General features: G+C 40.5%; 39 protein-coding genes. 24 read left to right on the top strand and 15 right to left on the bottom strand.

Annotation, left to right across the window (positions count from 1 at the left end):
- Positions 1–288: 288 nt before the first annotated feature.
- From D0T49_RS05765 to D0T49_RS05755, 3 genes are read right to left on the bottom strand one after another with little or no spacing between them, the layout of a single operon-like run.
- Positions 289–1,560: a DUF5103 domain-containing protein gene (locus D0T49_RS05765; RefSeq protein WP_163629643.1), complete on the bottom strand. Its 1,272-nt coding sequence runs from the start codon at positions 1,558–1,560 to the stop codon at positions 289–291.
- A gap of 16 nt (positions 1,561–1,576) precedes the next feature.
- On the bottom strand, positions 1,577–2,524 hold the full coding sequence (locus D0T49_RS05760) for an RluA family pseudouridine synthase (RefSeq protein ID WP_163629642.1): 948 nt from the start codon (positions 2,522–2,524) through the stop codon (positions 1,577–1,579).
- 47 nt (positions 2,525–2,571) lie between these two features.
- Positions 2,572–4,140, bottom strand: a complete 1,569-nt coding sequence (locus tag D0T49_RS05755) for an NAD(P)/FAD-dependent oxidoreductase (protein ID WP_163629641.1) — start codon at positions 4,138–4,140, stop codon at positions 2,572–2,574.
- Positions 4,141–4,323: 183 nt separating this feature from the next.
- Here D0T49_RS05755 and D0T49_RS05750 point away from each other — a divergent pair, with 183 nt between their 5' ends.
- The 12 genes from D0T49_RS05750 to D0T49_RS05695 all read left to right on the top strand — a co-directional run bounded on the left by D0T49_RS05750 (position 4,324) and on the right by D0T49_RS05695 (position 19,812).
- Complete coding sequence (locus tag D0T49_RS05750) at positions 4,324–4,842, top strand: hypothetical protein (protein WP_163629640.1); 519 nt, start codon at positions 4,324–4,326, stop codon at positions 4,840–4,842.
- Between the two features lie 182 nt (positions 4,843–5,024).
- Positions 5,025–8,252 (top strand): DUF2723 domain-containing protein, encoded by a 3,228-nt coding sequence (locus tag D0T49_RS05745; RefSeq protein ID WP_163629639.1) that lies wholly within the window; start codon positions 5,025–5,027, stop codon positions 8,250–8,252.
- A 71-nt stretch (positions 8,253–8,323) separates the two neighbouring features.
- Positions 8,324–8,932 (top strand): polysaccharide deacetylase family protein, encoded by a 609-nt coding sequence (locus tag D0T49_RS05740; RefSeq protein WP_370519615.1) that lies wholly within the window; start codon positions 8,324–8,326, stop codon positions 8,930–8,932.
- A 242-nt stretch (positions 8,933–9,174) separates the two neighbouring features.
- Positions 9,175–9,453: a hypothetical protein gene (locus tag D0T49_RS05735; protein ID WP_163629637.1), complete on the top strand. Its 279-nt coding sequence runs from the start codon at positions 9,175–9,177 to the stop codon at positions 9,451–9,453.
- 109 nt (positions 9,454–9,562) lie between these two features.
- Positions 9,563–11,422, top strand: coding sequence for a DNA mismatch repair endonuclease MutL (gene mutL / locus D0T49_RS05730; RefSeq protein WP_163629636.1), 1,860 nt, complete (start codon positions 9,563–9,565; stop codon positions 11,420–11,422).
- A gap of 216 nt (positions 11,423–11,638) precedes the next feature.
- Entirely contained in the window at positions 11,639–12,940 is a 1,302-nt protein-coding gene (locus D0T49_RS05725) for an MFS transporter (protein WP_163629644.1), read from the top strand.
- An 89-nt stretch (positions 12,941–13,029) separates the two neighbouring features.
- A complete protein-coding gene (locus tag D0T49_RS05720; protein WP_163629635.1) occupies positions 13,030–14,001 on the top strand; it encodes an ROK family protein in 972 nt (323 codons plus the stop codon).
- A 409-nt stretch (positions 14,002–14,410) separates the two neighbouring features.
- Entirely contained in the window at positions 14,411–16,252 is a 1,842-nt protein-coding gene (gene rho, locus D0T49_RS05715; RefSeq protein ID WP_163629634.1) for a transcription termination factor Rho, read from the top strand.
- A 173-nt stretch (positions 16,253–16,425) separates the two neighbouring features.
- Positions 16,426–17,199 (top strand): Ig-like domain-containing protein, encoded by a 774-nt coding sequence (locus D0T49_RS05710; protein ID WP_163629633.1) that lies wholly within the window; start codon positions 16,426–16,428, stop codon positions 17,197–17,199.
- 184 nt (positions 17,200–17,383) lie between these two features.
- Positions 17,384–17,860 carry a CYTH domain-containing protein gene (locus D0T49_RS05705; RefSeq protein WP_163629632.1) on the top strand — a complete coding sequence of 159 codons (477 nt, stop codon included), beginning with the start codon at positions 17,384–17,386 and terminating at the stop codon, positions 17,858–17,860.
- A 55-nt stretch (positions 17,861–17,915) separates the two neighbouring features.
- A complete protein-coding gene (locus D0T49_RS05700) occupies positions 17,916–18,908 on the top strand; it encodes a prenyltransferase (protein ID WP_163629631.1) in 993 nt (330 codons plus the stop codon).
- A gap of 7 nt (positions 18,909–18,915) precedes the next feature.
- Positions 18,916–19,812: a radical SAM protein gene (locus tag D0T49_RS05695; protein WP_163629630.1), complete on the top strand. Its 897-nt coding sequence runs from the start codon at positions 18,916–18,918 to the stop codon at positions 19,810–19,812.
- A gap of 352 nt (positions 19,813–20,164) precedes the next feature.
- On the opposite strand, the gene rsxA is transcribed toward D0T49_RS05695, so the two are convergent.
- The 7 genes from rsxA to D0T49_RS05660 all read right to left on the bottom strand — a co-directional run bounded on the left by rsxA (position 20,165) and on the right by D0T49_RS05660 (position 26,485).
- Positions 20,165–20,740 (bottom strand): electron transport complex subunit RsxA, encoded by a 576-nt coding sequence (gene rsxA, locus D0T49_RS05690; protein WP_163629629.1) that lies wholly within the window; start codon positions 20,738–20,740, stop codon positions 20,165–20,167.
- 87 nt (positions 20,741–20,827) lie between these two features.
- Complete coding sequence (gene rsxE, locus D0T49_RS05685) at positions 20,828–21,421, bottom strand: electron transport complex subunit RsxE (RefSeq protein ID WP_163629628.1); 594 nt, start codon at positions 21,419–21,421, stop codon at positions 20,828–20,830.
- A gap of 21 nt (positions 21,422–21,442) precedes the next feature.
- Positions 21,443–22,186, bottom strand: a complete 744-nt coding sequence (locus tag D0T49_RS05680) for an RnfABCDGE type electron transport complex subunit G (protein WP_163629627.1) — start codon at positions 22,184–22,186, stop codon at positions 21,443–21,445.
- 82 nt (positions 22,187–22,268) lie between these two features.
- On the bottom strand, positions 22,269–23,279 hold the full coding sequence (locus tag D0T49_RS05675; protein ID WP_163629626.1) for an RnfABCDGE type electron transport complex subunit D: 1,011 nt from the start codon (positions 23,277–23,279) through the stop codon (positions 22,269–22,271).
- A 453-nt stretch (positions 23,280–23,732) separates the two neighbouring features.
- A complete protein-coding gene (gene rsxC, locus D0T49_RS05670; RefSeq protein ID WP_163629625.1) occupies positions 23,733–25,076 on the bottom strand; it encodes an electron transport complex subunit RsxC in 1,344 nt (447 codons plus the stop codon).
- Between the two features lie 77 nt (positions 25,077–25,153).
- Positions 25,154–26,017, bottom strand: coding sequence for a Fe-S cluster domain-containing protein (locus D0T49_RS05665; protein WP_163629624.1), 864 nt, complete (start codon positions 26,015–26,017; stop codon positions 25,154–25,156).
- Between the two features lie 42 nt (positions 26,018–26,059).
- The gene (locus D0T49_RS05660; protein ID WP_163629623.1) at positions 26,060–26,485 is read right to left on the bottom strand and encodes a SoxR reducing system RseC family protein; all 426 of its coding nucleotides are present in this window, start codon (positions 26,483–26,485) and stop codon (positions 26,060–26,062) included.
- Between the two features lie 192 nt (positions 26,486–26,677).
- Here D0T49_RS05660 and D0T49_RS05655 point away from each other — a divergent pair, with 192 nt between their 5' ends.
- The 7 genes from D0T49_RS05655 to xseA all read left to right on the top strand — a co-directional run bounded on the left by D0T49_RS05655 (position 26,678) and on the right by xseA (position 32,503).
- Positions 26,678–27,898 (top strand): pitrilysin family protein, encoded by a 1,221-nt coding sequence (locus D0T49_RS05655; protein ID WP_163629622.1) that lies wholly within the window; start codon positions 26,678–26,680, stop codon positions 27,896–27,898.
- A 20-nt stretch (positions 27,899–27,918) separates the two neighbouring features.
- Entirely contained in the window at positions 27,919–28,545 is a 627-nt protein-coding gene (locus D0T49_RS05650; protein ID WP_163629621.1) for an O-methyltransferase, read from the top strand.
- A gap of 1 nt (position 28,546) precedes the next feature.
- Positions 28,547–28,939 carry a thioesterase family protein gene (locus tag D0T49_RS05645; RefSeq protein WP_163629620.1) on the top strand — a complete coding sequence of 131 codons (393 nt, stop codon included), beginning with the start codon at positions 28,547–28,549 and terminating at the stop codon, positions 28,937–28,939.
- Between the two features lie 217 nt (positions 28,940–29,156).
- Positions 29,157–29,471, top strand: a complete 315-nt coding sequence (locus tag D0T49_RS05640; RefSeq protein ID WP_163629619.1) for a metal-sulfur cluster assembly factor — start codon at positions 29,157–29,159, stop codon at positions 29,469–29,471.
- 56 nt (positions 29,472–29,527) lie between these two features.
- Entirely contained in the window at positions 29,528–30,334 is an 807-nt protein-coding gene (locus D0T49_RS05635) for a UDP-2,3-diacylglucosamine diphosphatase (RefSeq protein WP_163629618.1), read from the top strand.
- A gap of 10 nt (positions 30,335–30,344) precedes the next feature.
- The gene (fmt, locus tag D0T49_RS05630) at positions 30,345–31,280 is read left to right on the top strand and encodes a methionyl-tRNA formyltransferase (protein WP_163629617.1); all 936 of its coding nucleotides are present in this window, start codon (positions 30,345–30,347) and stop codon (positions 31,278–31,280) included.
- Positions 31,277–32,503, top strand: coding sequence for an exodeoxyribonuclease VII large subunit (gene xseA, locus D0T49_RS05625; protein WP_163629616.1), 1,227 nt, complete (start codon positions 31,277–31,279; stop codon positions 32,501–32,503). The genes fmt and xseA overlap by 4 nt, the downstream gene beginning before the upstream one ends.
- Positions 32,504–32,573: 70 nt before the next feature.
- Here xseA and D0T49_RS05620 read toward each other — a convergent pair whose 3' ends face one another.
- From D0T49_RS05620 to D0T49_RS05610, 3 genes are all read right to left on the bottom strand, one after another.
- The gene (locus D0T49_RS05620; protein ID WP_163629615.1) at positions 32,574–33,179 is read right to left on the bottom strand and encodes an L-threonylcarbamoyladenylate synthase; all 606 of its coding nucleotides are present in this window, start codon (positions 33,177–33,179) and stop codon (positions 32,574–32,576) included.
- 108 nt (positions 33,180–33,287) lie between these two features.
- Positions 33,288–34,073 (bottom strand): Cof-type HAD-IIB family hydrolase, encoded by a 786-nt coding sequence (locus D0T49_RS05615; protein ID WP_163629614.1) that lies wholly within the window; start codon positions 34,071–34,073, stop codon positions 33,288–33,290.
- A gap of 158 nt (positions 34,074–34,231) precedes the next feature.
- On the bottom strand, positions 34,232–37,120 hold the full coding sequence (locus tag D0T49_RS05610) for a PD-(D/E)XK nuclease family protein (protein ID WP_163629613.1): 2,889 nt from the start codon (positions 37,118–37,120) through the stop codon (positions 34,232–34,234).
- A gap of 252 nt (positions 37,121–37,372) precedes the next feature.
- Here D0T49_RS05610 and D0T49_RS05605 point away from each other — a divergent pair, with 252 nt between their 5' ends.
- The 3 genes from D0T49_RS05605 (at position 37,373) to D0T49_RS13060 (ending at position 39,142) form a co-directional block, all read left to right on the top strand.
- Entirely contained in the window at positions 37,373–38,050 is a 678-nt protein-coding gene (locus D0T49_RS05605; RefSeq protein ID WP_163629612.1) for a DUF554 domain-containing protein, read from the top strand.
- A gap of 4 nt (positions 38,051–38,054) precedes the next feature.
- Positions 38,055–38,408, top strand: coding sequence for an MGMT family protein (locus D0T49_RS05600; protein WP_163629611.1), 354 nt, complete (start codon positions 38,055–38,057; stop codon positions 38,406–38,408).
- A gap of 62 nt (positions 38,409–38,470) precedes the next feature.
- The gene (locus tag D0T49_RS13060; protein WP_239057012.1) at positions 38,471–39,142 is read left to right on the top strand and encodes a zinc ribbon domain-containing protein; all 672 of its coding nucleotides are present in this window, start codon (positions 38,471–38,473) and stop codon (positions 39,140–39,142) included.
- 298 nt (positions 39,143–39,440) lie between these two features.
- Here D0T49_RS13060 and tnpA read toward each other — a convergent pair whose 3' ends face one another.
- Entirely contained in the window at positions 39,441–39,872 is a 432-nt protein-coding gene (gene tnpA / locus D0T49_RS05590) for an IS200/IS605 family transposase (RefSeq protein WP_163629610.1), read from the bottom strand.
- Positions 39,873–40,068: 196 nt separating this feature from the next.
- Here tnpA and D0T49_RS05585 point away from each other — a divergent pair, with 196 nt between their 5' ends.
- Both D0T49_RS05585 and D0T49_RS05580 read left to right on the top strand, forming a co-directional pair.
- A complete protein-coding gene (locus tag D0T49_RS05585) occupies positions 40,069–40,680 on the top strand; it encodes a hypothetical protein (RefSeq protein ID WP_163629609.1) in 612 nt (203 codons plus the stop codon).
- Positions 40,681–41,043: 363 nt separating this feature from the next.
- Entirely contained in the window at positions 41,044–41,742 is a 699-nt protein-coding gene (locus D0T49_RS05580; RefSeq protein ID WP_163629608.1) for a porin family protein, read from the top strand.
- A gap of 120 nt (positions 41,743–41,862) precedes the next feature.
- Here the strand turns inward: D0T49_RS05580 and D0T49_RS05575 are convergent.
- Positions 41,863–42,839, bottom strand: a 977-nt coding sequence (locus tag D0T49_RS05575) for an FISUMP domain-containing protein (protein ID WP_203583427.1), incomplete at its 5' end; no start/stop codon positions are given.

Genomic DNA, 42,839 nt, shown 5'->3' with positions numbered 1-42,839 from the left:
TCTCTCTCTCTCTCTCTCTCTCTCTCTCTCTCTCTCTCTAATAAAATAGAGATAACGGCAAACATTTTAACGTTTGCAAAAGCATTTTTTTGAGGTATTATTTGTAGAGAAAGATTCATATTGTATTAAAAAAGATAAAAGGATAAAAAGAACAAAAAATAAAGGACAAGACTTATAGCTTGTAGCTTATAACTTGTAGCTAACTAAATCATTCCTCGTTTTTGCTCGAAGAATGCAAGGACAAAAATAGAGGCTTTGTTTTTTAAGCACAAATATTTAACGGTAAAATCAATTCTCAATAGTTTTCACCCCTATCAGTTTGTCATGCCTGCCACCCCACGGGCGATGATAAATATAAACCGTATATTCGTTGCGGGTTTGCCAGAAACTACCTTCAACACGCTCTACATTTGCTTTTGTTTGCCCTTTCGGCAAAAACCAATACTGATAGTTATACCCTCCTTGCTTCAGCAAAAGGGTCTTAAAATAATTCCCCGAATTAAAATCGTACTGCATGCGCGACGCTTCATCAAGCAAATTAAAATTATACTCCCCTCCAATGTATATCTGCCCGTCAAAAAAAGGCTCTGAGCGTGGAATGGAAAAATGTACATTGATATAATCGGCTTCGGTATCCATATCGAAATACGAATTCTGCAAGTTAATTATATATCTGCCGTTTACATCCGGCTCGCTGGTATATACTCTGGATGACTGAATTATATCGGGATAAAGGTACGCATCATAATGCACACGGTCGAAATCTATCCGCTCTACATTGCTATTACCTGCATATACCGACGATATGTCGAAGCGATGATACTCATTACCCCCTTCGAAAACCAAAGCACGGTTGTTTATATAGCTCAGGTTGTCGCCACGCATATAAGTTGGTTTTATACCCCGCACCTGATTGTCTGTACGGTTGTTTTGACGTATGGTGATTTTCAACTCTTCTTGTGGGTCACGCACTTCATATCCCAACAAATCGAGTTCGAAATCCAGTTGTTGCAAACGATTGTTCAATTCAACATCCGTATTGCCCCGCACTTTTCCTGACACCGACACACGTGGCTCCACTATATAAAAGCATCCTTGAGCCACAGGCTCATCCTGCTTGCCATCCTCGTATACCTGCACCACATAATTGCCCGATTTAGTAAACGTCATATCGCTGTTGGGTAGATTAAACTTATAGTTTGTATAATCGTAAGTAGTAACCGTAGAAGATGAATATTCGGATATAATACCCGTAGAAAAACCATTGAGGTATTCACTCGAATTTAAAGCCGATTGTGTCCAATCCTCGTTACAGTGAATAACGCGATAGCTATACGAGCGGATTGTATGCGACATTTCGTCGAACCGGATATTTAACACATCCGTGCCATTCAGTTCTATTACAGGCAAAGCAAAAGGCTCATCAGCCAACTGTATCTGAAATGTTTTGATGTTAGGAGCTAACGTCCGCGTGTGGTAAACAGTTTGTTGTGCTGTCAGCCCAACCGGAATCAGAAAAAACAAAGCAACAATCAGCTTATCCAAAAATCTTTTTACCATATACAAGCAACTTGTATTAATGAAACAAGTGTAAGAAATTGCGAGGTACAGGTGTTTCAAATTTCACCACCTTTCGTGTCACCGGATGATAAAACTCAAGAATACGCGCATGAAGTGCCACTCTACCTATAGGGTTGGTCTTTGCTCCATATTTTTTATCGCCTACAATCGGGTGTTCTATCGACTGCATATGAACACGTATCTGGTTCTTACGCCCTGTTTCCAGTTCTATCTGCAACAGGGAATAATCATCGTTCGACTTTATTACCTTATAATGTGTTACAGCCTGCTGTCCGCCATTATCCACCGAGCTCGAATGAATTTTCAACGATTTAGCATTCTCGGTAAGCCAACTCACAATAGTATCCTCTTTTTTATCCATCTTACCCTCTACTACAGCCGTATAAATCCGCTTTTTCACATCCGTATGCCAATAGTCCTGCAAGGCCTGTTTCACCTGCAGGTTTTTCGCAAACACCAACACGCCCGATGTTTCGCGGTCAAGCCGGTGCACGGTGTAAATACGGTTGGTTTTCGAGCTTTTCTGCACATGGTTTTTCAGTATCGAAAACACCGTCAGTTCATTGCCATTATCAGTTTTTACAGTAAGTATCCCCTCGCGCTTTTCGACAACAATCAGGTAAGGGTCTTCAAATATAATCTTTACCTTAGGGTGAAACAGTTCCGTAGTCCCACGTTCGCTGCTTACAGCTACTACATCACCTTTTTTTAGTTCATGATTATACTTTGTCGTTATCTGCCCGTTGACCAATATCTGGCGATGTGCCAACAACGATTTTATGGAGTTGCGTTTCATACCACCCATTTTTTCTAAAAGAAAATCCATCAACTCTTTCGGCTCACCTACTTTCAAACGGGTTTCCTTCACTTTTGGTATAAAATCCCCGTTTCTTTTATCATTATCCGGCTTGCGCCTGTTATTTTTATTATCCTGATTTGCCATATAAAATATTAAATGAAACACTTATGCAATAAAGCGAATCTTCTTAATTATAAACTATTCAAATAATCCGCAGCTTTCTGAGCCATGTTTTCCCCGTCAATTGCCGACGAAGTTATCCCGCCTGCATATCCGGAGCCTTCGCCCGCAGGGAAAAGCCCTCCGATAGAGGGATGCTGCCCCGATTCCCTGTCGCGTGGAATACGTACCGCCGAAGATGAACGAGACTCGACTCCCACAACAACTGCATCATTTGTAAGAAATCCACGCATCTTACGGTCAAATTTCCTGAACCCTTCACGCAATCGGGTAGCGATAAACTCAGGTAACCAAAAATGCAGCGGAGAAGATATTAAACCCGGCAAGTACGAACATTCGGGCAAATCGGCAGAAAGTCTGCCTTCTACAAAATCGCGCAACCGCTGAGCCGGTGCAACCTGCCCCAACCCGCCATTGTTTTTATATGCCAAATTCTCAACAAATTGTTGGTATTTCAATCCGGCCAATTCGCCATACTCCTGAAATTCGACGGGTATATCTTCCGGACGGATTTCGACTACAATACCGGAGTTAGCATACAGCGAATTTCGTTTTGATACCGACATTCCATTTACCACAAGTTGTTCCTCGGAACTACCCGCAGGCACAATATGCCCTCCCGGACACATACAGAATGAATATACCCCTCGTCCATCTACCTGCTCCACCAAATTATAAGTAGCCGCAGGAAGGTATTCGCTACGCTCTTTGGTATGGTACTGAATACTGTCGATTAGCTTTTGCTTATGCTCTACACGCACGCCCATCGCAAACCCTTTTTGCTCCAACGGCACACCCTGCCTGTAAAGCATTTCATAAATATCGTGTGCCGAATGCCCTGTTGCCAGAATAAGCGCATTGGAAAGGAATGTTTTACCATCAGCGGTTTTACAACCTGCAATCCGGTTATCTTCAATCAGCAATTCGGTTACCTTATGCTCAAAGTATACTTCGCCCCCGTGGTCGGTAATTGTTTTTGTTATATTCTCGATAACCTGCGGCAACTTATCCGAGCCTATATGCGGATGAGCCTCATAAAGCACCTCTTCGTTAGCACCGTGGTAGTAAAACAACTCGTAAATACGTTGTATATCGCCTTTCTTTTTGGAGCGTGTATGCAACTTACCATCCGAAAAAGTACCTGCCCCTCCTTCGCCAAAGCAATAATTCGATTCGCTATTGAAACTTTTGTTCCTATTCAGCAGTGCAATATCTTGTTTCCGTTCGTGGGTATCCTTTCCGCGTTCGATTACAATTGGTTTCAGCCCTTCTTCTATCAATTTCAAAGCAGCAAACAAACCCGCAGGACCTGCACCTATCACTAAAACGGGAGCAGCCTCTTTCACGTTTCTGAAGTTGAATTTCATACGCACTTCGGCCGGTGGCTTTTCGTCCCAGTAAACTTCGAGTGAGAGGTTTATTTTCGGCCTGCCCGAACGGGCATCGATAGACTTTTTCAATATCCGTATGCGTGTTATGCTTTTGGAATCAATCTGTAACTGTTCGGCTACTTGTTTTTGAAGTAATTCCTGTTTGTAAGCCTGCTCGGGAGTAAGTATAAGTTGGAGTTGGGAATGCATATTCTCGTAATAAACTTAAAATCGCAAAGATACATATATTCCTCTGTATTACCGCAGAGCAACAAAAGAAAAATCTTACAAACAAAAAGAACAAACTACCATAGACTAATTTTATACTTCAAAACATTAATTATTATATTTGTAGCAAGTATATTTTTCATACATAAAAACGGATTTTGACACATGATAAACTATAAGGAGATTTTGGCGCAACCGGTTCAAAAGACAAATTACCATCAACTTTTTGATATAGTACGTAATAGTCCGGAAGATTTTAAAGTCGTATTCGAGTTGATGTTTGATGAAAACGAAAAAACAGCATGGCATGCGGCATGGATATGCGAAAAAGTAAGCGAAACTCATCCCGATTATTTTTCAGAAAAATCGCTGCAAAGAATTGTAGAATTAGCAGTTTCTACCAACTACACAGGCTTACAACGTCTCTTGCTTTCTATGATTTTAAACATGGGATTGCCCGAAGATATTCCTGTGGAATTTATCAACGTATGTTTCGAGCGCATGGTGTCTCCCAAGTCGCCAACAGGCGTTCAGGCACTGTCGATGAAGATATTGTTTGAATTTTCGAAAAAAGTGCCTGACTTCAAGCCGGAGCTCAAGGCTTATCTGGAATCTGTCGACATCGAAAATTACACCGCAGGATTCGTTACCGCACGGAAGCATATTTTGAAAAAGTTGAATTAAACATTCAGTTTTACATTAATTCTCCCTGCTTATTCTTTATAGTTTTATCTTCAAATTTTAATTAAAACTAAAAAGCTACCCCTATCCCGCCAAAACTGAAAAAACTTTGTATCTTTGAACGTTTTTTTACCTTATTTGCAAGGTAAACTCTGAATTTTCAAACAAATATCTAATCAAAATACATGAAACGTTTCAACTTACTGAACACTATTTTTGGTTGGGTGGCATTTGCCATTGCAGCTATTACCTACTTGTTAACAATTGAACCTACCGCCAGTTTTTGGGATTGCGGCGAGTTCATTTCAACAGCTTACAAACTGGACGTAGGACACCCTCCCGGAGCACCTTTCTTCATGCTTACCGGAAAATTCTTCTCGCTGTTTGCGTCCGACCCTACCAAAGTAGCCATGATGATAAACGCCATGTCGGCTATTTTGAGTGCGCTTACTATTTTGTTCTTATTTTGGACTATTACGCATATCGCCCGGAAAATCATCATTAAAAACGAGCAAGCATACACCACTGCTAACACTATCATGGTATTGGGTGCAGGTTTGGTAGGTGCTTTGGCATATACTTTCTCCGACACTTTCTGGTTTTCGGCTGTCGAAGGCGAAGTATACGCCTATTCTTCGTTTTTCACCGCTGTGGTGTTCTGGCTTATCCTGAAATGGGAAAACGTAGCCGACAAAGAAGGCTCCGACCGTTGGTTGATATTAATCGCTTACCTGATGGGATTATCAATCGGAGTCCATTTATTAAACCTGCTGACGATTCCTGCTATCGTGCTGGTTTATTATTTCAAAAAATACAAACCATCGGCAAAGGGGCTTATTCTGGCATTATTGACATCTGTGGCTATTTTGGCATTTGTGCTGTACGGCCTTATTCCCGGATTCGTTGAAATTGCAAGCTGGTTCGAGTTATTGTTCGTTAATAAACTCGGGCTTCCTTTCAACTCAGGAATGTATGCATATATCCTATTGGCAATAGCTGCTTTAGTGTGGGCTATTTACGAAACATACTCCGAAAAGAGTTATGTACGCATGGCCGTTTCATTCATTTTGGCTGTCAGTATTGTAGGCATCCCGTTTATACGCACCAATATCCTCGTCGGTATTCTGATTATTATCGGCATGATTGTTTTCTTCTATCTGAGAAAAGGAAAAATCCCTGCCCGCTGGCTAAATACAGCTATCACTATGGTAACCGTTATGCTGATTGGTTATTCATCTTATACTGTTATTGTAATCCGTTCGGCTGCCAATCCGCCTATGGACCAAAACTCGCCTGATAATGTTTTCGCTTTGAAATACTATCTCAACCGTGAACAGTATGGAGACAACCCGCTGCTTTATGGCCCTGTGTACAATGCTCCGGTTAAATACCAGCCACAAGGCAATTACTGTGTACCGGTAGAGAAAACAGGAAAACCAAATTATGCACCAAAACCGAAAGAATCGCCCGACCAAAAAGACGAATACATCATCACCGGATATAAATCGAGTTACGTGATGGACGAAAAATTCAATATGCTTTTCCCGCGTATGTATTACTCACCCGGAAACAGCGACCGTCATGTCGAATTGTACAAATCGTGGGGAGGAGTAAAAGGTAAACGTGTGTCGTATGATGCCTGCGGAAGGCGCGAGGTTGAGATGAAACCTACATTCGGCGAAAATATGCGGTATTTCTTCAGATACCAACTCGGATTCATGTACTGGCGTTACTTCATGTGGAACTTCTCAGGACGCCAAAATGATATACAAGGAAATGGCGAAATTGAAAACGGAAACTGGATTACGGGAATCAAATTTATCGACAACGTGTTGGTGGGCGACCAAGACTCACTCCCCACCGACATGAAAGAAAACAAAGGGCGCAACCGCTATTACATGCTGCCTCTACTACTCGGTATAATTGGCATTATATTTTTGCTTAATAGTGGCAAAGAAGGCAAACACAGCTTTTGGATAGTGCTTCTGCTGTTTGTGCTTACAGGTATTGCCATTGTTGTATATCTGAACCAACCACCTATGCAGCCACGCGAGCGCGACTATGCGTATGCCGGCTCCTTCTATGCATTCAGCATATTCATAGGGCTTGGGGTACTGGGCATTATACGGGCTATCGATAAATATGTTCCGCGTAAAGTAAGCTCCGTTGTGGTTTCGATTATATGCTTAGGAGTTCCTATCCTGATGGCAGCCGAAAACTGGGACGACCACGACCGTAGCGGACGCTATCTTGCCAGCGACTTTGGAAACAACTACCTGATATCGTGCAAGCCAAACGCCATTATTTTCTCGAATGGCGACAACGACACATTCCCATTATGGTACAATCAGGAAGTGGAAGGTAACCGTACCGATGTGCGTGTATGTAACCTGAGCTACCTGCAAACCGACTGGTATATCGACCAAATGAGGCGTGGAGCTTACGAGTCGGCACCGCTGCCTATCTCGTGGGAGCCAAAAGACTACGTTACGGGCAACAACGAGGTGCTTTATATGGACAACGACAAGAGCAAGCACATATCCTCGGTCGATGTAAACACTTTATACAGCATCATGCTGAAACATAACGCATCGGAAAGAGGTAAGAAAAATCCGTACATGCTCCGGACACAAAATCTTTACATTCCGGTAGATGCAGACCAAGTTATAAAAACAGGTACTTTGCCCGAAGAAAGACGGGATGAAATCGTTCCTCAAATCGACATCAAGGTGAACCGCCGCTTGACAAAAAGTGAAATGATGGTCGTCGAAATGTTGAAAGAAAATAATTGGGAACGCCCCATGTACTTTGCCGTTACTGTAGGCGATGAATACTACATGGGACTGAAAGACCATTTTGAACTAACTGGACTGGCTTACAACATTGTTCCTGTAAAATCGGAAACAGGTGTAAATACAGACGAAATGTACGACAATATGATGAATAAATTCCGCTACGGAAACGTGAGCGATCCGAATATTTATATCGACGAAAAATCGATGTCGATGTGCCGTACACACCGTTTAATGTTCCTTCATCTGATTGAAGCATTGATGACAGAAGGAGATACCGAGCGAGCTAAAAAAGCGCTGGACTACTGCGACGAAGTATTGCCGGGAACATCCGTACCGTACGATTATCACTCAACCCTGCTTGCTAATTTCTATTATCAGCTTAATGAGCCGGAAAAAGGGGATAAAATGACAGAATACGTTGCTCAAAACTGTGTTGAACACCTCAATTGGTATTTCAACCTAAGTCCGGCACAACAAAAAGCGTCTTCGTATTCTATTGGACGTAAATTCTTGGAATTCAACAATGTTATATCTATATTCCAAGACAACAACCGAACTGATTTGATGGATAAATACTATCCCTCTTATATTAAGTTTCACCAGAAAATAGGTTATTGATGAGGGATGAAAGGATAAAAGGATTAAGGGACACTTTAAACTTTTACCTTTTACCTTTAAACTCGTGATTCATTATGTTTGCAAGAGTTCCGGGAGTTGTCCGTGTTTTTTACAAAGGCTGTGTATGGCGCAAAAAATCGAAGGAAAAGTCTATCTACCTGACCTTCGACGATGGGCCTGTGCCCGAAGTTACGCCCCTTGTACTGGATATGCTGGACGAATATGGTTGGAAAGCTACGTTTTTTTGCGTAGGCGAAAACGTACAAAAATATCCTGAACTATACAACGAGATATTAAGACGTGGACACCGCACCGGAAATCACACGTTTAATCATCTGAAAGGATTTTCGACCGGAGTGGAAGAATATGTGGAAAACGTACGCAAAGCATCCGTACACATCCACAGCAACCTGTTTCGTCCGCCACACGGAAGGTTGAGGCAACGGCAAAAAAACACGTTGCAACCCGACTACGAAATAATCATGTGGGACTTGCTCACTTGCGATTACGATAAATCGCTTACACCCGAACAAATTATAAACAAGGTGAAACGCTTTTCGCGCAATGGCTCCATTGTGCTTTTTCACGATTCGATAAAGGCTAAAAACAATATGCTGGCGGTATTGCCCCGCGCCATCGAATTTTGGAACGAACAAGGTTATAAATCGGAAATTTTTTAGAAATTGTTTAATTTTAGCTCGCAAAATAAATTATGATGATTTTTTAGAAAAATTTCGGATTCATTTTGCGATTTTAGCGGGCTAAATGAGCAAAATAGAAGACAAAATTTTACAAAAAAGGGCATAATTTATTGCAAAAAAGATTTTTTAAAGATAATTATATTGTTTATGGTAAATTTAAACAGTTTCTTAGTACCTTTGGTAGAGATAATTTAAAATTTCAACTAAAATCAATCAAAACAATGGGATTCTTCAAATTATATAAACCCCGCACATACAACTATCGTTATATATATTACGACCCCAAGAAAGAGGCGCAAAAAGAACGGGAAGAAAAATTTGCTGAAAAGAATGATGAAAACGGCGAATTCAAAACATCAATCAAACGTGGGACTTTCCGCGAACAACGCGACCAGCGCAACAGGGCATATCGCGACAATGCACGACAGTCCAACATACGCTTAGTTATTATCATTGCAGTTCTTTTTCTGATAGCTTATTTCATTTTAAGGTCAATTTAAGTAGATAGTTAGATTCAAGAACCAAGATTCAAGATTCAAGATTCAAGACAAATTACTTTTTCTTATTTTTGAATTCTAATTTCTTACTTCCGTATTCTGTATTCCAAATATGAGTGATGTAATTCATCTTTTACCCGATTCAGTAGCCAACCAGATTGCTGCAGGAGAAGTTATTCAACGTCCGGCATCGGTTTTAAAAGAATTGGTCGAAAACTCCATTGATGCAGGTGCTACCCACATTCAAATACTTATAAAGGACGCGGGGCGCACCCTTATACAAATAGTGGATAATGGCAAAGGCATGAGCGAAACAGATGCACGTATGGCGTTTGAACGTCATGCAACATCAAAAATATCTGATGCCAATGATTTGTTTTCACTCCGTACAATGGGATTTCGTGGAGAAGCCCTTGCCTCTATTGCGGCTGTAGCCCAAATAGAGATGAAAACACGCCGCGAAGAGGATGAATTGGGCATACTGATAGAAATAGCAGGCTCGCGCGTATTCAAGCAAGAATCGGTACAATGTCCGGTAGGAACAAGTTTTATGATTAAAAACCTGTTCTTCAATGTACCGGCACGCCGCCGCTTTCTGAAAACCGACAATGTGGAAAAAACCCATCTGCTCAATGAATTTTACCGGATTGCATTAGTTTATCCGCATATATCATTCTCGTACACCGACGGACAGGACGAAGTTTTTCAGCTTCCCATATCTAACACTAAACTACGGATAGAAAACATATTCGGAAAGATATCGAAAAAACGTTGGGAACAACAATTGCTTCCTATCGAAACCACCACTACTCTTGTAAAGATATATGGTTATGTAGGAAAGCCTGAATTTGCACAAAAGTCGGCAAACCAGTACTTCTTCGTAAACAACCGTTACATGCGCCATCCGTATTTTCACAAAGCTGTGATGATGGCTTACGATAAGATGTTGACTCCGGGAGAAAACCCAAACTATTTTATCTATTTCGATATCGACCCGCAAACGATCGACATCAATATCCACCCTACTAAAACAGAAATCAAGTTTGAGAACGAACAGGCTATCTGGCCTATTCTTTCGGCTACAATAAAAGAAACCTTAGGGAAATTCAACATTGTCCCTTCCATTGATTTCGACACAGAAGGGGTTCCCGAAATTCCGGTTAATCAGCCGACAAGCGATGTACGACCGCCTCAAACATCGTTCAACCCAAACTACAACCCTTTTTCGCAATCGAGCACTTACAAACGCCCTTCGCTGGATTGGGAAAAACTATACGATGGTTTTGACAAATCTACAGCAAAAAAGGAACATACCGCCAATTGGCGATACGAAGAAACGGGAAGTGATGAAAGCCCGCAGGCTTCATTAACTTTCGAAGATTCGCATACAGGCGAAAGCCAACAGTCGCATCAGGCTGAAAATTTCCAGTTGAAGAACAAATATATTTTAACCGGAGTAAAGTCGGGATTATTGGTTATCAATCAGCAACGGGCACATTTCAGAATCCTGTTCGATGAATTTATGAAGCAGTTTGAACAGAAACAAGCTGCATCACAACAACTGCTCTTTCCCGAAACGTTGGTACTGGAAGAAGAAGACAAACTGGTTTTTGAACAGATAGAACCCAGTCTGAAAAATGCAGGCTTCGAAATAAGCAAGGAAAAGGATAATACATATTCCATTAATGGTATCCCTCCCCGCATAGAGGTAGGCAATGTTATAAAACTAATACAGAATGTATTGGCAAGTGCAAAATCGGCTGTAGACGACCCTACGCACCAGATACAGGAAATAATCGCCTTGTCGCTGGCAGAAGCTACCAGCCTGAAAACAGGGCAAAACCTAAGCAACGAGGAAATGAAAGACCTGATTGACCGCCTTTTTGCATCGTCGAACCATAATTACACCCCAAACGGGAAAAAAATACTCTCAATCCTCACTTACGAGGAGTTGGAAAACAGGTTGAAATAAGCCCTGAATATCCTGTAAACACAAAAATCATATAAATAACAGATTCTAAGTTTATTAGAAAAAACAAAAGGCTAAAAGCTGTTGTAAAACATCTTTTAAGCCCCTTTTTTGCCCTGTTTTTTAAATTTTAATCATGGTATGAGGTAAGAAAAAATGGTAACTTTGTCCGTTGAATTTTAAAAGAATTTATCAACTAATAATAAACTTAATTTATCAATCATGAGTTCACAAAAAAAGAATTACACATTGCCTATTATCATGATGATTTTCCTTTTCGGGATGATTTCATTTGTAACAGGCTTGGCAAATCCACTTGGAGTAATTGTAAAAAGCCAGTTCCAAGCAAGTAACTTTATGTCGCAGCTAGGTACTCTTGCTAACTTTTTAGCCTATGCTTTCATGGGAATTCCTGCCGGAAATCTATTGAACAAGTATGGCTATAAAAAAACAGCATTGGCTGCAATTGCTGTTGGTTTCGTTGGAGTTGGAATCCAGTTTTTATCGGGTGTAGCATCTAACTTCTACATCTATTTAGCAGGAGCCTTCGTTGCCGGTTTCTCTATGTGTATGCTCAATACAGTAGTTAACCCCCTATTGAACACACTTGGTGGCGGCGGTCGCAAAGGTAACCAGTTAATTCAAATTGGTGGAACTTTCAACTCGCTGAACGCTACTATCGTACCAGTATTGGTAGGTTATTTAATGGGAGATGTTGCCAGTGCAACTATCAAAGACGCTAATCCTGCTCTTTTCATAGCAATGGGTATATTTGCAGCAGCATTTATCGTATTGGCATTAGTAAAACTTCCTGAGCCTATCCTCGAAGCCAGAAAAGAAAAAGAAGCTAAAGGTATTGTAGAAGAAAAACTTTCGTACAAAGAATTATTCACTTTCCGTCATTATGTATTAGGAATCATCGCTATTTTCGCTTATATCGGCGTAGAATTAGGTATTCCTAACATTGTAAACCTATTTCTTACCGAATCTCCATTGAAGGGCGGATTTGGAATGAATGCAGCAGCAGCAGGTACTGTAGCAGGAACTTACTGGTTTTTGATGCTTATAGGACGTTTCGTAGGTGCTTCTGTTGGAGGTAAAGTATCCAGCCGGACAATGCTTACCTGTGTAGCCGGTCTTGGTCTTGTATTTGTCCTTATTGGCATATTAGCTCCTACCACTACGCTGGTTAAAATGCCTGTATTTAACTCAGATATTTCATTCAGCATGGCTCAAGTGCCTATTAATGTAATGTTCCTTGTTTTAGGTGGATTATGTACTTCTGTTATGTGGGGAGTTATTTTCAACTTAGCTGTTGAAGGACTGGGTAAATACGTTGCTATTGCTTCGGGTGTATTCATGGTAATGGTAGTAGGCGGTGGAATATTCCCGGCTCTACAAGGAGCATTAGCAGACGCTACATCGTTCATGACCAGCTTCTGGATTGTAGCTGCACTTCTTGTTTACATCCTGTATTATGCATTGGTTGGATGTAAAGTAACCAAAGTAGCTGAAGAATAAAAAAGTAAATATTTATATATAAATACATAAGCTGTAAAAACAATTAATTTAATTGTTTTTACAGCTTATGTTATTAAAAACTAAGTTTTATGGATAAACCTTATGTAGTAGGAATGGATATTGGTGGCACCAATACGGTTTTTGGAATAGTTGACGCACGTGGACAAGTAATATCGAAAGGTGCTATAAAAACAGACACACATGCCGACATTAATTTATATATCGACGATATATATAACGAACTAATCAAACTGATAGATGCAGTAGGAGGAATCAGCAAAATAAGAGGTATTGGCGTAGGTGCTCCCAATGGAAATTATTACACCGGAAATATCGAATTTGCAGCAAATCTCCGCTGGAAAGATGTTATACCCTTCGTGGAGCTTATGGAGAAGAAATTCAATATACCTGTAGCACTAACCAACGATGCCAATGCGGCTGCTTTCGGAGAAATGACCTACGGTGCTGCACGTGGAATGAAAAACTTTATCATGATTACCTTAGGCACAGGAGTGGGTAGCGGCATTGTAGTGGATGGTAAAGTATTGTACGGACACGATGGCTTTGCAGGGGAATTAGGACATACCACATCTGTACGCAACAACGGGCGTATATGTGGCTGTGGCCGCACCGGATGTCTCGAAACTTATACTTCGGCCACAGGCGTGGCACGTACAGCCCGCGAAATACTTGAAACAAGCGACAAGGACAGCCTGCTGCGCAACCTTCCTATCGACAGCATTACCTCGAAAGACGTATATGAAGCTGCCATTCAGGGAGATGAAGTGGCAAAAGAAATTTTTGAATACACCGGAAAAATACTGGGCGAAGCGCTTGCCGATTTCGTAGCTTTCAGTTCTCCCGAAGCAATTATCCTGTTTGGAGGGTTGACAAAGGCCGGTAAACTGATTACTGACCCCATTATAAATAATATGGAAAAAAACCTGATGAAAATATGGCAAGGCAAAATAAAAGTACTTGTATCGGAGCTGAAAGAATCTGATGCCGCCGTTTTAGGAGCAAGCGCATTAGGTTGGGAAGTAGAAGACATAGATAAGTAACATAAAACAAAAAGGAAATTTCTTTTTTTATGATACTTAGAGCTTGTTAGGAAATTACATATATTTTTAAAAAGTACGCTGACTTGAAAAGTCAGATTTTTCATATGGAACAGTCCGATACATCGGACTGTTCCATATGAAAACACTGACTTTCGGGCATAAAAAAAACAGCTCGCTATTACACATGAAAGGATAATCTTAAAAACAGTTTATCTTTAACAATTATTTGCTCATTTCAAAAATTTATTTTACATTTGCATTGTTATTCAAAGACATAAGAGAAACGTCCTGTTTCTTTTACTATATTATCACATTGAACAATAATTTTTTATTAAATTTCTCCTGAATAAGAGAACATTCTGTTTTTCGGAGAATAGAATCCCATTAAAAAAATAAGCCATCATTTTTTATGAGCAATTACAACATTTTGCAATTGAATGCAAAAGAACTGCCCGAATTGAAAGAAATAGCCTCTGCATTAGGCCTAAAAGTTTCTAATTCGGTAACAAAAGATAAATTGATTTACGATATTCTTGACCAACAAGCCGTAATCAATGCCCAACGCAAAGCTACAAACGAAGATAAAGAAGAAAGTCCCCGTAAAAAACGTACCAGAGTTGCAGTAAAAGCAATAAACGTAGCTGACGAAAAAGTAAAAACAACAAAGATAGAACAACCAAAAGAGGAGCCGCAACAACCGCCAAAAGAGCAAAAGGCCAAAAAGAAAAAAACGGAAGAAAAAGTTGCCACACCACCTACAGAGGAAGCTACCCAAAGTGCAAGTACATCAAAAACAAAACCTGTAAAGGCAACCAAACCAAGCGTTGCAGCAAAAGAGGAGGCACTCCCTGCACAAACTAACTCAACAGAACCTTTAGCCGAAGTTGATAAAAACCCAAAACAAAAGGTTGTAAAAAAAGTTGAGACACCACAAGCTGAAGAAACAGAAGTAAATAAAGTTACGGAAGAGGAACCAAAAACACCTGAGCTAAAAGTAACCAAACCTGTTGTTCAAGCCCCAAACCAGAATCAAAATCAGAGCCAAGGTCAAAACAATGGCAACAACAACAATAACAATCCGAATAATGCCCGCGTAAAAGGCAACCAACGAAATGAAAAACTGTATGATTTCGATGGTATCTTAGAAGGAACAGGCACTTTGGAAATTATGCAGGACGGATATGGATTTCTGCGTTCAGCCGACTATAACTACCTGTCGTCGCCCGATGATATTTATGTATCACAATCGCAAATTAAGCTTTTCGGCTTAAAAACAGGAGATACGGTAACAGGCTCAATACGTCCACCTAAAGAGGGGGAGAAATACTTCCCGCTTATTAAGGTGACGAAAATAAACGGACGCTCACCGGAGTATGTGCGCGACCGTGTGCCTTTCGAACATTTAACCCCACTTTTTCCCGACGAAAAATTCAATTTAACCCGCGGAAAAAACGATACAATTTCATGCCGTGTAGTCGACCTCTTCTCTCCTATTGGCAAGGGGCAACGCGGACTGATTGTAGCACAACCTAAAACTGGTAAAACTGTATTACTGAAAGACATAGCTAATGCTATTGCTGCTAATCATCCCGAAGTGTACATGATTGTACTACTTATAGACGAACGTCCGGAAGAGGTTACAGATATGGCTCGCAGCGTACGTGCCGAAGTTATTTCATCTACGTTTGACGAACCTGCCGAACGCCACGTAAAAGTAGCCAGCATGGTTCACGAAAAAGCAAAACGACTGGTTGAATGTGGTCACGATGTGGTTATCCTGTTGGACTCTATCACTCGTTTGGCACGTGCTTACAATACGGTATCTCCGGCTTCGGGCAAAGTTCTTTCGGGTGGTGTGGACGCTAACGCGCTGCATAAGCCAAAACGATTTTTTGGTGCTGCCCGTAACATTGAGAATGGAGGCAGCCTTACAATAATAGCTACAGCACTTACCGAAACAGGGTCGAAAATGGATGAAGTGATTTTCGAAGAATTTAAAGGTACCGGTAATATGGAGTTGCAGCTCGACCGCAAACTGTCGAACAAACGGATTTTCCCTGCTGTGGACATTATGTCTTCCAGCACACGCCGCGACGATTTACTATTAGACCAAGATACATTGAACCGCATGTGGATACTTCGCCGTTATTTATCAGACATGAACTCAATAGAAGCAATGGAGTTCTTAAAAGAGCGTATGGAGCGCACCGAAAACAACGAAGAATTTTTGGTTTCGATGAATGGAAATTAAGAAAAACAAATACATTTAATTATAATACGTCCGATAGAATCCAAGTATATCGGACGTATTTTTTATACACCTCCTTATTTGTTAAATCTGTATTATCAACAATCAAATAAATTGCTTATTCAATCACTTGTTTTTATATTTGTGCTTGATATCAAATAAATTGAGAGATAAAAATGAATAAAATATCAATATATTTCCTATTAATTATATTAGCCATCTTTTCGTCATGCGAGCAAGAAGTTGCCGAAATTGTACTTAACGAGTCGAATGGTTATTTGGGCATAGGCGAAACCCTGCAGCTAACTTACAAAATAAAAGCACCGGAAGACAACGACTCTCCTACTATATGGTCGTCGACCAACGATGCTATAGCCAAAGTAAGCGAAAACGGACTTGTAACGGCAATATCCGAAGGCAGTGTTATCATCACGGCAACTGCGGGAAAAGAAACCGCATCATGCGAAATATCAATAGTTACCTATCGTTTTTCAGGAGCTTCGATATACGATTATAGCACTATCACCGAAAAAGCTAATAATTTTTTCCTCCAGTTTACATACAAATCACCCGCAACGGTTGCAAGCAAAGAAGTGTATCTGGATTTTGACATGATATTGCCAAATAATGCAACCGGTTTAAACAACGGCGAACTATACAAAGCATCTGAAAATGAGACACTACTCACTTTTCTTCCCGGAAAATTTGAAAATGATAAACATATCGGTTCCATATTAATAACAAAAGAAAATGACACTAAAAATACCATTTATATTACCGATGGAGAATTCACTGTATCCAAACCCGATAAATATTTCATTTTGGGTGAACTGAAAGCCATGATTAACGGTTCCGAATCAGCCATAAGTTTTGTATACGATGGAAGTATTTCTGTAAAAGAAATATCAAAAGGCAACGACGAAGAGGAAGAAGATACAACTAAAGAATAAACGTTTTTTTTTCGACAATCAATACTTTCGTGCTTCATAAGGCTCTAAAAGTGGATATTATTCACCTTTTTTATTGCTTTTTCATATTTCCACACATTCTCTATAAATACTCCCCCTTGCGCTACAGTATATAATTTTTCAATTATCAAAGAATGAGACTCATAACTCATAACTACTTACAATTATGCCACAGGAAATAGAACGCAAATTTTTGGTAAAGTCAGAAATATATAAGTCCGAAGCAACTAAGGTTTATCCCATAATGCAGGGCTATCTTTGCCGTGTGCCCGAACGCACTGTACGCATACGCGTAAAAGGCGATAAGGGCTATATCACTATAAAAGGAAAAAGTAATGACAACGGGATAAGCCGCTATGAGTGGGAAAACGAAATTGCATTGGAAGAAGCTAAAGAGTTGATAAAACTGAGCGCATCGGGTATTATTGACAAAACACGCTACGAAGTTCCATACGGAGGGCATGTATTTGAGGTGGACGAATTTCATGGTGATAACGAAGGTCTGGTCGTAGCAGAAATAGAATTGCAGGCAGAAGATGAGCTTTTTGAAACTCCTGCTTGGGTTGGCGAGGAGGTTACTAATGTGAAAAAATACTATAATTCGCACTTGAGCGAGAAACCTTACAAAATGTGGGAGAAATAAACCTTTGTGTGGCTGATTTTTACTAATTTTGCATTCATTTTAAAAATAAATCCCTGTGAATAAGATAAAATTCTGGTTTAAGAATGCCCGCCCTACAGCTTTGCCGCAAAGCATGTTTCCTTCGATACTTGCCGTATGTCTGGCAGTTTCCTCGGCCGGATTCTCGTGGTGGTTGGCCTGTTGTGCCGTTTTAGGAGTCGTGGCAGCTCATCTGTCGCTCAATTTATTTGACGACTATTATGATTATATCAAAAAAAAATCGGACTATCGCGACGATTTAGTGCATGAAGGCTTCCGTGCACGCATAGGTAAATGTACTTACCTCACATCGGGCGAAGCTAATCTGAAACAATTGCTTGCCGCGTGCCTTATTTTTGCGACAATAGCTTTGTTTTTTGGCTCCATTGTATTTTATTACCGAGGGATTTTTGTTTTTTATATAGCTGCCATCACAGCCGTTTTAGGATTGTTTTATTCAGCTCCCCCCCTGCGGTTAAGTTATCATGGCTTTGGCGAACTGCTTATCGGGCTTATTTTTGGCCCTCTTAATATGTTAGGCACTTATTACGCAGCTTGTGGCGAGATAAATCCTACTATTATTCTCATCTCCATCCCCGTAGGCTTACTTGTAATGAATATAGTATATGTTCATTCTATATTGGATTTTATCCCTGACAAAAAGATAGGAAAACGCACATTAGCTGTTCTTATGAATAATACAACAGCCATGCTTGTTGTATTATTTTTCGTCGTATTTGTTCCGTTTGCACTCATCGCTTATGGTATAATTGCCGGACACTTGAGCATTTATTACAGTTTTGTATTTTTTACACTACCGATGGCTATATCTTTATTTTATCTGATGGTAGAGTTTGTGAAAAATCCGGGTAAAAAGTTTTCCCCAAGCTTTTGGATGGGGCCTATGAACAACTGGAAAGCGATAGAGAAATACGGCATCGACTGGTTTATGATTCGATGGCTGTCGGCACGCAATTTGCTTTCATTCTTTTGTATTATTATCATGCTTGTTAGTATCATTTATACATAGTAAAATAATGATTAAGTCATTTCTATATTTACCTTTCTGGTTTGTAAAGACCCGTATATTTGGGAAAAAATCACCACTACAGACGGTCATTTTTATCTCCGACCAGTGTAACCTGCAATGCAAGCACTGTTGTGTATATGCACAGAAAATAATAAAGAAAAAAAGCTACGAACAGATAAAAGAAGAATTGGAATATTCATATAAATTAGGTTCGCGCTTTGTCGATTTCGAAGGGGGAGAGCCTACCATGTGGAAAGATGGAGAACACGACCTTAATAGCCTCATACGCTTGGCTAAAGCGATAGGATTTTTCTCTACTACAGTTACCACCAATGCGGTTATGCCATTCTCAGGGCTCGAAGCCGATTCCATCTGGGTAAGTCTGGACGGGCTGGGTAAGTATCACGATAGGGTGCGTGGCGAAGGTGTGTTTGATAAACTGGTTAAGAACATAGAAACATCGGGGCATCCTGATTTGAGCGTAAATATGGTTGTCAGTAAGCTGAACTATGAATCGGTAGATGAAACAATCGAATTTGTAAAAAACAATCCGTATATAAAGCTAATTTCAATCAATTTTCTGACACCCTATCCCGGCACGGAGGATTTGATGCTTGACTGGGATAAACGCCGCGAAATAATTGATAAAGTAATAGCGTATAAAAAGCAAGGCTACCCGATAATGAACTCAGTTTCGGGTTTGAAAAAGATGAAGGACAACAACTTTAAGAAATACTGCTGGGTATCGAATTTCATTGCTGTAGATGGCACTAAGTCGCCCGATTGCGGGGGTACTGCTTTAGGGCTTTGCGACCAGTGTGGCTATTGCATGGCAGGCGAGATGAACAGCGTTATGAATTTAGCCCCCGATACCGTTATCGCAGGGTTGAAGTTGAGGCTGTAAAATCGTCCTTTTCAAAATAGGGCAAAAAGTGATAAAAGGTCTACATTTTTTTGAGAGTTAAAATGCTTGTGAATGATGAGTCGCCTTGAGTATGTTATTGATTATGAGTTAATTAGCATCGTTTTCTTGATTAAAATCTCTTTCTTTCTTCGCTTGTGGAGGTACTGCCTTAGGGCTTTGCGACCAGTGTGGCTATTGCATGGCAGGTGAAATGAACAGCGTTATGAATTTAGCCCCCGATACCGTTATCGCAGGGTTGAAACTGAGGATGTAGATTCTATATTATTACTCATAAAACGAAGCGAGTGGATTTGTAAATCCACTCGCTTCGTCTTATAAAGATGTTTTGAATTTATTTCACTATACCGGAGAATCCCATGAATGCCATAGCCAGTAGTCCGGCAGTAAGCAGGGCAATAGGTGTCCCCTCCATGCTTTTGGGTAGCTTAACCAGAGCAAGTTGCTCGCGTATTCCGGCAAAAAGAATTAATGCCAGCCCGAACCCGATAGCGGTAGAGATGGCAAAAACCACACTCTCCAGCATATTAAAGTCTTTCTGTATAACCATGATTGCTACACCGAGTATAGTACAGTTGGTGGTGATAAGCGGCAAAAACACTCCTAATGCCTGATATAGAGCCGGAGAGATTTTCTTCAGGATAATCTCAACCAATTGCACCAAAGCTGCAATAATCAGGATAAAAACAATCGTTTGCAGAAATGTTATCTGAAAAGGCTCTAATACTGTTTTTTGGATAATGTATGTAAATATGGTTGCGATGGTCATTACAAATGCCACTGCTCCGCTCATCCCCAGTGCTGTGTCTATTTTTTTGGATACTCCTAAAAACGGACAGATTCCTAAAAACTGTGCGAGCACAATGTTGTTTACGAATACCGCGCTGATAAAAATTAAAATATATGCCATGTTATATGATGTTTAGTCGTTAAATCGTATAAATGTTTTAGCTGCCTTACAATTGTAAATTGTAAATTTGTAAATAGTAAATCCCTCTTATGTCTTTCTCAATTTATTAATAATTGCGATAAGATAGCCCAATGCGATGAAAGCTCCCGGAGCAAGTACGAAAATGAGCATGCCATAGTTTTCAGAGAAAACAGTCATGCTGAAAACCTTACCTGTACCTAACAGTTCGCGTACAGAACCGAGCAGCGTTAAGGCAAAAGAGAAACCAAGTCCCATCCCCAAACCATCGAGCATGGAGCGGAAAACGTTGTTTTTTGCAGCGAATGCTTCGGCACGCCCTAATACTATACAGTTCACTACAATAAGCGGGATGAATAGCCCCAAACTATCGAACAATGCCGGAATATATGCCTGCATCACCATTTCTACCACCGTAACAAAAGTTGCAATCACAACAACAAATGCCGGAATACGTACTTTGTCTGGAATAATGTTTTTTAGCAAAGAAATAACAATGTTCGAGCATATTAAAACGAAAGTGGTGGCCAATCCCATACTTAAACCATTAAGGGCGGAAGATGTCGTACCCAATGTAGGACACATCCCCAATAGTAATACAAAAATTGGATTTTCTTTTATCAGTCCGTTTGTAAGGACTTTGAGGTTTGAATTATTACTCATAATTTTTTCTTTATTTCAAATTTAATTTTGAGTTGCACCACTGTTGCCATCCGTAGTTGTAGCAGTAGCCGCTGTGGTAGCGTCGTTTTTTGCGTCTTCAGCATCTACAGTAGTTTCTTCACTTCCTTCTGTGTTTTCTACGGTAGTAGCTCCGCTATTGCTGTCTGTTGTTGCATCAGCATTGTTGGTGTATGCAGCATACGCATCTTTTACAGCTTCAAGAAAAGCTCTGGAGCTGATTGTAGCTGCTGTGATAGCATCTATTTCGCCCCCGTCTTTGTTTACTTTGAAACTGCTTGCCGAAGGATTCTTACCTTTAATATTTTGGTTGCCTTTGTCGGTTTTAAACCAGTCCACCATTTTAGTGCCAAGCCCCGGTGTTTCTTTTTGCTCTAATACGGAGTAATCTACAATCTTGTTGTTTATATCGAATCCTACCATTACTTTAATTTCGCCGCTGAACCCGCCGTTCGAAAAAGATTCAACAGCAGCTCCTATAGCACTCCCATTGGCATCGTATGCCGTGTAAACAGTATATTCTCCTTTTTTACCGTCTTTTTCGATAACAACCACTTTCCCTTCATCATCCAAACTATCGAATGGAGGTAATACCTCTTTTATCGCATTTTGTTGTTTAGCCAGTTTTGATTTTTCAATAGGTTCTTTGGTGAGGGTGTAAACGCCTGCCAAAATTCCTCCTGCAAACAATGTTATGCAGGTAAGCACCAGCAACATATTTTTGAAACTTGATTCTAATTTTGCCATAATTTATTAATGTATAAATGTGCCGATATGCCAATATGCCAATAAAATAAATATCGTATTAGCATATTGGCACATTGGCATATTATTTCTTTATTTTCTCCCCGAATCTTTTAGGTTTGATATACGCGTTGATTAACGGTGTGAAGGCATTCATAATCAGTATAGCGAATGATACTCCCTCAGGATATGCCCCGAATACCCGTATTACTACTGTAATAATGCCAATGCCTATACCGTATATTATCATGCCCACTTTACTCATAGGCGAGGTAACGTAGTCGGTAGCCATAAAGATAGCTCCCAATAGCAAACCTCCGGTAAGTAAGTGAACTAAAGGTGAAGCATAAGTTTCAGGATTTACCAAATACAATATGCCTGTGAATGCAAATACCGTAAACAATATACTGACAGGAATGTGCCACGTAATAATTTTGCGAATGAGCATATATGCCAGTCCGATAAGCAGCGCTATGGCCGATACCTCTCCCAGCGAGCCTCCCATATTTCCTATAAGCATGTCGGTGGTTTCAGGCAGTTGCCCGAAATGATTTTTAATCATTGCCAGCACTGTAGGGCCTGTTTCTGCATCCAGATATTGCATGTTCATCGGGATAGGACGCGGCCACGATGTCATTTGTACGGGGAAAGAGATAAGCAGGAAAACACGTCCTACCAAAGCAGGGTTGAAAGGATTGTTGCCCAATCCTCCGAAACTCATTTTACCTATCCCTATTGCTACCAATGCTCCTAAAACCACCATCCATACAGGAAGGTTTGATGGCAGGTTGAATGAGAGTAACAGTCCTGTAAGTATAGCAGAGCCATCGCCAATAGTTACGCTTTTGCTTCTGAACAAAAAACGTTGTATCAGGTATTCGAACAGCATGCAGGATATTACTGCCGTAATGCTTACGATAAGCGCTCCTAAGCCAAAAAAGTACAATGCTACCAGGTAAGCAGGTATAAGAGCGATGATTACACCCAGCATGTTTTTCGAAATCGAATCGCCGCTATGAATATGAGGTGCAGGCGAAACAACCAACAGTTTTTCTGCGCTTTTTTGTTGAGCCGGATTATGAATTTGTTCGTTCATTATTATTTAATTAATTTCAGAATTTCAATTATTTATTTCATTTGCCACTAAGACAGGATACTTCGGTTTGTTTAATCTTTCATCTTGATTCTTGGCTCTTGATTCTTTAATCTATTTAGGTACGCCAAGACGCTATGACGCTAAGTTTTTTTCTGCTGGCGCGGACTTGTAGTCCGTGTCCTGCTTGCAAAGCAGTAATTTCCAATTGTATGTTTATAGCCAACTGTGAACTTAAAGTTTTCTTTCCTTACGGATTTGGCGTTTTCCTGTTGCGGATAATTCCGCTTACGGTGAATTTTCCCCCTCGTCTCACGGGATTTGTAATCCCGTGATTTATTAACTGCGGATTTAAAATCCGCTATTAGGAACCTCATCAAGCTGCTCTCTTAGCCTCCCCTTGGGGATTCTGCCGGCGCGGACTTGTAGTCCGTGTCCTGCTAAAAGTCTTCTTTCTTATGGGTTTGGCGTTTTCCTGTTGCGGATAATTCCGCTTACGGTAAATTTTCCCTGACGGATATAATCCAGCAATGGGCGGTTTGCAGGACATGTATAGCTGCAACTTCCACACTCGATACAATCCATAACACGGTCGTTTTCCATTTCAGGCCACATTTCGCGTTCTCCCTGTGCCATTAATAAAAACGGCTCTAATCCCATAGGGCATACCGATACGCATTTGGCACAGCGAATACAGTTCTTCATCTCCTTGCGGCGAGCTTCGTCTTCAGCCATGAACAGTACGCCTGCACTACCTTTTGCGGTAGGAATATCAAGGCTCATTAGCGCACGTCCCATCATAGGCCCTCCTCCGATTATTTTTCCGGTGTCGGCAGGCATTCCTCCGGCCAGTTCTACCACATTAGCCAAAGGGGTTCCGATACGTACCATGTAGTTGCCGGGATTCAGTAACGATTTTCCGGTAATAGTAACTACACGTTCTATCAGGGGTTTGTTTTTTTGTACGGCTTCGTAAATTGCAAACACGGTTCCCACATTCTGCACTACTGCACCTACCTCGATAGGGAGTGCCCCACTTGGCACCTGACGTCCGATAGCAGCATCAATCAGTTGTTTTTCGCCTCCTTGCGGGTATTGAACCTTTAGGGCTACAACTTCAATGCCATCGAATGAGCGGGCTTGTATCCTGTTTTTAAAAAGCTCTATTGCATCTTTCTTGTTGTTTTCTATTCCTATTACTGTGCGCTCTACCTGTAGGGCTTTCATCAGGATAGAAATACCTATCAAAATTTCTTCGGTATGCTCCATCATCAACTGATGGTCGCATGTGAGGTAAGGCTCACACTCCACAGCATTAATTACAAGTACTTCTGCTTTTTTGCCCGGAGGCGGGGTGAGCTTTACGTGTGCGGGGAAAGTAGCACCTCCAAGCCCTACAATGCCGGCATCGTGTATTTTCTGTATAATTTCTTCTTTAGTCAGTCTACACTCGCGTATTATTTCAGTCGAACGGTCTATACCTTCCATCCATTCGTCGCCCTCTACGTCAATAAAGACGGACATGCGTTTGTATCCCGATGCGTCGAGCGCAGGCTCTATCTTTACTACTTTGCCTGATACCGACGAGTGAACATTGGACGAAACGAAGCCATTGGCTTTTCCCACAAGCTGTCCGGCTTTCACTTTTTCTCCTTTTTCAACTACCGCCACGCTTGGTGCTCCGAGGTATGCTGCCAAAGGAATGATTACTTGTTTGGGTAATGCAACCGGTAATATTCTTTTTCCTGCCGAAAATTTGTTGTCGTTAGGATGAATACCGCCTATTTTAAATGTTTTCATATATTTTTAGTTACAAGTTACGGATTGTAGGCTTACTAAAACAGGAGTAATAGAGCAACCCGGCACCAATGCTTTTTTTAATTTTCTTTTTCCGATGTTTCAGCTACTTCTACTTTTGGCTTTTTAGGAGGAAAGTTCAACTCGGTGATAGCCGAAGTAGGACATTCGTCCACACACTTGCGGCACAAGCGGCATTTCTCCGAGTCGATAAATGCCAGATTGTTTCCCATTGTGATAGCCTCGAAAGGACATACTTTGAAACATTTGCTACAGCCTATACAAGCTACCGAACATACCTTTTTGTTGACCGCTCCTTTATCCTTGTTCATACAGCTTACGTATATACGGCGCGATTTAGGGCCTTTGCGGCGTAGTTCTATCAACAGTTTAGGACACGCTTTTACACATGCTCCACACGAGGTACATTTGTCCTCGTCTATTTCGGGCAACATTGTTTCCGGATTGATATACAAGGCATCAAACTTACAGGATACTTCGCAATCGCCTAATCCTAAGCAACCATACGAACAGCCCGTATCTCCTCCGTATAAATTGTGTGCTACTTTACAGCTTTTAACCCCGTCGTATTGGTTGGTGCGCACACGGTTTTCGCACGAACCATTACAGCGTACCACAGCTACGGTTGGTTCTGCTGCCGAAGCTGTTTTCCCAAGTATTGCGGCTACTTTGCTCATTGTGTCTGCTCCCCCTACAGGGCAAAACAGTCCGTCGAGGTCATCCGCTTTTACGCAGGCATCGGCAAACCCGCGGCATCCGGGATAACCGCATCCTCCACAGTTGGCAGCAGGCAATGCAGCTTCTACTTCGTCAATTCTCGGGTCTTCGAATACATAAAATTTTTTGGCTACGAAAAACAGGATAAGTGCAGCTAAAGCACCAATTACACCTAAAGTAATTAAGGAAATAAGAATTATATTCATCTAATTTTATAATAAGATTAAATTACTTGCATAAAACACATTTCAAGTGTCTGAGCTTGTTTTTACATAAAACTGAAAGTCCGATTTCAGCTTATCTCTGAACAATGATAATATTATATAATAAGGAATAAGAGTTGCGAGGGCTATAGTTCCCGAAACAGCTTCGTTGTCGATAAAAGCACGTAATACGAACAAGCTGACAAGGATAAGCAAAAAAGGTATTACGAAAGCCAGCAACACCGCTTTCAGACCTACCGAACGTTTGCCGTAAATAATCACGTCATCCCCTGCTTTCAAGCTTATATTGTTTATATTGATGGCGTCGATTATTTTTTCGGCCGAATCAGCCGCCGTACATGCCGATTTTGCATGACAACCGCTACACGCAGAGTTCTGAGTAATCAAAACCTTAGCGGTATCCCCATTAATGGTTAGTATTTTTCCGGTATGTTCGATTATTTGGCTCATTTTGCAAACTCGACATTACAATTTCGGGGCAAATGTAAAGATATTTTGCATACGAACAAAAGGTTTGTGCAAAAAAAATAATAAGAAATAGTGATATCTGTATTTGGTTTGTTTTTGTTGTACGTAATAATGCAGATTAAAGCGTTTTTTGTTGTATTTTTGTGCTTCGGAAAAAATTATTGAAGCTATAACATGGATTACCAGATATATACCCTCCCCAATGGATTGCGATTGATACATAAGCCGGAGAAATCGGCGGTTGTATATTGTGGGATGGTGATTAGTACGGGTTCGCGCGACGAAGATGAAACGGAGTTCGGCATGGCGCATTTTGTGGAGCACATGCTGTTCAAAGGTACTGAAAAGCGTCGCTCGTCGCATATTATCAGCCGTTTGGAAAACGTAGGGGGCGATTTGAATGCTTTTACCTCGAAAGAAGAAACGGTAGTGTACGCTGCCGTGTTGAACCAGTATGCCGAGCGCGCATTGGAGTTGATAGCAGATGTGGTGTTACATTCCACTTTTCCGCAAAAGGAATTGGAAAAAGAAGTGGAGGTGGTGTTGGATGAAATAGACTCGTACAACGACAGCCCGTCGGAGTTGATATACGATGATTTTGAAGATATGCTTTTCAAAGGGCATGCGCTGGGTCATCATATTCTGGGTAAGCCTGAATTGCTGAGAGAATATACTACACAAGACGTTTCGCGCTTTGTGGCACGGCAATATCATACCGAAAAGATGGTGCTGTTTGTATCGGGAGATATACCGTTCAAGAAATTAACCCGCTGGGCAGATAAGTATTTCCAGTTGGGCTACAAGCAAGCGTTGGGCGAACAACGTGTAGCTCCACAGCAATATCAACCTGTTGACAATATGATAATCAAAAATACCCATCAGGCTCATGTAATTATCGGCAACCGTGCTTACGATATGTATCACGCTGACAGGTTGGGATTGTACCTGCTGAATAATATATTGGGTGGCCCGGGCATGAGTAGCTTGCTTAACTTATCGTTGAGGGAAAAACATGGCTTGGTTTATAATGTGGATTCGATTTACCAGCCCTTTAGCGATTCGGGCGAGTGGTGCGTATATTTTGGTTGCGACCCAGCCAATGCCGCCCGTTGCGAAGCATTGGTTTATAAAGAGTTGAGCAAGTTACGCGAAAATAAACTGTCGGATGCTTTGCTTAAAAAATATAAGTTACAGTTGACAGGTCAGATGGCTATATCTTCGGAGAATAAGGAGAATATGGCTTTGAGCTTGGGTAAGAGCTTTTTGCGTTACGAAAAAGTAGATAATCTGGAAGAAATAAGTAAAAAAGTAGAGGCTATCACAGCCAACCAATTGCAGCGTATTGCCAATGAGGTATTTTTGCCTGAGGGGTTGAGTGTGCTGAGATATAGGTAATTAGTTACAAGTTACAAGGAATGACATTAGACGAATATATAGAAAACCACTCGGAACGAGAGCCTGAGTATTTGGCTAAGGTTAACCGCCGGACTCATCTCAGGCTGATAAACCCGCGTATGATGTCGGGGCATCTGCAAGGGCGGGTACTGGCTTTGCTGTGCCACATGATAAAACCTGCAAGGGTGTTGGAGCTGGGGACGTATTCGGGTTATTCGGCTCTGTGCATGGCTGAGGCTATGCCCGAAAGTGGAATACTACACACCATAGAGCACGATGATGAGTTGGAGGATTTTATTCGGGAAAATATATCAGGCTCGGCCCATGCCGGCAAAATAAAACTCCACATAGGTGATGCTTTGGAGGAAATAGCGAAACTTGATGAAGTTTTCGATTTGGTTTTCATAGATGCGGATAAAAGACAATATATGGCATATTATGAGGCAGTATTGCCCAAAGTACGGGCGGGAGGCTTTATATTTGCAGATAATACGCTTTGGGATGGCAAGTTGATTGAAGAAGTGCATCCTAATGATAAACAAACGATTGAAATTATGCGTTTTAATGACCACGTGGCGAATGACGCGCGGGTTGAGAAAGTAATATTACCTTTACGCGACGGATTAACAATAATAAGGAAGAAATAAAATGTATACTTACGAACTGGAATTAAAAGTACGCGATTACGAATGCGACTTGCAGGGTATTGTAAACAATTCGGTTTATCAGAACTACTTGGAGCATACCCGCCACGAGTTTTTATTGGAGAATAATGTGAGTTTTTCCGATTTACACAATCAGGGGATTGATGCTGTAGTGGCACGTGTTCAGATTTCGTATAAAAACTCGCTGCGCCCTAAAGATACATTGGTATCAAAACTATATGTGAAAAAAGAAGGGGTGAAATATGTGTTTCATCAGGCTATTTTTCGCAAGTCGGACGACAAATTGTGTATAAAGGCTAAAGTAGAATCGGTAGTAACACAGGGTGGTAAACTATTGTCGGGCTTGCCTGCCTTTGATGCTTTGGTGGATAAGTAACGTAGTTACAAGTTACGAGTTACGAGTTACTAGTTTTATTTTCCCTCCATTGGCGTAAGTTTAGCGGAGCGTAACTTGTGCCGAAAGCGAAAAAACAGTTTTAAACTGTAAAAAACATGGGCACAAGTCGCAGGCTTGCGCCAAATATGGATAAGTAAAGTAGTTACAAGTTACAAGTTACGAGTTCTATTCTCTGATAACTAAAAACAATATGAAGATGAATGAATTTTTGGAAAAAGAAGAACAAATCGTACGGATGCTGAAAACGGTTTTCGACCCCGAAATTCCGGTTAATATATACGATTTGGGTCTTATTTATAAAATAGATTTAGCCGACGAGGGTAATCTTACCATTGATATGACTCTGACAGCTCCGAATTGCCCTGCTGTAGATTTTATAGTAGAAGATGTACGGATGAAAATGGAGGCCATCGAGGGAATTAAAAAAGTAGATATCAACATCGTTTTCGACCCGCCTTGGGATAAGGATATGATGAGTGAGGAAGCTAAACTGGAATTAGGATTTTTGTAGCCTCCCCCAACCCCTCCGAAGGAGCGGCTTTAAGATGATATTCAAAACAGATAGTAATGGACGAAAATACATATAATCAGCCCAATGATGTATTAAAGTCTCCCCTAAGGGGAGATTCAGAGGGGCGTGTTTATTTTATATCGGATGCCCATTTAGGTTCGCGGATAGTTGAAAATCCGCGTGCCCACGAAAAAAAAATTGTCGATTGGCTCGATATGGTGAAAGCTGATGCCAAGGCTATATATATGGTGGGCGATATGTTCGACTTTTGGTATGAGTATAAAACGGTGGTTCCCAAAGGTTATGTCCGCTTTTTGGGTAAGCTGGCTGAGCTTGTTGATTCGGGTATTGAGATACGTTTTTTCACGGGCAACCATGATATATGGACTTTTGGCTATCTGGAAAATGAGGTGGGGCTGATAGTGCACCGTAAACCGCAAGTGTTTGAAATCGGAAATAAAAAGCTCTTCGTAGCTCATGGCGATGGCCTTGCGGTAGACGATAAGGGCTTTAAGTTTATACGCAATATATTTCACAACAGAACTTGTCAGAAGCTATTCCGCTTTGTTCCTCCCCAGATAGGGCAGGGTTTCGGATATACGTGGTCAAGGAAGAACAGGGAAAAACTTACTCCTGAAAAAAAAGAATACAAAGGAGAAGCCAAAGAGCCGTTGATAATATATGCAAAGAAATACTTTGCAGAATGTCCTGATATTGATTTTGTTGTTTTTGGGCATCGTCATATCCAGTTAGACCTACAACTGGCAAATCAGAAGCGGGTGATTATTTTAGGCGATTTTGTTTCGCTGTTTACTTACGGTGTTTTTGATGGAAATAATTTTTGGTTGGAAAATTTTATTTAGTTAAAGAAGTATGCGTATAGTTTTTATGGGAACACCGGATTTCGCGGTGGAGAGCTTAAAGGTGTTGGTCGAGAATAACTACGAGGTAGTAGGGGTGGTTACTATGCCCGATAAGCCTGCGGGGCGTGGACACAAAATTCAATATTCGCCCGTAAAGAACTATGCGTTAGAGCATAATCTTCCTCTACTGCAACCCGAAAAACTTAAAGATGACGGCTTTTTAGAAGAACTACGGGCTTTGAAAGCCGATTTGCAGATTGTAGTAGCGTTTCGTATGCTTCCCGAAGTGGTTTGGAATATGCCTGAATACGGTACTTTCAACCTTCATGCGTCATTATTACCTCAGTATCGGGGTGCTGCGCCTATCAACTGGGCTATTATTAATGGGGAGAAAGAAACAGGAGCAACTACGTTTTTCCTAACGCATGAGATAGATACCGGCAAAATAATATTGCAGGAAAAAATACCTGTTACAGAAACAGACAATGCCGGAAGCGTGCATGACAAACTAATGGTGATGGGGGCAGGGTTGGTAAAGAGAACTGTTGATTTGCTGATAGCGGGACAAACAGATGCTATAGACCAGTCGCAGTTTATAAAGCCGGAAACGGAACTAACAGCCGCGCCTAAAATTTTCAAGGAAACTTGCGAGATAGATTTGAATAAGGGCGTAGAGGAAGTTTATAATTTCATACGTGGGCTGAGCCCTTATCCTGCCGCATGGGTCAATCTGCGGTTCCCTAATCAGGAGGAGCAGATAACGTTGAAGATATTTGAAACTGAGAAGGAATTTGCAGAGCATACATATCAAGCGGGCGAAGTTATCACTGATGGAAAAAGGCAGGCTAAAATAGCTCTGAAAGATGGATTTATTGTGCTGAAATCGGTGCAGGCACCGGGCAAAAAACGCATGGAAATAGGTGAAATGCTAAGAGGAATGAGATGAATTCGTTAGCCTTATCGGAACTTACATACAGGATACAGGAGGTTATCGGCTTGAATTTTGGGAAGCCGGTATGGATTCGTGCTGAGATAAGCGAACTTCGCGAAAACTCAGGACATTGCTATATGGAGTTGGTTGAAAAGTCGGAAGATTCTGATAGTGTTTTGGCAAAGTGCAGGGCTACCTGTTGGGCTTCTACTTACCGCATGCTCAAGCCTTATTTTGAATCAACAACGGGACAGGCTTTATCGGCAGGGATGAAAGTGCTGGTGGCTGTTACTGTGGATTTTCATGGGGTGTATGGGCTAAACCTGAATGTGCGCGACATCGACCCTGTGTTTACGGTGGGCGAGATGGCAGCCCGTCGGTTGCAGATACTCCGCCAACTCGAAGCCGATGGCATCGCCGATATGAATAAGCAGTTGGCTATTCCTGTTCCCGCTCAGCGCATTGCTATCATATCGTCGCCTACTGCGGCCGGATACGATGATTTTCAGAATCAATTGCTTCATAATAAGTACGGATTTGTTTTTTATACAAAGCTTTTTCCTGCGGTGATGCAAGGAGAGGCAACCGAGGCTTCTGTAATCGGCGCATTGGAGCAGATTTACGCGCAAATTGATTTGTTTGATGTAGTTGTGATTATACGGGGTGGAGGAGCTACTGCCGATTTGGCGGCTTTCGATTCGTACGATTTAGCATTGAATTGTACTCAATTCCCAATCCCTGTTTTGACGGGAATAGGGCATCAGCGTGATGTGTCTATTCTGGATATGGTGGCTCATACAAGCCTGAAAACTCCAACGGCAGTTGCCGAATTTTTAGTTGCTAACCTTCAGGCGGCTGAAAACCGTATGTTGGATGTTTTTTCGGACATACAGTATTTTGTCCGTCGCCGTCTGGAAAATGAACACCGGAACATGGAGAGTATAAATTTCCGGATAAAATATGCTATAAGAAATAACCTGACACAAAAGTCGTTCTTGCTTCAGTCGCAGAAACAACGTTTACAAACAAGTGCACAATTGCAACTCATGAAGCAAAGGAATAAAATTGGCTTGCTGTCTAAAAACATAGAATCTCATTCTCCCGCCTTTTTGTTAGAGTATGGCTACTCCATTACCACCCTCAATGGAAAAAGGGTAAATTCGGCTAAACAAATAGCCTCAGGCAACGTGATTAAAACTTATTTTCCGGATGGGGACGTTGATAGTAAGGTGATATAGGTGAAGTTATAATGAACTATCCGCTACATATAAATGTCAAGATGTAAAATCGTTGGATTTGTAAATCTGATTACTCGATTAAAATACCTGCTCCCTCACGTATTATTACAGGTTCTTCTTCGGTACAGTCGATAATAGTGGATGGCACTATACTGCCTTCGCCTCCGTCGATAACGATATCTACCATTTTGCCGTATTTCTCGTCAATCAGTTCGGGGTTGGTAATATATTCGGTATCTTCATCGTAAAAAACAGAGCTTGTCATTAAGGGATTGCCCAATTCGCGTACAATTTCCATTACAATCTCGTTTTGAGGCATACGGATACCAACAGTCTTTTTGTTTTTGAAGAGTTTGGGAAGGCTGTTGCTGCCATTAAGAATAAAGGTAAATGGGCCGGGAAGGTTCTTTTTCATCAGTTTGAAGGCTGTGTCTCCCATTTTTGCAAATTCGCTAACCTGTCTCATCTCATTGCATATAAACGAAAGGTTGGATTTATGCAGGTCTTTGTTCTTTATTTTGGAGATAGTCTCGACACCCGCCTGATTGAATATATTGCATGCAAAGGCATACAAGGTGTCGGTTGGGATTATGACAATACCTCCATTTTTCAGAACCTCCGCAATACGGCGTATTTGATTAGGGTTTGGATTATCCTTATACAGTTTTAACAGCATTCTGCAATGATATCGTTTTGTTTTTAACGCAGGTGCATATTTTTATGCATCTGATGTTGTTACTAATATTGTTGGATTGAAAAAGTGCGCAAAGATATAAATCTTTTTTTAGATAATATTAAAATATTTCAAAGCATTTGCAATTCCGTTATCATCTACCGAAGTTGTAACATGATTTGCAGACTCTTTTACATCGTTTTCGGCGTTTCCCATTGCCACTCCTATCCGGACATGGCGCAGCATTGATATATCGTTGCCTCCGTCTCCGAAAGCCATCGTTGTCTCTAAAGGAATATTGAAATGCTCTAATACTTTGTCTATTCCCACTTGTTTGCTGCTGTTTTTGGGCACTATATCACTGAAAAGCGGCGACCAGCGTGTTACATCGCAATGGGGAAGAAGGGGCATGATATTTTTTTCATCCTCCTTGCCAAAAAACGCAATAACCTGATAAACATCATTCTTTAATTTCTCAGACAACTGTTCACGCTCTAAAACTTTTGGTGCCGGAAAATTAAGCAAGTCAAAAATTTTAGCCGTATCGTTGTTCAGAAAGTTTGCGTATGCATCGTGTTCACCCACAAAAATGCAGGGAAACGGTTTTACGTTTTCAGTATAGTTTATCAAAGCACGTATGCTCTCTTTCGATATAGATTTTTTGTATATAACTTCCTCATTGCTGATAAAACAATAACTCCCGTTGAGCGTGATATAACCGTCAAACTCTAAATTGCCTAAGTTGTTAATGGCTTCGAATTGGCGTCCTGTGGCAACAAATACTTTTATACCCTTTTCCCTTACTTTACTAATAGCTTCTATTGTGCTTTCGGGCACAACATGCGATTTGAAACTGACAAGGGTACCATCTATATCGAAAAAAATAGCTTTAATCATATACAATTATGGTAAAATAGTTTTATACACCCTTTACCGGATGTACAATATTCTTTTTTTTTGAAAATATAGCTTTTAGAGGTGTGTTTTTCCGGGATTGTTTTTATAATACAAATACTGTAGCGAAAGGGCTAAGTTTTCAGTAAATAATTATTTTTTCACCTGTTACAAACTCCTACGTATGGGCAATACTGGCATGGTTTGGTGCTTTCGCTCTGTACGAAAGGAATATCGGGATTAAAAATATCCTCTAAACATGCTGTCAGGTGTTCACGAAATTCTTCTTCATACACGGAAAAGTCTGTGATAACTTCATTTATATCTTTTTCTTTCGATTTATAATGAAGCTCCGTTTCAAAATCGTCCTTAAATACATCCCGCATGTAGTAGATGCCAGGAGTTATTTGTTTGCCCGCTGCTTTATCTTTGTACAAAATCCCGTACAAAAATGTTTGAAGCACATACTTCGGACGTTTGTCATTGTTATGCTCAAAAACTTCGTCGAAACTTTTGAAATCCAGCGACCCACTTCCCGTTTTATAGTCGAGGATACGCACTACGCCTTCCTTTTCATCTACACGGTCGATAAAACCTTTTAAATTCACTTGCCGCTTACCCCCGTAAACAGGATAGTGAATATGGCAACGGTCCTCTGAGTTGATGTACCGAAACGGAGCATGCTTTTTATCCATTCGCAGCATCTGAATCACATATTTTCGTATAACATGCGCAATAAGCAAGTTGTTGCCTTCCAAAGGGACAACCGAATCGTTTTTCTTTTTAAAATAATGTATGGTAAATGCCCGCGATATTTCCTTGTCTATACGTAATGTGTGTTTTATAAGCTCGTCAAAATCATGCGATTGCATTATCTGCCCTTTATAAGGCTCATACAAGTATTCCATCACCGCATGAAAGATTGTTCCGAACATATTATCTTCTACCGTTTCTTTCACTTCGTCTATTTGTTGCATTTCTTCCACGCGCGTCAGGTAAAACTGCAAAGGGCAGTCGATATAACTATTTATAGAGCTTGCCGAAAGTGCTTTACTATTTTCGCCCGTCTCCAAAAAACGTTGGAGCTTTTCCATAACCACACTGTTTTTGGTTATCTGCAAAACTTTGGGTGTTTCAAATCCAATATCAAAACTTACTGACTTACGCCGTATTTTCACACCATAATGATAATGCAGCTGGTGGGCAAAACGGCTTACTTCGCCGGTCTGAATACCTTCGGTACGCGAATCGTAGAGGAAAAACACCCGCTTGGCACGATGAATCAGCCTGTAAAAATTATAGGCCGAAAGAGAATCCTGATGTTCGGTAGTGGGCAGGTCGAAACCTTTCCTCAAGTTATAAGGAATGAAACTGTTCTGTGGGCTTCGCTTGGGAAAAACACCCTCGTTGAAGGATGTGATAACAAGGTTCTCAAAATCCAAGCCGCGCGTTTCCAGTGTCCCCATTATTTGCAGCCCTTCGAGAGGCTCTCCTACAAACGGGATGGAAATACCTGATGTTAACTGCCTTATGAGCCTCATCAGGGTATCCAAAGACATATCCAGCCCCACAGGCTTCGCCGATACTACATCGGACATACGGTTCAGAGTGATATAATATTGATACAAAAAATCAAGTTCCAACCGAAACTTGTTTTTCTCGTCCGATATTTTCCCCCACCCCTCCTGAAGCCGGCGTAGTACATACAGCAAATAGCCGATAAAAGACGCCGTATCTATTTTAGAGTTAAAGATGGCTGATAGCAATTTACTGTCTGCAAACTCATTTTCATCAATGTAAATCCAGTTGTTTTTCGTTATTTTTTGGAATAAGACAGTAACCTCGTCGGCACACAAGAGAGCAATATACTGGTGGTTCAATATATTCAGTACCGTCTGATGATAAAACGACGCAGTACCGTTAGCCGCTACCCTCTTACGCCGCTGTAGTTCAAAAACATGCTCGACCAGGCCGGAAACAGGCGTTGCCTTGAGCGGGAAACCCATCGTCACGTTTATCTTCTCTATTTGCTGAGGCAGCGAGTGCAGTAAGGGAATCAATATATTTTCGTTTGGTAAAACGATAGCTGTTTTTATCCACTCTTTGGCAGGCTCCGTATCAGGGTAAAGCCTATTTAAGATAGAATAAACCTCTTTAGCCTGTCCTACTTCCGAAGGTACAGCTATCAATTCAATGTCTTTATCATCAAGCGACTCTACAACGGATTCTATATCGAACCGTGATGGGAAATAATGTATATTTTCAGCGTAAAAGTACGAGGCCAGATTTTCACCATCGCGCAATTCTTTTGCTTCGTAATCCCAATAGAAATCGGCCTGCCCCAGTTTCTTCAACTCGGTAAAAAGGGCTTTTTCGCACGGATTCAGAGCATTGAACCCGATAAAAACAAACTGTTTACCCGTCCACTGTTGAATTATTTTTTTAGCCACGAGCCGCTCGGCCACATCACGGTAAATCATCCCTTCGGTTGCCAACCCTTCCGAAAGCAACGATTCGCGGAATTGTTCGTAAAGCGGCAGCAGTATTTTCCACGTAGAGACAAAGTCCTGCTGAACTTTCCCAGCCGGAGCAGGGTCAAAATTTCGCCAAAACTCACGTATCGCTTTTATTTGACTTTCGGAAAAAGCATTGAAAATCTGGTCTATCTGCTTAAGCTCGGTTATATTAGTAAAGAGCTGACGGGCATCTACACGGTGCTTATCAACATCGTCAAAATCGGCCAACAGCATCTCGCCCCAAAAAACAAAGTTATCAAAACTCTCCCCGCTTTTACTTGTTTTTTGATATAACTCGTACAAGCGAAAAAGTATCATCAACTTATCGGCCTGTTGCCAACCGGATGCTGAAAGAAAACATTCGTTTATAGTTATTATTTCGGGTGAAAAGAGCGGACGTTCCACTATTTCAGATAAGTATTTCTGAAAAAACAATCCTGCCCTGCGATTGGGGAATACAAACGTAAAATCCCCAATACCCGACTTGTATTGATTATAGTATGTTTCTGCTATCCGGAAAAGAAATGAATTCATAAGCACTTTGTATTCATTTATTTACACCCACACCATCTGGCAATTATTTTTTATCACTAAAAAAGCCTCATTCAATTACTTAATCTGTATCGGCTACTTATAAAACCAGCCCCCACTTATAAAGGCTTAATATTTATATTTTCTGCATACGAAAATACACAAAAATCAACGAAAAGCTACTAAAAGAATTTTGTTTTTATTTTACTACTTTTGCAATGAAATTTACGATACATCAAAGTCAAATCCGGAAGTATGTTAGGAACCATTGTTAATACAGCAGCAGTTATAGTGGGGGGAAGTCTCGGACTGTTATTCAAAAAGAATATGCCGCAGCGCATTACCAATATTTATTTTCAGGCAGTAGGTTTATTTACCCTTGCCATTGGTATAAGCATGGTGTGGAATATGGAAAACATACTGATTGTAGTAGCCAGCCTGGTAGTAGGCTCTATGATTGGCGAGTGGATTGATATTGAAGCCGGAGCGGAAAAACTGAGCGAATGGCTCAAAAAGAAATTCCGTATTGGTAACGAGCGTTTCTCCGAAGGGCTGATTACTTCGTTTCTCCTTTTCTGCATGGGGTCTATGACCATACTCGGTGCTATCAACGAAGGGTTGGATGGAAATTCAGACTTGTTGATGACCAAATCGTTGATGGATGGATTTTCATCTCTGCTGCTGGCTTCGGCTTTGGGTATAGGCGTTGTCTTTTCTGCCCTGCCCATGTTTATCTTCCAAGGAGGAATCACATTACTTGCCATGTGGGCATCAACGTTTTTCACTCCTGATATAATAAATGGAATCACAGCCATTGGCGGCATTATGCTGATAGGTTTAGGCATCAATCTGCTTGATATAAAGAAACTACGTATTATGAACATGCTTCCTTCGCTGCTAATTGTAGTGCTATTACTTTGGATATTCGTATAAACATATGGATAAAGAAGAAAAAGAGATATTCAGACAAGCTGTTTACGATATTGTAAAAACGGTGCCTTACGGACGGGCTACCAGTTATGGTGCTATCGCAAAAGCTATCGGGTATCCCAACTTCTCGCGTATGGTGGGGCATATCATGGCCGAGTGCGATTCGGCAAACAATAACATCCCTGCCCACCGTGTAGTGAATAGCGCAGGCGTTCTATCAGGTAAAGAAGCCTTTGGTACTTCCGCCGAAATGCAACAGCTACTTGCAACAGAAGGAATCGTTGTAGTAAATGATAAAATAAAAAACTGGAAGAAAGTTTTCTGGAATCCGTTGGAAGAAATAAATATATCTGTTAAATAATTTAAGAAATAAATATTAATCAACATTTTTGTAAACATCATAATAACTCATAAATAATTATCATGGCTCTAATAAACTGCATTGAATGTGGAAAACAAATTAGTGACAAAGCTATAAGTTGTCCAAACTGCGGAGTTCCTGTCGCTAAATTAGAAAGTGTTTCGGTAGACACACAAGAGAACATAGAATCATTAACGTTTCCAAACTTACCAGCTGACTTAGATATCGGAGAACAACTTTTAGATTGGGGGGTAAACACCTATTTTAAAGGCAATCATTATGAAACTAACAATATCGACATACCAACAGGTGAAGTTCTTGTTGTACTTTACACTCAAGGAATACAGATAGGAAATAGTACAAAGAGGTTTCGGATTCACTATTCCCAAATAATAAGTTTAGAAAAAAAATTCAAACAAGAAGTTGTAGGAACAGATATCCTCATGATCGATGGAAACACCTTTAACAACAGGTCAGAGTCAGGAAATAATAAAATTATCAACATAGTAACTTTTGTCATAAAATACTGGGATATAACAACAAAATCAGTTAAAACAGTTCTGATAAATAGTCTTGAAAATGATAAAATAGAATTGTTTATAAACAGATACGAAAAAGAAAAAAATTTAGACAAAACGGAAAACAGGGTAGTCGAAAAAAATACAACGCCTGCTTGGGCAATTATTTGTATTATAGTCATAATAGTTAGTGTTCTGTCATTATTTATCTTATAAAAGGTTTAAGAATATTAAAGATATTACATATTTTTCCTCAACAGATAGTCTTTATTTTCGAAAATAAACCTTAGTAATAACTAATGTTTCATACGCCTTAACCTTATTAGCTTATTAAATAACTGACAAATAAGGTAATAAGGTGTGGATTGTAACAATTATTACTAAGGTTCATTACAAAAAGGTTTTTCGCTATTAACTAAATTACCACACGCCTAAAGAGGCGGTGGGTTATATAACGGACTAAAAGTCCTGATTAAGGCTAAAGCCATCTAACAGAGAAAGACTTTAAGTCTTCTTAAGAACCTATCCGAAAATCATCGTCAGGTAATTCATTGTCCTGATTGGCAATGTACTCTTTTATCATTTCATCAGTTACGGTTCCTGTAGTGGCTACAAAGTAACCTCGTGACCATAAGTGTTGTCCCCAATATTGCTTACGAAGATGAGCATATTCTTGAAACAACTTATGAGAACTGGCTCCTTTTAGCTTTTGAACCAAACGGCTGATGGACAAACTTGGGTTAGATGATACTAAGATATGTATATGGTCTTTTGAAACATGACCTTTGATGATTGTTACTTCATTTTGCATACATATTTGACGTATCAACTCGCGGGTTCGTTCGGCAACCGAACCTTCTAGAACCGGACGGCGATATTTCGTTATCCAAACTATATGATATTTGATGTCATAGCGGGTGTGTGAACCGCTTTTATATGTTTGCATAAAAATTATATTTTTACAAATATATAAATTCTCCGCCTAAAGGCGGGGGATTTCACCCATCCCAGAATTATAAATTAAATACTTACAACGAAAGACTATTCAAAAACACATCTAAAATTTAATGTTTTATTTTTCAAGTCTAATTCTCAGAAGATAAGAGTTGTAACTCGTAACTAATTTCTTGTAACTATTTACTATGTTTTGGATAAAATTTGGAATACTCATCACAGGGTTTTTGTATGCGGGAATTTTGCCATATACACTCAGGAAAGCACTAAAGTGCGTAGAAATTGATTTGAGTGTAGATACGCTCAGCATGCTTAGTATAAGCGAGCTGTATGGAAAAAAATACAGACTGGGCTATACGCGTCTGCTGTTTGCTGCAGCTATACTGAATTATTTTTTCTTCGGTTTATTATCCGAATTTTACAACTTGGGAGATTTTGCCCCTTTTATAAAATATATCAATTATAGTGGTGCGTTTCTGGCAATACTTGCATTTATCTCTCATAATATAGCACCGTACCGATTCGAGTTTTTACACAAAAACATCCAGAGGATATTACATAATCTGTTTGCAGTGCTTGTATTTCTGAGTCTGCCAACATTGATTGTTTTATTCGAAATTGCACGCCTGCCCAGTTGTCATTTTATTGCAATCACAGGACTTGTTATTATTGGTATTGTGGCGATATTAACTGCGTGGTCGATACTGAAAAACGGTGTTAACGGCTTTTCCGAACTTCTGTTTATCAATGGAATAAGTATCTGGTCGATATTTACCACTATCGTCACTATACTGAGATAGCCTTATTTACCTCTGCCACAACCACATTTTTCTTAATATTTATATATTCCTGTTTATTTCTATATAAAAAACGGGAATAATTTTACTCAACCTTCCAAAAAAATTATCTTTGCTTCGGATTAGCACGTTTAAGTACCCGATGTAAATTAATTTATATTATTTCGGCCACATAGAACACCTACGAATACACAATAGAAACACATAGAAAATATGATTTTTCCATTGTAAAAAACCACATAAAAAGCTATGTGTCCCTATGTGTAAACTAAATGAACCTATGTGACAAAAAACACAGGCTATTGCATTATAATTTAGGAAACATTCAGAAAACCTTATTATACAAGTTAAATAAAAACGAATTTTATGAAGAAAATTACCCGTCTTGTTTTTGTATTTATTCTCACGTTTTTAGCCCTGGAAGCAAGTGCGCAACTGGGAGTACAAGTTGGCTATATGCACACGGCAAGCAGAGGAAATCTGACTTTAGGAAATTATAATGAATTTTCAGGGCGGTTTCTCAACAGCGGCTTTCAGGCCGGACTAACCTACGATTTTACCTTAAAGGGAGAATTGTCGATGCAAACAGCGTTGCTATACTCATTTGTAGGAGGAAATTCAAAGGAAGAACGGAAAACGGTGAACAATATATACGGCACGCAAACTACAAATACGATGTACCAGTTTATCGACTTGCCTATTCGTTTGGCATATTCGCTACCCGTTACCAACGATTTTAAGTTTTTCTTTTTTGGTGGTCCTGTAGTATCATACAATTTTTCGGGTACAGTAAAAAACTGGAAAATTGAGGGAGAGTATCCCAATGGAGCCTCCACCTCGCTGAAGAACTCGGACAAATACAGCATATACGACAGATACAAAATATCTCCGTGGGATATCAGGGCAGGTGCAGGAATCGGCGTTTTATATAATAATTTCCGCTTGAAGGTAAGCTATGACCTTGGGTTGATTAACCTGTATACCGGAGAACGGAAAAACGCTAATGGCGATTTGAACAAGCTGAAACGGAATCAGCTAAGTGCATCTATAGGGTATATATTCTGATAACATGTGAGAGTACAACAGCTTAATCGGATTTACCATATCCTCGGCTTGTTTTAACAAACGTATTTTTGAACGCAAATTCGCTATTATCTATGCGAATTTGCGTTCTTTTACATCTCCCTATAGTTCTGATATACAGCGTATACTGAAACCATGCGAACGGCTCGTTGTATACGCAGGCCACACATTACTACCGTCAAAAGTCAGAAAAAATGAGTACACACTGCTAATGTTAGCACTCCAGTAGTTACCTCCAGAACCTACGTCGTAGAGCTCGGCATTAGAGTTGCCGCGGCTGCCGGCGGCGGGCAAAAATAGAGTAGTAGTTTCACCGTCAGGCTTTACTTCGTAACCATTGGTACCACCAATTGAATACCAAGACCAAGTATTAGCTACGGCAGTAGCTTTAGCACCGGGCGCTGAACCACCACGGAAAATATCACCCCACTCACTCTGAGCAGGAACGCGCCATCCGGTAGGACATGGGTCGTAAGTCTTGTTTTTTTTATTACGCCAATTAAGGTCAGCTCCATTATTAGATGTCCAGTTGTATGGGTAGGAATTAACAGCTACAATAAAGTTTGAATTTCCAGCTGTCAGACCTGTAGCCTGCGTGGTAGTAGTAGCACTGGTACGTTTTTCGTGACCATCAGTTTTACGCCCCCATTGGTATAAGTCACCGTAAACAGGAGAAAGCTTCATATTACCAGGAGTTACACTACCGTTATAAGTAAACACAACGCTTGGAGTTGATTTCTGAGCAGCAATAGTTATAACAGTAGCACCCAAATTGTAACACATAAATTTGCTCCAACCACCCGCTACAGTTTTAGCACCACAACCTACAGCCACTTCGGCTATATCGCTGTTTATACTATTACCATTAGCGTCGGTAACCTGGCAATAGTAACGGCGCATGCCCAAAGCAGATAAGTCAGGAGTAAAGGCTGCGGCTGTTGCACCAGCTATAGGAGCAGGAGCAGCATTGGTGTTAGCTGTTACTTCGTACCATTGGTAAGTAAGCGTACCGATGCCTGTAGCCGCTACACTGATAGTAGCCGATTCGCCACCAATACCTGTAAGGGCGGTTGCATTTT

Source organism: Paludibacter sp. 221, from assembly GCF_010501035.1.
Classification (GTDB): Bacteria; Bacteroidota; Bacteroidia; order Bacteroidales; family Paludibacteraceae; genus QVMH01.
This window is presented reverse-complemented; position numbering and strand designations above follow the sequence as displayed.

Excerpts from the sequence above, each read along its gene's own strand:
- D0T49_RS05645 (WP_163629620.1), top strand. The coding sequence starts at position 28,547 with ATGTATACTTACGAACTGGAATTAAAAGTACGCGATTACGAATGCGAC.
- D0T49_RS05640 (WP_163629619.1), top strand. The coding sequence starts at position 29,157 with ATGAATGAATTTTTGGAAAAAGAAGAACAAATCGTACGGATGCTGAAA.
- D0T49_RS05680 (WP_163629627.1), bottom strand. The coding sequence starts at position 22,186 with ATGGCAAAATTAGAATCAAGTTTCAAAAATATGTTGCTGGTGCTTACC.
- D0T49_RS05635 (WP_163629618.1), top strand. The coding sequence starts at position 29,528 with ATGGACGAAAATACATATAATCAGCCCAATGATGTATTAAAGTCTCCC.
- D0T49_RS05755 (WP_163629641.1), bottom strand. The coding sequence starts at position 4,140 with ATGCATTCCCAACTCCAACTTATACTTACTCCCGAGCAGGCTTACAAA.
- rsxC (WP_163629625.1), bottom strand. The coding sequence starts at position 25,076 with ATGAAAACATTTAAAATAGGCGGTATTCATCCTAACGACAACAAATTT.
- D0T49_RS05720 (WP_163629635.1), top strand. The coding sequence starts at position 13,030 with ATGGATAAACCTTATGTAGTAGGAATGGATATTGGTGGCACCAATACG.
- fmt (WP_163629617.1), top strand. The coding sequence starts at position 30,345 with ATGCGTATAGTTTTTATGGGAACACCGGATTTCGCGGTGGAGAGCTTA.
- D0T49_RS05735 (WP_163629637.1), top strand. The coding sequence starts at position 9,175 with ATGGGATTCTTCAAATTATATAAACCCCGCACATACAACTATCGTTAT.
- D0T49_RS05655 (WP_163629622.1), top strand. The coding sequence starts at position 26,678 with ATGGATTACCAGATATATACCCTCCCCAATGGATTGCGATTGATACAT.
- D0T49_RS05600 (WP_163629611.1), top strand. The coding sequence starts at position 38,055 with ATGGATAAAGAAGAAAAAGAGATATTCAGACAAGCTGTTTACGATATT.
- D0T49_RS05705 (WP_163629632.1), top strand. The coding sequence starts at position 17,384 with ATGCCACAGGAAATAGAACGCAAATTTTTGGTAAAGTCAGAAATATAT.
- D0T49_RS05615 (WP_163629614.1), bottom strand. The coding sequence starts at position 34,073 with ATGATTAAAGCTATTTTTTTCGATATAGATGGTACCCTTGTCAGTTTC.
- xseA (WP_163629616.1), top strand. The coding sequence starts at position 31,277 with ATGAATTCGTTAGCCTTATCGGAACTTACATACAGGATACAGGAGGTT.
- D0T49_RS05660 (WP_163629623.1), bottom strand. The coding sequence starts at position 26,485 with ATGAGCCAAATAATCGAACATACCGGAAAAATACTAACCATTAATGGG.
- D0T49_RS05760 (WP_163629642.1), bottom strand. The coding sequence starts at position 2,524 with ATGGCAAATCAGGATAATAAAAATAACAGGCGCAAGCCGGATAATGAT.
- rho (WP_163629634.1), top strand. The coding sequence starts at position 14,411 with ATGAGCAATTACAACATTTTGCAATTGAATGCAAAAGAACTGCCCGAA.
- D0T49_RS05585 (WP_163629609.1), top strand. The coding sequence starts at position 40,069 with ATGTTTTGGATAAAATTTGGAATACTCATCACAGGGTTTTTGTATGCG.
- rsxE (WP_163629628.1), bottom strand. The coding sequence starts at position 21,421 with ATGAGTAATAATTCAAACCTCAAAGTCCTTACAAACGGACTGATAAAA.
- D0T49_RS05650 (WP_163629621.1), top strand. The coding sequence starts at position 27,919 with ATGACATTAGACGAATATATAGAAAACCACTCGGAACGAGAGCCTGAG.
- D0T49_RS05620 (WP_163629615.1), bottom strand. The coding sequence starts at position 33,179 with ATGCTGTTAAAACTGTATAAGGATAATCCAAACCCTAATCAAATACGC.
- D0T49_RS05745 (WP_163629639.1), top strand. The coding sequence starts at position 5,025 with ATGAAACGTTTCAACTTACTGAACACTATTTTTGGTTGGGTGGCATTT.
- D0T49_RS13060 (WP_239057012.1), top strand. The coding sequence starts at position 38,471 with ATGGCTCTAATAAACTGCATTGAATGTGGAAAACAAATTAGTGACAAA.
- D0T49_RS05695 (WP_163629630.1), top strand. The coding sequence starts at position 18,916 with ATGATTAAGTCATTTCTATATTTACCTTTCTGGTTTGTAAAGACCCGT.
- D0T49_RS05665 (WP_163629624.1), bottom strand. The coding sequence starts at position 26,017 with ATGAATATAATTCTTATTTCCTTAATTACTTTAGGTGTAATTGGTGCT.
- D0T49_RS05710 (WP_163629633.1), top strand. The coding sequence starts at position 16,426 with ATGAATAAAATATCAATATATTTCCTATTAATTATATTAGCCATCTTT.
- D0T49_RS05750 (WP_163629640.1), top strand. The coding sequence starts at position 4,324 with ATGATAAACTATAAGGAGATTTTGGCGCAACCGGTTCAAAAGACAAAT.
- D0T49_RS05580 (WP_163629608.1), top strand. The coding sequence starts at position 41,044 with ATGAAGAAAATTACCCGTCTTGTTTTTGTATTTATTCTCACGTTTTTA.
- D0T49_RS05605 (WP_163629612.1), top strand. The coding sequence starts at position 37,373 with ATGTTAGGAACCATTGTTAATACAGCAGCAGTTATAGTGGGGGGAAGT.
- tnpA (WP_163629610.1), bottom strand. The coding sequence starts at position 39,872 with ATGCAAACATATAAAAGCGGTTCACACACCCGCTATGACATCAAATAT.
- D0T49_RS05610 (WP_163629613.1), bottom strand. The coding sequence starts at position 37,120 with ATGAATTCATTTCTTTTCCGGATAGCAGAAACATACTATAATCAATAC.
- D0T49_RS05765 (WP_163629643.1), bottom strand. The coding sequence starts at position 1,560 with ATGGTAAAAAGATTTTTGGATAAGCTGATTGTTGCTTTGTTTTTTCTG.
- rsxA (WP_163629629.1), bottom strand. The coding sequence starts at position 20,740 with ATGGCATATATTTTAATTTTTATCAGCGCGGTATTCGTAAACAACATT.
- D0T49_RS05675 (WP_163629626.1), bottom strand. The coding sequence starts at position 23,279 with ATGAACGAACAAATTCATAATCCGGCTCAACAAAAAAGCGCAGAAAAA.
- mutL (WP_163629636.1), top strand. The coding sequence starts at position 9,563 with ATGAGTGATGTAATTCATCTTTTACCCGATTCAGTAGCCAACCAGATT.